Annotated in this window: 47 protein-coding genes and 2 tRNA genes; 18 read left to right on the top strand and 31 right to left on the bottom strand. The window is 41.0% G+C overall.

Annotated elements, in window-relative coordinates:
* The coding region (locus EO132_RS11970) for a cation efflux transmembrane domain-containing protein (RefSeq protein ID WP_205780361.1) at positions 1-777 on the top strand (777 nt) is incomplete at its 5' end.
* A 252-nt stretch (positions 778-1,029) separates the two neighbouring features.
* Here EO132_RS11970 and mobB read toward each other — a convergent pair.
* Positions 1,030-2,052, bottom strand: coding sequence for a MobB family relaxase (mobB, locus tag EO132_RS11965; RefSeq protein WP_127138081.1), 1,023 nt, complete (start codon positions 2,050-2,052; stop codon positions 1,030-1,032).
* A 5-nt stretch (positions 2,053-2,057) separates the two neighbouring features.
* Positions 2,058-2,642, bottom strand: coding sequence for a BfmA/BtgA family mobilization protein (locus EO132_RS11960; protein WP_127138080.1), 585 nt, complete (start codon positions 2,640-2,642; stop codon positions 2,058-2,060).
* An 894-nt stretch (positions 2,643-3,536) separates the two neighbouring features.
* Here EO132_RS11960 and EO132_RS11955 point away from each other — a divergent pair.
* Positions 3,537-3,941: a hypothetical protein gene (locus EO132_RS11955; RefSeq protein ID WP_127138079.1), complete on the top strand. Its 405-nt coding sequence runs from the start codon at positions 3,537-3,539 to the stop codon at positions 3,939-3,941.
* 153 nt (positions 3,942-4,094) lie between these two features.
* Here EO132_RS11955 and EO132_RS11950 read toward each other — a convergent pair whose 3' ends face one another.
* Together EO132_RS11950 and EO132_RS11945 are read right to left on the bottom strand one after the other, a co-directional pair.
* Positions 4,095-5,135: a HEPN domain-containing protein gene (locus tag EO132_RS11950; protein ID WP_127138078.1), complete on the bottom strand. Its 1,041-nt coding sequence runs from the start codon at positions 5,133-5,135 to the stop codon at positions 4,095-4,097.
* 30 nt (positions 5,136-5,165) lie between these two features.
* A complete protein-coding gene (locus tag EO132_RS11945; RefSeq protein ID WP_127138077.1) occupies positions 5,166-5,483 on the bottom strand; it encodes a hypothetical protein in 318 nt (105 codons plus the stop codon).
* Between the two features lie 131 nt (positions 5,484-5,614).
* Between EO132_RS11945 and EO132_RS11940 the strand changes: the two genes are divergently transcribed.
* The gene (locus EO132_RS11940) at positions 5,615-5,998 is read left to right on the top strand and encodes a helix-turn-helix domain-containing protein (RefSeq protein ID WP_127138076.1); all 384 of its coding nucleotides are present in this window, start codon (positions 5,615-5,617) and stop codon (positions 5,996-5,998) included.
* A 66-nt stretch (positions 5,999-6,064) separates the two neighbouring features.
* Here the strand turns inward: EO132_RS11940 and EO132_RS11935 are convergent, their stop codons facing one another.
* From EO132_RS11935 to EO132_RS11920, 4 genes are all read right to left on the bottom strand, one after another.
* Positions 6,065-7,315 carry a site-specific integrase gene (locus EO132_RS11935; RefSeq protein ID WP_127138075.1) on the bottom strand — a complete coding sequence of 417 codons (1,251 nt, stop codon included), beginning with the start codon at positions 7,313-7,315 and terminating at the stop codon, positions 6,065-6,067.
* Positions 7,316-7,530: 215 nt separating this feature from the next.
* Positions 7,531-7,605: transfer RNA gene (locus EO132_RS11930), tRNA-Pro, on the bottom strand.
* A 17-nt stretch (positions 7,606-7,622) separates the two neighbouring features.
* Positions 7,623-7,706 (bottom strand) — tRNA-Ser (locus EO132_RS11925).
* 113 nt (positions 7,707-7,819) lie between these two features.
* Positions 7,820-9,856, bottom strand: coding sequence for an HD family phosphohydrolase (locus EO132_RS11920; RefSeq protein WP_127138074.1), 2,037 nt, complete (start codon positions 9,854-9,856; stop codon positions 7,820-7,822).
* Between the two features lie 114 nt (positions 9,857-9,970).
* Between EO132_RS11920 and EO132_RS11915 the strand changes: the two genes are divergently transcribed.
* Together EO132_RS11915 and EO132_RS11910 are read left to right on the top strand one after the other, a co-directional pair.
* The gene (locus EO132_RS11915; RefSeq protein WP_127138073.1) at positions 9,971-11,146 is read left to right on the top strand and encodes an acetyl-CoA C-acyltransferase; all 1,176 of its coding nucleotides are present in this window, start codon (positions 9,971-9,973) and stop codon (positions 11,144-11,146) included.
* A gap of 20 nt (positions 11,147-11,166) precedes the next feature.
* Positions 11,167-11,919: a C40 family peptidase gene (locus tag EO132_RS11910; RefSeq protein ID WP_127138072.1), complete on the top strand. Its 753-nt coding sequence runs from the start codon at positions 11,167-11,169 to the stop codon at positions 11,917-11,919.
* 51 nt (positions 11,920-11,970) lie between these two features.
* Here the strand turns inward: EO132_RS11910 and EO132_RS11905 are convergent, their stop codons facing one another.
* Positions 11,971-13,233 (bottom strand): tetratricopeptide repeat protein, encoded by a 1,263-nt coding sequence (locus EO132_RS11905; RefSeq protein ID WP_127138071.1) that lies wholly within the window; start codon positions 13,231-13,233, stop codon positions 11,971-11,973.
* Positions 13,234-13,290: 57 nt separating this feature from the next.
* On the bottom strand, positions 13,291-15,819 hold the full coding sequence (gene gyrA, locus EO132_RS11900; protein WP_127138070.1) for a DNA gyrase subunit A: 2,529 nt from the start codon (positions 15,817-15,819) through the stop codon (positions 13,291-13,293).
* Between the two features lie 261 nt (positions 15,820-16,080).
* Between gyrA and EO132_RS11895 the strand changes: the two genes are divergently transcribed.
* Positions 16,081-18,639 (top strand): ATP-dependent Clp protease ATP-binding subunit, encoded by a 2,559-nt coding sequence (locus tag EO132_RS11895; protein ID WP_127138069.1) that lies wholly within the window; start codon positions 16,081-16,083, stop codon positions 18,637-18,639.
* A 155-nt stretch (positions 18,640-18,794) separates the two neighbouring features.
* Positions 18,795-19,214 carry an STAS/SEC14 domain-containing protein gene (locus tag EO132_RS11890; RefSeq protein WP_127138068.1) on the top strand — a complete coding sequence of 140 codons (420 nt, stop codon included), beginning with the start codon at positions 18,795-18,797 and terminating at the stop codon, positions 19,212-19,214.
* Here the strand turns inward: EO132_RS11890 and EO132_RS11885 are convergent.
* A complete protein-coding gene (locus EO132_RS11885) occupies positions 19,211-20,752 on the bottom strand; it encodes an NAD(P)H-hydrate dehydratase (protein ID WP_127138067.1) in 1,542 nt (513 codons plus the stop codon). The two genes, EO132_RS11890 and EO132_RS11885, sit on opposite strands and share 4 nt — an antisense overlap.
* A 258-nt stretch (positions 20,753-21,010) precedes the next feature.
* On the opposite strand from EO132_RS11885, the gene thrA reads away from it, so the two are divergent.
* From thrA to thrC, 3 genes are read left to right on the top strand one after another with little or no spacing between them, the layout of a single operon-like run.
* On the top strand, positions 21,011-23,455 hold the full coding sequence (thrA, locus tag EO132_RS11880) for a bifunctional aspartate kinase/homoserine dehydrogenase I (protein ID WP_127138066.1): 2,445 nt from the start codon (positions 21,011-21,013) through the stop codon (positions 23,453-23,455).
* 3 nt (positions 23,456-23,458) lie between these two features.
* Entirely contained in the window at positions 23,459-24,382 is a 924-nt protein-coding gene (locus EO132_RS11875; RefSeq protein ID WP_127138065.1) for a homoserine kinase, read from the top strand.
* Positions 24,383-24,386: 4 nt separating this feature from the next.
* Entirely contained in the window at positions 24,387-25,682 is a 1,296-nt protein-coding gene (gene thrC, locus EO132_RS11870; protein WP_127138064.1) for a threonine synthase, read from the top strand.
* Here the strand turns inward: thrC and EO132_RS11865 are convergent.
* Positions 25,679-27,295: an aminopeptidase P family protein gene (locus tag EO132_RS11865; protein WP_127138063.1), complete on the bottom strand. Its 1,617-nt coding sequence runs from the start codon at positions 27,293-27,295 to the stop codon at positions 25,679-25,681. The genes thrC and EO132_RS11865 overlap by 4 nt on opposite strands.
* Before the next feature lie 141 nt (positions 27,296-27,436).
* Between EO132_RS11865 and gcvT the strand changes: the two genes are divergently transcribed.
* From gcvT to EO132_RS11840, 5 genes are all read left to right on the top strand, one after another.
* Positions 27,437-28,525 carry a glycine cleavage system aminomethyltransferase GcvT gene (gene gcvT, locus EO132_RS11860; protein ID WP_127138062.1) on the top strand — a complete coding sequence of 363 codons (1,089 nt, stop codon included), beginning with the start codon at positions 27,437-27,439 and terminating at the stop codon, positions 28,523-28,525.
* 7 nt (positions 28,526-28,532) lie between these two features.
* A complete protein-coding gene (locus EO132_RS11855; protein ID WP_127138061.1) occupies positions 28,533-29,351 on the top strand; it encodes a sugar nucleotide-binding protein in 819 nt (272 codons plus the stop codon).
* 48 nt (positions 29,352-29,399) lie between these two features.
* Positions 29,400-29,687 carry a 4a-hydroxytetrahydrobiopterin dehydratase gene (locus EO132_RS11850; RefSeq protein WP_127138060.1) on the top strand — a complete coding sequence of 96 codons (288 nt, stop codon included), beginning with the start codon at positions 29,400-29,402 and terminating at the stop codon, positions 29,685-29,687.
* 65 nt (positions 29,688-29,752) lie between these two features.
* Positions 29,753-30,463, top strand: coding sequence for a YebC/PmpR family DNA-binding transcriptional regulator (locus tag EO132_RS11845; RefSeq protein ID WP_127138059.1), 711 nt, complete (start codon positions 29,753-29,755; stop codon positions 30,461-30,463).
* Positions 30,464-30,579: 116 nt separating this feature from the next.
* Positions 30,580-31,770, top strand: coding sequence for a site-specific integrase (locus tag EO132_RS11840; protein ID WP_036383580.1), 1,191 nt, complete (start codon positions 30,580-30,582; stop codon positions 31,768-31,770).
* A gap of 19 nt (positions 31,771-31,789) precedes the next feature.
* Here the strand turns inward: EO132_RS11840 and EO132_RS11835 are convergent, their stop codons facing one another.
* The 4 genes from EO132_RS11835 to EO132_RS11820 all read right to left on the bottom strand — a co-directional run bounded on the left by EO132_RS11835 (position 31,790) and on the right by EO132_RS11820 (position 34,290).
* Positions 31,790-32,041, bottom strand: coding sequence for a hypothetical protein (locus tag EO132_RS11835; protein WP_036383578.1), 252 nt, complete (start codon positions 32,039-32,041; stop codon positions 31,790-31,792).
* A gap of 26 nt (positions 32,042-32,067) precedes the next feature.
* Positions 32,068-33,117: a relaxase/mobilization nuclease domain-containing protein gene (locus EO132_RS11830; RefSeq protein ID WP_036383577.1), complete on the bottom strand. Its 1,050-nt coding sequence runs from the start codon at positions 33,115-33,117 to the stop codon at positions 32,068-32,070.
* Positions 33,107-33,454 (bottom strand): plasmid mobilization protein, encoded by a 348-nt coding sequence (locus tag EO132_RS11825; protein WP_036383575.1) that lies wholly within the window; start codon positions 33,452-33,454, stop codon positions 33,107-33,109. Before EO132_RS11825 ends, EO132_RS11830 begins: the two co-directional genes overlap by 11 nt.
* 407 nt (positions 33,455-33,861) lie before the next feature.
* Entirely contained in the window at positions 33,862-34,290 is a 429-nt protein-coding gene (locus tag EO132_RS11820) for a hypothetical protein (RefSeq protein WP_127138058.1), read from the bottom strand.
* A gap of 253 nt (positions 34,291-34,543) precedes the next feature.
* Here EO132_RS11820 and EO132_RS11815 point away from each other — a divergent pair, with 253 nt between their 5' ends.
* Positions 34,544-34,870 (top strand): hypothetical protein, encoded by a 327-nt coding sequence (locus tag EO132_RS11815; RefSeq protein WP_127138057.1) that lies wholly within the window; start codon positions 34,544-34,546, stop codon positions 34,868-34,870.
* Between the two features lie 543 nt (positions 34,871-35,413).
* On the opposite strand, the gene EO132_RS11810 is transcribed toward EO132_RS11815, so the two are convergent.
* From EO132_RS11810 to EO132_RS11800, 3 genes are read right to left on the bottom strand one after another with little or no spacing between them, the layout of a single operon-like run.
* Positions 35,414-35,854 carry a hypothetical protein gene (locus EO132_RS11810; protein WP_127138056.1) on the bottom strand — a complete coding sequence of 147 codons (441 nt, stop codon included), beginning with the start codon at positions 35,852-35,854 and terminating at the stop codon, positions 35,414-35,416.
* Between the two features lie 14 nt (positions 35,855-35,868).
* Positions 35,869-36,090: a hypothetical protein gene (locus EO132_RS11805; protein ID WP_127138055.1), complete on the bottom strand. Its 222-nt coding sequence runs from the start codon at positions 36,088-36,090 to the stop codon at positions 35,869-35,871.
* A 36-nt stretch (positions 36,091-36,126) separates the two neighbouring features.
* Positions 36,127-36,447 (bottom strand): hypothetical protein, encoded by a 321-nt coding sequence (locus tag EO132_RS11800; RefSeq protein ID WP_127138054.1) that lies wholly within the window; start codon positions 36,445-36,447, stop codon positions 36,127-36,129.
* A 201-nt stretch (positions 36,448-36,648) separates the two neighbouring features.
* On the opposite strand from EO132_RS11800, the gene EO132_RS11795 reads away from it, so the two are divergent.
* Positions 36,649-37,017 (top strand): hypothetical protein, encoded by a 369-nt coding sequence (locus EO132_RS11795; RefSeq protein WP_127138053.1) that lies wholly within the window; start codon positions 36,649-36,651, stop codon positions 37,015-37,017.
* Positions 37,018-37,378: 361 nt separating this feature from the next.
* Here the strand turns inward: EO132_RS11795 and EO132_RS11790 are convergent, their stop codons facing one another.
* The 12 genes from EO132_RS11790 to EO132_RS11735 form a co-directional block, all read right to left on the bottom strand.
* Positions 37,379-37,804, bottom strand: a complete 426-nt coding sequence (locus EO132_RS11790) for a hypothetical protein (RefSeq protein ID WP_127138052.1) — start codon at positions 37,802-37,804, stop codon at positions 37,379-37,381.
* Positions 37,805-38,069: 265 nt separating this feature from the next.
* Positions 38,070-38,399, bottom strand: a complete 330-nt coding sequence (locus tag EO132_RS11785; protein WP_205780360.1) for a serine hydrolase domain-containing protein — start codon at positions 38,397-38,399, stop codon at positions 38,070-38,072.
* Between the two features lie 60 nt (positions 38,400-38,459).
* Entirely contained in the window at positions 38,460-38,876 is a 417-nt protein-coding gene (locus tag EO132_RS11780) for a VOC family protein (RefSeq protein ID WP_127138050.1), read from the bottom strand.
* Positions 38,877-38,913: 37 nt separating this feature from the next.
* Positions 38,914-42,144, bottom strand: coding sequence for a DUF2723 domain-containing protein (locus tag EO132_RS11775; protein ID WP_127138049.1), 3,231 nt, complete (start codon positions 42,142-42,144; stop codon positions 38,914-38,916).
* 184 nt (positions 42,145-42,328) lie between these two features.
* On the bottom strand, positions 42,329-42,934 hold the full coding sequence (locus EO132_RS11770; RefSeq protein WP_127138048.1) for a plasmid pRiA4b ORF-3 family protein: 606 nt from the start codon (positions 42,932-42,934) through the stop codon (positions 42,329-42,331).
* A gap of 73 nt (positions 42,935-43,007) precedes the next feature.
* Positions 43,008-43,595, bottom strand: coding sequence for a hypothetical protein (locus EO132_RS11765; protein WP_127138047.1), 588 nt, complete (start codon positions 43,593-43,595; stop codon positions 43,008-43,010).
* Complete coding sequence (locus EO132_RS11760) at positions 43,588-44,193, bottom strand: response regulator (protein ID WP_127138046.1); 606 nt, start codon at positions 44,191-44,193, stop codon at positions 43,588-43,590. Before EO132_RS11760 ends, EO132_RS11765 begins: the two co-directional genes overlap by 8 nt.
* 6 nt (positions 44,194-44,199) lie before the next feature.
* Positions 44,200-46,326, bottom strand: a complete 2,127-nt coding sequence (locus EO132_RS11755; protein ID WP_127138045.1) for a sensor histidine kinase — start codon at positions 46,324-46,326, stop codon at positions 44,200-44,202.
* Positions 46,304-47,377: a DNA cytosine methyltransferase gene (locus EO132_RS11750; protein ID WP_127138044.1), complete on the bottom strand. Its 1,074-nt coding sequence runs from the start codon at positions 47,375-47,377 to the stop codon at positions 46,304-46,306. The genes EO132_RS11755 and EO132_RS11750 overlap by 23 nt, the downstream gene beginning before the upstream one ends.
* Positions 47,374-47,556 (bottom strand): helix-turn-helix transcriptional regulator, encoded by a 183-nt coding sequence (locus tag EO132_RS11745; RefSeq protein WP_313781231.1) that lies wholly within the window; start codon positions 47,554-47,556, stop codon positions 47,374-47,376. The genes EO132_RS11750 and EO132_RS11745 overlap by 4 nt, the downstream gene beginning before the upstream one ends.
* A 181-nt stretch (positions 47,557-47,737) precedes the next feature.
* Positions 47,738-48,223: a hypothetical protein gene (locus tag EO132_RS11740; protein ID WP_127138042.1), complete on the bottom strand. Its 486-nt coding sequence runs from the start codon at positions 48,221-48,223 to the stop codon at positions 47,738-47,740.
* On the bottom strand, positions 48,220-48,993 hold the full coding sequence (locus EO132_RS11735) for a hypothetical protein (protein ID WP_127138041.1): 774 nt from the start codon (positions 48,991-48,993) through the stop codon (positions 48,220-48,222). The genes EO132_RS11740 and EO132_RS11735 overlap by 4 nt, the downstream gene beginning before the upstream one ends.
* Positions 48,994-49,485: 492 nt before the next feature.
* On the opposite strand from EO132_RS11735, the gene EO132_RS11730 reads away from it, so the two are divergent.
* On the top strand, positions 49,486-49,742 hold a 257-nt coding region (locus EO132_RS11730), incomplete at its 3' end, for a helix-turn-helix domain-containing protein (RefSeq protein ID WP_164732267.1).

Genomic DNA, 49,742 nt, shown 5'->3' with positions numbered 1-49,742 from the left:
GAAATTACCAAAATGGACTGTCCTTCAGAGGAAAATCTAATCCGAATGAAATTGGACGGAATTTCAAGTATTGCGAATTTGGACTTTGATATTCCGAACCGAAAACTGACTGTTTTTCACAGCGGGGAAACCGACCAAATCGAAAAGTCCGTTATCGAACTAAATTTAGGCGGAAAGAAAATCTCGACCGAACAAACCGACCAAACGGAATTTAAAGAAAATGCAAACCAAAAAAAGTTACTTTGGTCTGTACTTGCCATAAATTTTGCCTTTTTCATAATCGAAATGACAACAGGAATAATCTCAAAATCAATGGGACTTGTTGCCGATAGTTTGGATATGCTTGCCGACAGTTTTGTTTACGGAATTAGTTTGTTTGCGGTTGGCGGAACATTGATTAAGAAAAAGCGTATTGCCAAACTTGCTGGATATTTTCAAATTACACTTGCAATTATCGGATTTGTGGAAGTTTTAAGAAGATTTTTCGGAGACGAGAAATTACCCGATTTTTCGACAATGATTATCGTTTCGATTTTTGCACTTATCGCAAACGGAATTTGTCTTTACATTTTGCAAAAGTCAAAAAGCAAAGAAGAGGCTCATATGAAAGCGAGTATGATTTTTACATCAAATGATGTGATTATCAATTTAGGAGTAATAATTGCTGGAATTTTGGTAAATTGGTTGAGTTCGAGTAAACCTGATTTGATTATCGGAACAATCGTTTTTATTTTGGTAATTCAAGGAGCGTTTCGGATTTTGAAATTAAGTAAGTGAATTAAAAAGCACTACTTACAACAATGGTAACCGTTGCACAAGCCTCTGATTTCAGAAAAACAGACTTCAAATAAGCCCTTTTAAGGGGCTTTTTATTTTTAAGCCAACCTATGGGGCATTGTTTTTCCGGGCCATGAAGGGCCCAAAACAGCTTTTGGAACGCACTTTTTACCAAAATGGTCAAGGCGGACGTTCCCACGCTGGATAAGCGTGAAGCAAAAATCCGATAGGGCGCAACCTGCTTTTTGGATTTCAGTAGCCCATGTCCTCACCAGTCCCCCTAGCCTTATCGATACCCCTTCCAAGGGCTTTGATGATCTTGGCCGCCATTTGTACCTTATTGGTTGGAATACTCGGGGCTTTGACACCCATTGTTTTAAGTAGTTTGAAGGCCATGTCCTTTTCCTTGGTGGGCAATCCCATCACCTTGGCAAAGAACTTCCCCGGTTCCTTGGCATGGGCCTTTCTCCCTACATAGGATTCCACAAAGTTCCGTTTGAACCCTGTTGTCCTGTCAAAGGTCTTTTCGGCTGCTTGGTAAAAGCTGTCCCGATCAAATCCTCTCTTGACCGTTTTTCCGTTCAGCTCCACTTCGGAGGCACTGTGCTTGGCCATCGGGGAAAGGGTGTAGGTGTTGGTCACATCTTTTCTGCTGACAATAATATGGATATGGGTCTGTGGCCCCTCTTTTTGCATCCCTGCGGCAATGAGCTGTCCGTTCTGTTTATGGGGTGCCAATCTTTCTTGCTCTTTGATTCCTTTTTCAAGCTCCTTGACATTCCCGATGGATTCGCCCCGCTCCACTTTCCGTATCTCGTTTCTGAGCCTTGCTATCTCCCCTCGGTAGGGAGCATTCTCCTGTACCTGTCTGTCAGTGCCCCGATAGGTGCGTTCATGCTCTATCTTGGCGTAATATTTCAGGTTCTCGGCCTTGACCTCTTGGTTACGGTGGAAACTCTTGGCATAGTCCTCCATGAGTTTCCTTGTATATTCCCTTAATAGGTTCGGGTCATTCCCAATGGTCTTCAATTCCCTTTGGTTGGGACTGACCACTATCGAATAGAACTTGGGGTCCTTCTGCCTTAGTTTCGCCGTATTGGCATCTATTTCATCGATGACCGTTTGTCGGCTTACGCTGTCGTTTTCTTGGTCAAAGAATTCCTCCCTCTGTTCTGGTAATCTATCCTCATTTTCCTTTTCCAGATAGTCCACATAGTTCCCCACACTGGAGTTGTAGGTACTGCCCATTTTCTGTGCTGAAATGGTTAGGTACATAAGCTTTATTTTAATTGATATTTCAGGCTTTCAAATTCCCCGATGCCCATATTGATCTTTAGATAAGGCTTTCCCATCATCGGCTCTACCTTCTCCACATTGTCGATGATTTCAGTACATCGCTTTTTATATTCTTTGAATTCTTGCAGTATTCTGTCATGCTCCGTTTTTGGAACCGTATTCCTAGGCTCCAAAAAATCCATTCGCTCTTCCTGTAACTTAACGGGTTCACGTTTAGGTTTCCTCCCATCCTTTACATAGGCCTCGTAAAGAATGAGCATCATTTCATAGGTGGGCCGGATACTGGTCTTTTCCATGTTCTTGATAATGGCGATGAGCCTATCGATTTTTTTCATCATCTGACGCTCCAATTTTTTGATACTGTCAACGATGATCTTAGTTCCCTCCCCAAAAGGGTCAAGGTTGTTCTCCTTGAAGTAATGTATCATCCCGTCCAATACCTCACTATGGGACTTGTTGAACTTTTTGGAATAGCTCCGAAAACGTGCGGCCGTTTCCTTCTTTACCGTGATGTTTGAATAACCCCCCTTCCCATTCTTTGTTCTGCCTTTTGTTGATTGCTTTTCCATAGGTGTGATTTTGTTTTTTAGTGAAATTGCGTCAATTTTTGCGTCAAAAATTCCCAGTGTTTACTGGGCTTCCCAAAGGGTTTACTGTAGATTTCGGAAAAGTCTACTGTAGCCCCTGATTTTGTACAGTATTCCAAAATTCATTCAATTAACTGGTTTTCAACTTGTTGAAGACCAGAAAGCAACCGTGATGGCGCAATTTGCGCATCACCCTCTTGCTCTACCGTTTTTCCAAAAAGTGGAAAATCGCTACGACCAGTGGCCTTTGTCCCCAGCGTTTTAGGGCTGTCTATGAATATATAAATTTTTAGGAGTCACTAACTCATAGGACATGAGGTATCCCATTGATTTTTCTAAAAGTCTGCTAGCCCCTTGTTATTGAGCATTTTCAATTGTCATAAGGCAATAGGACAATCATATAAATCGTATTTATTCCAAATTATGTATACTTTACCATGACCCGCTAGAAGGACTGAATAAATACAAGCTGATTTAAAAATCAGTTGCCCTATAAATAATTCTTTGGTTTGTACGGACTTTAGGAAAGTCAAATCAAATATGCCGTACAAAAAAGGGATATACCCTAGTTCTATAAATATAGGTCTTTATTGGTAATTATTAAAATAGGTCTGTTGTCCATTGGTTTTGAATAAAGTTTCTATAACTCATAAAACCTAGTTTCCTAATCATTTTAAAAGGGTTCCGTTAATACAAGTGCCTGATAGCGAAATTAATTGATAACTTAGGGACAAACATTCTAACAATTAATCTATGACCATTAACTATAACAAATGGAACCTTCTTTAAGGTAGCTACCTCATCAATTTGTCAATTGTGAGTATATTAGAAATATGATCACTGATTATATATAATCAACTTATTACTTTAGAAAAAATGAAATTAAGCTTATTAATATTCTTTCTCATTACAAGTCTTACCTCCTGTTCGCAAACTGATAAATACGTTGGAGAGTACATTTCCAATAATAGTTCCGGAATCAAGCAACGTTATAAATTGACTCTTAATTCAACCGGAACCTTTGAATTTGAACAACATTGGGCACAAATTGGTATGAACAACGAAATCCAAGCTACTGGAATCGAAAAAGGTCAAGGTACATGGACTTTTAAAAATAAGTCGATTATACTCAGTTGTAATAACGAGACAGACATAACACAGGATTATCGATTAGATTTTGATAATTCCAAAGTCAGCATTTTAAATGACTCTATCATTCGTTTCACAGAATCGAAACTTTTCTGGGTAGAAAATATGGACTTAAAAAAAAGTAAATCATAGAGTTACACAACAAAGAACGGAGTTAGATTAAAGTTCAAGTAAACGATGATTTATTTACCTTCCATTCTTTCCACCAACATTCTCATGTCATCACCAACTTTTCTTTCCAAAACCCTTACATAAATTTGGTTGGCAGTTAGTTTGGATATGGCATTAAGGACTTGTCTCCTTTAACGGTAACAATTCTATTGCCAATTGCAGTACCTCAACTATATTGTAATCGAAGCCGTTTACATGAAGAGGCGGCTCCACGTCCTCCTGTAGACAGGTAACGCCCAACAACAGTAGTGACCTTGCTTTGCACAGCATCTCGAAGCTGTTGTCGAATTCAAGCCTGCGCACATAGGGCTCCACTGTTGTACGATGTGCATTGGGCGTTTCCAAATCTAGTTCTTCCTTATGATTGAAAATACCATTATCGATATTGCGTTTGAATATGGACAGCTCCCGATGGAACAGGGTCTTGATGTCCTTAGTGAACAATGACAATTTTTGGGTCAGCTGTTCCAGTTCATTTTTGGTAATCGTGTAGCTATGGGTATAGCGGGCGGATGAATAGGCATCCTCCAATAGGTCGAGCAATTTGCTGTCCATATCGGATTCCATTTGGAACGTGCCACCGAGCTTGTCCAACATTTTCAATACATAGCTTTGATGGTTCTTGATGCTATGGCATATCTTTATCCTCCCGCAGATGAAACGTTCCAATATCCTATAGCCCTGTTCAAAGGTCTGGTGTAGCATAAAGGCACTCTGGGGAAGGTTTCCCAATTCCCTAAAATAACTGGCTCCCTTCCTATAGGATTTCAACCGGGCCATGTCCCGTTTGAATTCCCTTTTGGCCGTTTCGTACAGCTTGTTCGGCTCCAAGTCGGGAGGGATAATTAGGGAGTTGTCCTCACAGTTTTTGTATACAAGGCTGCCTCTATTGCAGTTATTTAAAAAGTACAAGTTGGCTTCTTGGGCTTCTTTCCGTGCATAATTGGTTGTAAAGACACTGTAAACAACATCGGGGTAAGGTTTCATTATGGCATCGATAACTGGCCGTACCTGCTCGGGAAAGTCCCTTTGAGACGATCTTGCCAGAATGTCCAGCCGATGTTTAAATACATGTCGATCCTTATTCTGGTGGATACAGTCGATTTCCAGCTCCTCGGTTATTTTGTCGATGATGTGTTGGTCTGTTGTATTCATAGTTATATTATTTAGTAATGGCTAGGGAAATCAATATAGATCTATCAAGTCAGCTATCTTTGTTATGGGGACTAACTCCCTGACCCTTTCCCTAAAGGATGACCGCTCCCATATAGTGCCATTTTTGCCATGTAATACCAATTCAAAATCGTCCAGTCTGGACCGTAACATTGTGACCATTCCCTCTGGGATGTCCATTTCGAGGATGTCACTTTTTGTGTTGTCCATCCTGAGCAATAGATATTTGGCATTGACTTGATTCCTTGAAAAGATTGCCCATTCAAAATATCTTACAATCGCAATGGGCTCATGCCCATTAAGCAGTTCTTTGATTCGTTCGGCCTCCATTTTTCTCTAATGATGTGTGATAAAGGAACTAATGGAATATCACGTACCGAAACAGAATATCACGTATCGCACCATGGGAGGGTTGTATTTTACGGATGCACGGTATTATTAAAAAATCCTATATTTACGTAATGGAAACAGCTACAAAAAACAACCATATAGGAAGGAAGATAGGCCGCATCAGGGAACTGAGGGGTATGAAACAAGAGGCCCTTGCCATGGAGTTGGGCATCAGCCAACAGGCCATTTCAAACATTGAACAATCAGAGACAATCGAGGATACAAAATTGGAGGAAATTGCCAAGGCCTTGGGAGTAACGCCTGAAGCCATTGAAAACTTTTCGGAAGAAGCTGTTTTCAACATCATAAACAACACTTTTAAAGATAACAGTTCAAACAACAATAATTACCTGTGTACCATAAATCCCTTGGAAAAAATCATTGAACTTTACGAACGTCTAGTCCAAGCTGAAAAGGATAAAGTCGCTTATTTGGAGCAACAGTTGAAAAAATAAAGAATTCAAATCTAAATATTGAATTTTATAGTAAAAAGGAGCAAATACCATTGCTCCTTCTTTGTTTCATGTAACTGCACTTTTTTTGGTTGCCTTTTCCTTGAACCTGATCAAAAGATTGCCAATGTCCTCACTTATCTTGGATTCCACGACCCTGGCATAAATCTGTGTGGTGGAAAGTTTGGTATGTCCGAGAAGTTTCGAGACTGTTTCGATGGGCACACCATTTGACAGCATCACTGTTGTGGCAAAGGTATGTCTTGCTACATGAAAGGTCAGGTTTTTATCGATGTCACAGGAATCCGCTATCTCCTTTAAATAGGCATTGGTCTTTTGATTGGAACTAATGGGCAACAAGCCTTCTTTATTTTCCATTTCCGGACATTGCATATACTTTTCCAAAATTTCCCTTGCCTTTGGGAGCAATGGGACTTTAACTGGCTTGTCCGTTTTTTCACGCTTGGTACTTATCCAATGGCTTCCGTCAATCCCCTTTACAATATTGTCACTGTTCAGCTCCTTCACATCCACATAGGAAAGGCCTGTATAGCATGAGAACACAAAACAGTCCCTTATCCTCTCCAAACGTTCGTTACCCATTTCAGCGCTTTCCAATTGCTCCAGTTCCTCTTCGTCCAGAAACTGCCTATCATATTTGTTATATTTCAACTGGAACTGGTTGAACGGGTTCTTGTCCATCCATTCCAATTTGACGGCAAGGTTGAGCATCTTCTTGAACCTTTCCAGATGTTTCATCACACCATTGTTGCCCATTAAGAGCCTCCTCTTTGAATCTCTGTAATTGCGCAAAAAATGCTCAAAATCCGTTACAAAGGCATAGTTCAACTGTTTTAGGCGGACATCGTTTACCTTTCTTTTCTTGGCTAAAAACCTGTGCAGGTACTTTTCCGTCGTATAATAGTTCTTCATCGTCCCCTTTTTCAGGACAATCGACATATTCTCATTATGGTACTTGATAAGCTCCCTTAAGGTCTTGCTGTTGTCATCCTCCCCTAGATAACGAGACTTGATGGCATTTGAGGAAACCACCCTGTTCTCTTCCAAAAGTTCTTTATGGCAGTCCAATAGATTACTGTAAACGCTGTCCAGATAGGCGTTCAATGCCCTGATCCTCTGTGAACCTCCCCTGCCCCGGTTCCGTGAATTGTCCCACTCCTTGGAGGGAATACTTCTCTTTAGGCTGATCTCGGCACGTTGGCCGTCCACAGTTATGCGGACATAGATGGATAATTGGTTTGGGACGCTCCTTGATTTTCTGGTAAAGAAAATTACGGTGAAAGTGTGTTTTGATTTCATTTTCCATGACTTTGGTTAAACAATTAATTGTAAAGACGAAAGTCAAATCGTACTCTAAAGTCCTTTCAAGTTAGTACATTCCGGATTAATCGTTGTACACCGAATTGCACACCTTTTATTTGGTTTTAAATGATATCAAATGAATGCATAAAAAACAAAAAACACTGAAAATCATATGATTAACAGTGTTTTGTTGTGACCTATTTCTAGGTTCGTCGGGGTGGCAGGATTCGAACCTGCGACCTCCTGCTCCCAAAGCAGGCGCGATAACCGGGCTACGCTACACCCCGAAGTATGTTGGAAAAAGCGGAGAGACCGGGACTCGAACCCGGGCAGCACTTACGCGCTGACAGATTAGCAATCTGCTCCGTTACCACTCCGGCACCTCTCCAATCAATTTATTATGAACATGCATTTTGAAAATGCGGATGCAAATGTACCTTTTCAGATGTAAGATCGCAACTATTTTTGCACTTTTTTATTCGAACTTTTAGCACACCGCTGCTATTCAGGATATTCCACCCGCAAATGATAAATATTCGTAAGCTTTAGTTTGAGCACTTTCTTTACCATTTCAATTTCCTTGAGCGTAATATTTGCATTCAAATACTGATTCGCCTGCATTTGTCCCTTTACAATCTTTTCAACAAATTCATCAATGATACTAAATGTCGGGTTCTTTAGGCTTTTGGAAGCTGCTTCCACAGCATCGGACATCATTAAAATAGCGGTTTCCTTGGAAAAAGGAATCGGGCCGGGATATGTAAAGTCCTCCTTATCCACATCTTGATCGAGCTCTTGTTGCTTTTTGTAGAAATAATACACCAAGGTAGTTCCGTGGTGGGTTCTGATAAAATCAATGACCCGATCGGGAAGGTTGTTTTTCCTTGCTATCTCTATCCCGTTAATGACATGGTCGATAATAATTTTGGCGCTTTCCTTCGGTGGAAGGTCGTCGTGGGGATTGACACTGGTTATCTGATTTTCCGTAAAATACGTTGGACGCTCCATTTTACCGATATCGTGGTACAATGCCCCTACCCTTACCAACATGGCATTGGCCCCAATTTCATTGGCTGCGGCTTCAGCTAGGTTTGCGACTTGTAACGAATGGTGGAAAGTTCCTGGGGCCTTGTCCGAAAGCTCCTTGAGCAATTTGGAATTGGTATCGGACAGCTCCAACAGCGATACATCGGATACGAGTCCGAACAGTTTCTCGAACATGTAAATCAACGGTTGTGCAAATAGTGTCAACAGTCCGTTCAGAATGAAAACCCCGAACAAAATCCATTCAATGTTTTCCAGGTTCCCTTCATGAATGGCGTGAAAGGCAAAATACCCGACGATATAAATCAACGTAATCTGTCCGACCGAAATAAATAGATTGGCCCTCTTGTACAGCTCAGAAGCCGTCAGAATGGTAACAATACCCGCAATGATCTGTAGAAAAATGTATTCAAAACTGTTGGGCACCACAAAACCAAGAATCAATACCGTGAGCACATGGACAAACAATCCCAATCGAGCATCAAAAAAGTTTTTCAAGATCAATGGCAAAATGCACAACGGAACCATATAGATATAGTTCTCATAATGCTTGACCATCAAGGTGGTGGCTACCACCATCAACAGGATATTGAAGAAAATGAAGGTTACCTTATTGTTATTCTGGAAGATTTCGTTCCTATACCTTTTCAAAAAGAGAAATAGCATGATGAGTACCAAGGCCACCAAAATGGTGTATCCCAATAGAATGAAATAGTAATTACTGCCCATCCACAGTTCGGACTCATATTCATCCTTGAGGGAATTGAGTATTTTAAAGTCCTCGTCCTCTACTATTTCCCCTTTGGCGATGATCAGTTGGCCTTGATCTACCTCTCCGCGGGTATAGGAAATCTTGGAAAGTTCATCGTTCAGGGCACTTTCCGTAAGGACCTCATCATAAAAAAGGTTCGCCTTAAGACTATTTTTTATTATGGATTGTAAACGATTTCCATTGTTGATATTCATTTCGGAAAAAAGCTCCGTTACCTTCTTTTTGGCCTGCTCCAAACTTAGATAGTCACTGGGCGAAATAGGTTGCGCCTCATTACTCCTGACCACTACGGTGGATGCTGATTGGGGAAGGTTCTGAAAAATACCGTGAACATAAACCTCATCGATAACTTCTTCAGAAACCGTTCTCAAAGACTGGCGCTGCGAAGAAGCAAAGCTTTCCTGCTGAAAAAGTGAGTTGAGCTCTTGCAGCACTTCATCCTTAACCTCGGAAACCAGTGGTGCATTATAGGTATAGTAATCTGTTTTGTCCCTTCGAATGGAAGATTGCTCCTCCTGTATTTCTTCCTGGGTCTTTTGTATGGAAAAATCCATGGGAGCGTACAGGTTCTCATACTGCCATGGCTTGCCCTTTTGAAATTCATATTTGAACTTCCCTCCCTTTGGGAAAAAAAATACAATCAGGGCCACAGATACCACATACAGGAAATACTTGTAGACCAGCGATTGGTGTTTATATACGTTATCCAAAGTTTTTCCCATTCCGTAAAACTGTTAGCATCAAAAATAGAAAATATAAATTAAGAAGTCCGTTGGTCGAGCTCCTTATAGGTTTGTGTTTAAATTTAGTATTTTCGCAGGAGTAAAAATGCACATATGAAGAAAGTAGTAATCGTTTCCGCCGCAAGGACCCCCATAGGAAGTTTTATGGGAGCGTTATCCAGCGTACCAGCCCCAAAATTGGGTGCTGTGGCAATCAAGGGAGCATTGGACAAAATTAGTCTTAAACCCGAACTTGTGGAAGAAGTTCTGATGGGCAACGTAGTACAAGCAGGTACTGGACAGGCACCAGCGAGACAAGCCGCGATATTTGCGGGGATTCCCAATACGGTACCCTGCACAACCGTGAACAAGGTGTGTTCTTCCGGGATGAAAACGATTATGCAGGGAGCACAGTCCATCGCATTGGGCGAAAACTCCATTGTAGTTGCAGGAGGTATGGAAAATATGAGTTTGATTCCCCATTACGCCTACATGCGAACCAGCACCAAGTTTGGCCCTGCCACTTTAGTGGACGGTATGCAAAAAGATGGACTGGTCGATGCCTATGACCAAAATGCCATGGGCGTATGTGCCGATGCCTGTGCGACCGAATATAAATTCAGCAGGGAGGATCAGGATGCTTATGCCATTCAATCCTACAAACGTTCAGCCGAAGCATGGAAAAATGGCAAGTTCGATAATGAAGTGGTTCCCGTTGAAGTACCTCAACGTAGAGGCGAGCCCATTATCGTCAGTGAAGATGAGGAATATAAAAATGTGAAATTGGAAAAAGTACCCGCTTTAAGACCGGCTTTTTCCAAGGATGGTACGGTTACAGCAGCCAATGCCTCCACCATAAACGACGGAGCAGCAGCAGTAGTACTTATGAGCGAGGACAAAGCCAAAGAACTTGGTCTAACGCCTTTGGCTACCATTAAAGGGTATGCCGATGCAGCCCAAGAGCCCGAATGGTTCACAACTGCTCCGGCAAAGGCACTACCAAAAGCGCTGGACCGTGCAGGGGTATCCATTGAGGATATTGACTTTTTCGAGTTCAATGAAGCCTTTTCGGTAGTGGGACTGGCCAATATGAAAATCCTTGGCCTCAACGATACCAATGTCAATGTAAACGGTGGTGCCGTTTCCTTGGGACACCCACTGGGCTGCTCGGGAGCACGGATTACCATCACATTGTTGAACATATTGGAACAGAACAATGCCAAATTGGGAGCTGCAGCCATTTGTAATGGTGGTGGAGGTGCCTCGTCCATTGTTTTGGAAAGAAATTAGTGATTCAATCTGTACAGTAAATGCAATATGGAATTTGTCCTCTGAGTATTGTTCCTATTAGAGCAACCCCGGACGATTGTGCCGAAATGTCATCCCAACTATTGTATGGGGAGCATTTCAAGGTGTTGGAGAGCAGGAAAAAATGGAGTAGGATCAGGGCGGCTTATGACAAATTTGAAGGCTGGATTCCCAACAATCAACTTCAATTGATTACCGAGGACACCTATGATCAAATCGAGTCCCATGAGCTGCACAGGGTTTGCTCCGATATCATATCGCACATATGTACATCTGACGGTATGCTGCTGCCCATCCTTATGGGATCCATGGTAAATGCTTGCAACTTACTGGACCACGCATTTGAAGGACATAGTTATACTGATAAAAATGCGAAAGAGAGTTTAGTGGACACCGCTATCATGTACTTGAAAGCACCATATCTCGCAGGTGGAAAAACCCCTTTTGGAATTGATTGTTCCGGCTTTACACAGATGGTTTACAAAATCAATGGATATTCGTTGGAACGTACGGCCGAGGGTCAATCCAAGCAGGGAGAGGCTTTGAGCTTTATTGAAGAAAGTGAGCCCGGCGACTTGGCCTTTTTTGACGACAATGAGGGCATTATAGACCATGTAGGCATTATTTTGAAGGACAACTACATCATCCATGTCAATGGCCATGTACGCATTGATAGAATCGATCACACGGGCATCTTCAATTCCGAAGAAAAACTCTATACCCATCAATTACGGGTCATAAAAAAAGTGATATAAAAAGAGCCCCGAATGTATCGGGGCTCTTTTTTTGTAGGAGAAATGGTGTGCTTACTCTCCCAAAAGCTTTTTGATTCTCATGAAGTTTTCATTGTCACCTAAAGCTCCGTAGATATTTTTCAACTGGGTCAAGATACTTTCATTATCAGGATTGGACTGCAATGCATCTTCCAATACAGCAGCACCTTCTTTGAAAAGGCTATCTTTCTTATCCTTCAAATCATCATATTTTTCAATATCCGCTTTTGAAGTTCCCAACTGATTCATCTCATCGATAAGACCGTTACCCTCGTTCACATAAGTTGTGGAAAGGTTCAACAAGGCATTGATGTAACCTGGGTCGATGGCCAATGCTTTTTTGTAAGCATCCCTAGCGTCTTCCAAGTTTCCTTGCTCCATGTTGATCACACCAATGTTGTACAATAAATCTGGGTTATCTGGAGCCATTGCTGAGGCTTGGCCCATCAACTCCTTGAACTTCTCCTTATCCCCCATAGCGTAATATAGGTTAGCTTCTCCCAATACAAGATTTACATCTTCTGGGTTTTCAGCTCTTGCATCGGCATAGGCTTCAATTGCTTTCTCGTTTTCCCCCATTTGCTGGTAAATCAAAGCAATGTTCTTAACGATTTCCGGCTTTTTGGATGGGCTTACTTCTTCTTTAGGGTCTTTGTGGGTCCCTGCTTTTACATAAAGGTCACGAGTACCCTTATCCATGGTTTCCGTCTCTCCAGACTCCACATTAACAGCTGTATAGGTCACAGATTCCCCATTGTAATCCAACTCTTTGAGCTCTTTGTAGTATTTCAAAGCATTTTCAAGATCCTGTCCATTTACCGCACTATTCGCAGCATAATAAAGGTATACCGTATCCTTTGGACTAAGAGTGTAGCTCATGTACAACTTTTGAGCTGCCTCGCTAAATTTCTTGTTTTGGTTGTCCTCAACGGCTGCGTTGACCAAATCCGCTGTCATTTGACCCATTTTTTCTTGGGCCACGGAAGTATATTTTGATCTTCCATCAGCTTCTTCAATCTCGATTACTTTGTTGTAAGCATCCACAGCTTCTTGGAATGCGGAAAACTCCCCCTTTTGAGCCAAATCGTAGTTGGCGTTTCCAAGAAGTGCATAATACTCGGCTTGATCTTTTTCCTTGGCCGAACCAATAGTGGAAGATGCGCTCAACAAAGCAGCTTTTGCAGCGGCGGCATCACCGTCCTTCAAAGCCCTTTCCGCCGTCTTCATTTCGTCCTTCTGGGCAATACCCATAGTGGAAACTCCTAAGGCTAGTAGTATTAATATTTTTGTTCTCATGTTTAAAATTGAAATTATTTAGAATTTAGTGTTTATGATTATTACTTAATATACGAATTATTCTTTTTCGTCCGTAGTATCATCAATAGCCGTGCCATCTTCCCCTTCGACTTCGATATCCCTGATATCGGCTTCATCCACGGGATCATCCTCTTTCATCACTTTGGCAACTGCCGCAATGGCATCATTATCCTTTAGGTTGATCAAGCGAACCCCTTGTGTGGCCCTTCCCATCACTCTTAGGTCCTCAACCCCCATTCGGATGGCGATTCCCGATTTGTTGATGATCATCAAATCATCGGTATCGGTTACGTTCTTGATGGCCACTAGACCTCCTGTTTTATCGGTAATGGATATGGTTTTGACACCTTTTCCACCCCTATTGGTAATTCTGTAGTCCTCGATATTGGAACGTTTACCGTAGCCCCTTTCGGAAACCACAAGAATATCGTCCTCAAAGTTATGGACAGAAACCATGCCCACGACTTCATCGTTGTCATCGGCCAACCTGATACCTCTCACACCCGAAGCATTCCTACCCATCGGTCTTGTCTTGGATTCCTCAAAGCGTATGGCTTTTCCGGATTTGAGACCCAGGAAGATTTGGCTGGTGCCTGTTGTCAATTTAGCTTCCAGCAGCTCATCGCCATCACGTACCGTAATGGCATTGATACCATTTTGACGCGGTCTGGAATACTGCTCCAAAGACGTCTTTTTAACAGTACCTTTTTTGGTGGCCATAATCACAAAATGACTGTTCACATACTCCTCGTCCTTGAGGTCTTGCGTACAGATAAAGGCTTTTACCTTATCATCCTGCTCTATGTTGATCAAATTCTGGATGGCTCTACCCTTGGATGTTCTGCTTCCTTCGGGAATTTCGAACACGCGCATCCAGAAACATTTTCCCTTTTGGGTGAAGAACAGCATATATTGATGGTTGGTACCAACGAATAAATGCTCCAAGAAATCCTCGTTTCGGGTAGAGGACGCTTTTTGGCCCACTCCTCCCCTGTGTTGGGTTTTATATTCTGAAAGTGATGTTCTTTTGATATAACCGGCGTGGGAGATGGTAATGACCACTTGTTCATCCGGGATCATATCCTCAATGCTCAAATCACCTCCTGCATAGTTGATTTCAGACCTTCTATCATCACCGTATTTTTCCTTGATTTCAAGAAGCTCATCCTTGATGATCTGCATTCTACGCTCCTTCTTGTCAAGAATATCCTTTAAATCCTCGATGGTCTTCAACAATTCGGCATGCTCGTCACGCAATTTATCCTGCTCCAGACCGGTAAGCTGACGCAAACGCATCTCCACAATGGCCTTGGCCTGAACCTCGGTCAGTTTAAAGCGCTCCATCAATTTATTACGGGCCTCCTCAACATTGGAAGACCCCCTGATAATGGCTATTACTTCATCAATATTATCGGAAGCAATGATAAGTCCTTCCAAAATGTGCGCACGATCCTCAGCTTTTTTAAGCTCGAACTTGGTTCTACGCACCACGACTTCGTGCCTATGCTCCACAAAATAGTGGATGATATCCTTCAAGTTCAGAAGTTCCGGCCTACCATTGACAAGCGCGATATTGTTGACACTGAAAGAGGATTGAAGGGCCGTGTACTTGTACAACATGTTGAGTACAATGTTCGGGATGGCGTCACGCTTCAAAATATAAACGATACGCATCCCATTCCTGTCGGACTCATCCCTAATGGTGGATATCCCCTCTATTTTCTTTTCGTTGACCAAATCGGCGGTCTTTTTGATCATGTCCGCCTTATTGACCTGGTAAGGGATTTCGGTAACAACGATGCTTTCCTTCCCTTGAACCTCTTCAATAGTGGCCTTGGCACGCATCACAACACGTCCACGACCTGTATGGAAAGCTTCTTTCACGCCATCATAGCCATAAATCAAACCTCCTGTTGGAAAATCGGGGGCCTTGATGTGCGTGATCAGTTCATCTATTTCTATATCATGATTGTCTATGTACGCTATGGTACCGTCAACGACCTCGGAAAGATTGTGAGGTGGCATATTGGTGGCCATACCTACGGCAATACCCGAAGCTCCGTTTACCAATAAATTGGGTATACGGGTCGGTAGTACGGTAGGTTCTTCAATGGTATCATCGAAATTAAGTTGATGATCTACGGTATCCTTATCGATATCGGCCAACATTTCCTCAGCGATCTTACGCATCTTGGCCTCGGTATAACGCATCGCCGCAGGGCTATCGCCATCTACGGAACCAAAGTTACCCTGACCGTCTACAAGCATGTACCTAAGGCTCCATTCCTGGGCCATACGCACCATGGTATCATAGACCGAAGAATCGCCATGTGGGTGATATTTACCTAATACCTCCCCAACGATACGGGCAGATTTTTTATGCGAACTATTGGACCTGACCCCCAAATCGTGCATTCCATAGAGCACTCTTCGGTGTACAGGCTTTAAACCATCACGAACATCTGGCAGGGCACGTGACACAATGACCGACATTGAATAATCAATGTAGGCAGATTTCATCTCATCCTCAATATTAATGGGAATTAACTTTTCTCCTTCCGCCATGCTTATTTATTATTGATTTTTTGTGGTTAAATTATCATGGCAATATACAGAAAATAGCAGCCTTTATAACGCTTTGCGAATACTTTATTAAAAAAATTATCAACATTGGGCATATTGTCAACAATGTGATAATAAAGCTTTGTTAAATAGCTGAAAAACCTGAATTATTCCGACATTTACCACTACTTTATCGAATAAGGGTATGGTATTTGACCACCATTACAATACTTTTATTAATTTTAATTGCTGAAAAAGAAACGTATGGACGATAATTTTTCCCCCCGCGTAAAGGACGTTATAGCATACAGCAAGGAAGAAGCCCTGAGACTGGGTCATGATTTCATTGGCACGGAACACCTTATGCTAGGTCTTTTAAGAGACGGAAATGGCAAAGCCATAAATATATTGGATGCACTCGATGTGGATTTGGACCACCTGCGCAGAAAGGTGGAAATTCTGAGTCCAGCGAACCCTAATACAGGAACGATTCAGAAGGACAAGAAGAATCTTCACCTGACCCGCCAAGCGGAACGGGCCTTGAAGACCACTTTCTTGGAAGCTAAGCTTTTCCAAAGTTCTTCCATCAATACAGCGCACTTGTTGCTCTGTATCCTAAGGAACGAGAATGATCCAACAACCAAGTTGTTGCACAAATTGAAAGTGGACTATGATAATGTCAAAGAACAGTTCAAGTCCATGATTACCAGTGATGATGACTACATAGACACCCCACAGGCGGAATCTTTCCCCGGGGACACAGACGATATGGGAGATAGTAAAGAAAGCTCCTTCGGTTCGGGAAGCGCTTCCCAAAAAGGAAACAAAAAATCCAAGACCCCGGTGTTGGACAACTTTGGACGGGACCTTACCCGTTTGGCCGAAGACAATAAATTGGACCCCGTTGTGGGTCGGGAAAAGGAAATAGAGCGTGTTTCCCAAATATTGAGCAGAAGGAAAAAGAACAATCCCCTGCTTATTGGAGAACCCGGTGTAGGTAAAAGCGCCATTGCTGAAGGATTGGCATTGCGCATCATCAACAAAAAGGTATCCCGAATACTTTACAACAAAAGAGTGGTAACCTTGGACCTTGCCTCTTTGGTGGCAGGCACAAAGTACCGTGGCCAGTTCGAAGAGCGAATGAAGGCCGTAATGAACGAATTGGAGAAGAACGACGACATCATACTGTTCATTGATGAGATACACACCATCGTTGGTGCAGGTGGCGCAACAGGCAGCTTGGATGCTTCCAATATGTTCAAACCCGCTTTGGCAAGAGGTGAGATACAATGTATCGGAGCAACTACGCTTGATGAATACAGACAATACATAGAAAAAGATGGTGCCTTGGAACGTCGATTCCAAAAAGTCATGGTTGAACCTACTTCTGTGGAAGAGACCATTGAAATCTTGATGAACATCAAAGGCAAGTACGAAGAGCACCACAACGTAAATTATACGGACGAGGCTATTTTGGCCTGTGTGAAATTGACCAACCGTTACATGACGGACCGCTTTTTACCAGATAAGGCTATCGATGCCCTGGATGAAGCAGGGTCAAGAGTGCACATCGTCAATATGGACGTTCCCAAACAGATATTGGAGCTGGAAAACCAGTTGGAAGATGTTCGCGAACTGAAAAACAGTGTCGTCAAAAAGCAAAAGTACGAGGAAGCCGCAAAGCTTAGGGATGACGAAAAACGTCTTGAAAAAGAGTTGGCCTCCGCACAGGAGCGCTGGGAAGAAGAAAGCAAACTGCACAGGGAAACCGTTACTGAGGACAACGTTGCCGATGTAGTTTCCATGATGAGCGGTATTCCCGTGAACAGAATAGCACAAACGGAAAGCAACAAATTGGCCGAATTGCCCAACCTTATCAAAGGTTTTGTCATCGGACAAGATGAAGCCGTTTCCAAAGTGGCAAGGGCCATCCAACGTAACCGTGCTGGACTTAAGGACCCCAACAAACCCATTGGTTCGTTTATTTTCTTGGGACAAACAGGCGTAGGAAAAACCCAGTTGGCAAAAATATTGGCCAAAGAACTATTTGATTCAGAAGATGCCCTGATACGAATCGATATGAGCGAATACATGGAAAAATTCGCCATATCCAGATTGGTAGGTGCACCTCCGGGATACGTGGGATACGAAGAAGGCGGACAACTCACTGAGAAAGTGCGTCGCAAACCTTATTCCGTGGTCTTATTGGACGAGGTGGAAAAAGCACACCCCGATGTTTTCAATATGTTGTTGCAAGTACTGGATGATGGATTCCTCACCGATAGTCTGGGACGCAAAATCGATTTCAGGAACACCATCATCATCATGACCTCCAATATCGGAGCAAGACAATTGAAGGATTTTGGACAAGGTGTCGGTTTTGGAACCGCAGCGAAAAAAGCACAAGCTGACAGCCATCAGAAAAGTGTGATTGAAAATGCATTGAAAAAAGCATTCGCGCCTGAATTCCTGAACAGGATCGACGATGTAGTGGTCTTCAACCCCTTGGAAAGAGAAGACATCCACAAGATCATCGATATCGAATTGGATAAATTGTACAAACGAATCAAGGAAATCGGATATGACCTGAGCCTATCCGATAAGGCCAAGGACTATATCGCCGACAAAGGATTCGATAAGCAATATGGAGCACGACCATTGAAGAGAGCCATCCAAAAGTATATTGAGGATGCGCTCGCCGAGGAAATCGTAAACTCCAAACTGGAAGAGGGGGATAGTATTTTTATGGACTTGGATGAGAAAAAAGAAGAACTTACCATAAAAATAAAGAAGGCTGAAAAATCACCCGAAGCCGAAAAGTAATTTTCAATAAACTTCAAAAAAAGCTGACGATGGTCAGCTTTTTTTATGCCTTGGATTTACCATACATAAGATATTTTCGCGTTTAATCTATTATTTTTCCGTTGACTGTCCCTCCCCGCTACTTTCGTAAGCGAGACACTATAATTACATTGGGGATGAAAATTACTTCTAATAAGAAGACCGTGGTGGTACGCGAGTATCGCCTAGAGGTGGGAACCGTACAGGTTTTCGACAACTACATGGTCGCTTCTTTTGATGAAGGTGCTACGATAACACTGGAGAGGACCTATCAAATCATTGGAATTTCGGAAATACACTTTAGGGACAAGGACTTCGGCTACATCAGCCTTAGAAAGAACTCATATGCAGTAGACCCCACCGTATACAATTACCTAAGGGGCATGGACAACCTCAAGGCCTTTGCCATCGTCTCCAAAAAGGAAATAGACATGCACAACTTCAATATTGAAAGGATGTTCTATAAAAAGCCAATGGAATTCTTCATAGAGTTCGATAACGCCTTGGCCTGGATTCAAAAAAAGATCACCCCTAAAAAGGATAAAAACAGCGCTTAACCCTGAGCATCATCTCTCTGCTCCATTTCAGGTTGACGAAAAAGCTCCGAATAAGCACTGCCAATATGCTCCACAATAGTGGATGCCTTGAGCGCCTCATAACCTTTGGACGCCACTCCTAAATCCCCTGCCAAACCGTGCAGGTACACCCCGAATATTGCAGCTTCGACCGAGGAATATCCTTGTGCCACAAGACCAGTGATCATACCCGTCAATACATCGCCACTGCCCGCAGTAGCCATGCCCGGATTCCCTGTGGTGTTCACATAACCTCTACCATTATAAATGGTAATGGTATGTGCACCCTTGATCACCAGCACCAAATTATAATTGGCAGCGAAAGCTTTGGCCTTTTCCAACTTTTCAAAATCAGAGGACCACGGTCCCATCAATCGTTCCAGTTCCTTTGGGTGCGGAGTAAGGACCGACAAGGCCGGAACATCCTTCAGCATTTCTGGGTTGTGCGATAAAATGTTAAGCCCATCAGCATCAATGACCATGGGAGAATCCACCCTTTTCAAAAAACTGCCAAATGCTGAAACCGTATCATCATCCTGACCGATACCAACACCTATACCTACTACAGAAGGTTCAAAAGGAATTTCTATTCCCGAAATGTTCTTCTCCCTGGATCCTGTGAGCACCATCATCTCTGGAACCGCCGTCTGCAAGGAACCATAGCCACATTTTGGTATAAAAGCGGTCACCAGTCCACTCCCAACACTCAAGCAAGCATTGCCGGCCAGTTGCACAGCACCGATTTTTCCATAACTACCACCGACAATGACCGAATGGCCATAAGTTCCCTTGTGCGAGAATTTGAGTCTGGATCGGTACATGGGCAATACCTCAGGGCGACCGATCAGTTCGAAATCCGTTTCGGTCTTCATCAAGAAATCCTGGTCCAGCCCAATGTCCAGAATCTCCCATTGATTGACATACACCCCGGTTTCAGGTAAAAAGAAAACCAATTTGGGCACCTGAAAACTCAACACATAACTGGAATTGATCACATATGAAGGCTCCCACGGCCCTCTGTCCACGGGTAAGCCCGAAGGCACATCCACGGATAAGGTAAAAGCCCGTGAATCATTGATGTGCTTGATCAAATTCCCTACCCAAGTATCAGGGGCACGATTGAGTCCGATACCAAAAATGGCATCCATTACAATATCGTTGGGCGAAATATCGGGCAAATCACTTTCCTCGTTGATAAAGTCTGGCCATACCTTCCCATCTTTCAAACGTTCCAAGTTCAGCAAAAAGTCTTCTGATCGCTTATCACTATAATTGACCACATACACTTTGATGGAATAACCGTGTTCGTTCAATTTTCTCGCAAGTGCCAAACCGTCTCCCCCATTGTTTCCAATCCCACAGAACAATTTGATATTGACCTGGGTGCCTCGTAAACGTGAATGCATCCATTCGAACAACTGGGTAGCCGCCCTTTCCATTAGTTCATCACTCTTTATGCCTTCTTTTTGGATTGTGGATTTATCAGCTTGATAGATTTGTTGGGCAGAAAAAATTTTCATTCAGCAATAAAAATTGATTATTCGTAAAGATTTCGCAAAAAACATCACCAACGATTTGATGAAGTATACAAAAGTACTACATTTATCATCTCATTACAGAGCAATGGAGTTAAAACAAACGGATAGCAACCTTAATTTGATGAATACCTTTTCATCTACTTTCACTATTACCACTACCACCCCTTTGGGGTAAGTCTGCTATATATAATTCCGTCCGTTTTTTAATCTATTCACAACTTTTTTCAACACTATTTCTTTATGAAAGTCTTAAAATTTGGAGGCACTTCCGTTGCCAATCCAGAAAATATAAATAAGGTCAAATCCATCCTTGGCAATCAAAAAAACGAACAAATGGCCGTAGTTGTATCGGCCTTTGGAGGTGTGACCGATCTACTCCTGAACGCATCTCGACTGGCATCCGAGCAAGATGTAAGTTATAAAAGCAGCCTCAAGGAAATTGAGGACAGACATATTTCCGCCATTAGGGAATTGATTCCCGTTACATCACAAAGTGCAGCCCTGAGCAAAGTGAAAAGCGAGCTCAATATTCTGGAAACCTTGTTGGAAGGTGCCTTTTTGGTTGGCGAACTCACTCCAAAACTATCTGACAAAATCGTAAGCTATGGAGAGCTGCTTTCATCCTTCATCATCAGCGAATTTCTAAAATCCGAAGGACTGGACGTTGCTTTTAAAGATAGCAGGGAACTCATTAAAACCGACAACAATTTCGGCAAGGCCAATGTGGATTTCAACATCACAAATGCCAATTGTGAAAGCTATTTTTCATCCGCAAAAAACCAGATAACGGTTTTACCTGGGTTCGTTGCCTCCAGCAAAAGTGGGGATTTAACCACGCTGGGAAGAGGTGGGTCCGACTATACCGCTGCCATTATCGCAGCTGCAGTGGAAGCCGAAATCCTTGAGATCTGGACCGATGTCAGCGGGATGTACACTGCTAATCCAAAATTGGTAAAGCAGGCCAAATGCGTGGCCCACATCAGCTACCAGGAAGCCATGGAACTCTCCCATTTTGGGGCCAAAGTGCTATTTCCCCCAACAATTCAACCCGTATTGGGCAAAGCCATCCCAATTGCGATCAAAAACACCTTCGAACCTGAAAACCCGGGCACTTTGATTGCCAAGAACAATAACGGGAATGGTAAAACGGTTCGCGGTATCAGCCATGTGGGCAACATAAGCTTACTATCATTGGAAGGGCCTGGCATGATCGGTATTCCAGGAATTTCCAAGCGCTTTTTCGAAACCCTATCGGTCAAGAACATCAGTATCGTCTTGATCACCCAGGCATCATCAGAACATTCCATTTGCGTGGGCATTGCCGATGAGGATGTGGATTTGGCAGCCGAAGCAGTAAACGAGACCTTTGAATATGAGATTTCAAGGAAAAAAATCAAACCCGTCATCGTTGAAAAAGATTTGACCATTGTGGCCTTGGTGGGCGACAACATGAAAAGCCACCAAGGTTTGAGCGGTAAAATGTTCAGCACATTGGGCAAGAACAATGTCAATATTCGAGCTATCGCCCAAGGGGCATCGGAACGTAATATTTCCGCCGTCATCAAGAAAGATGATGTGAAAAAAGCGCTCAATTCCCTACACGAAACCTTTTTTGAGGAAAACATCAAACAGCTCAACCTATTTGTGATGGGGGTGGGCAATGTGGGTTCCAAGTTTTTGCAACAAATCCGTCAACAGAAAAAATATTTAAAGGAAGAGCTAAAGCTCAACGTGCGCGTCATCGGCATCAGCAATTCCAGAAAAATGGTCTTTGATGAAAACGGAATTCCCCTAAAGGATTGGGAAAACGTCCTAAATCAAGGAGAACCAGCGGACAAGGAAGCATTCTTTGACCGTATCAATACCCTGAACTATCGCAACAGTATTTTTGTGGACAATACGGCCAGTGCCGAAGTATCCGAGAGCTATTCAAGTTACCTCAAAAACAGTATTTCCGTGGTCACTTGCAATAAAATCGCTTCCTCCTCGAATTACGAGTATTACAAGGAACTCAAACACCTGGCCAAGGAATACAACGCCCCCTATTTGTTCGAGACCAATGTGGGTGCGGGATTACCCATTATAGACACCCTAAAGCATTTAATTGCATCAGGGGATAAAATCAGAAAAATACAGGCGGTGTTATCCGGTAGTTTGAATTTTGTCTTCAACACCTTTGACGATTCCACCACCTTTCACGATGTGGTAAAACAGGCACAGGAAGAAGGATATACGGAACCTGACCCAACCATCGATTTGAGTGGTGTGGACGTAATGCGAAAGATACTTATTTTGGCCAGGGAGAGTGGTTATCAATTGGATATTGAGGCTATCGAAAACGAAGCCTTCCTGCCCAAGGAAAGCTTGGAGGCCGATTCCAACGAAGCATTTTTTGAAAGCTTGAAGAAGTATGAAGCTGACTTTCAAAAATTGTACAGGAACGCAGCTGATAAAGACAGTAAACTTAAGTATGTCGCTCAGTTTGAGGATGGAAAGGCCAAAGTAGGCCTACAAGAAATACCAAAAGGGCATGATTTCCATAATTTGGAGGGAAGCGATAACATTGTGTTGTTCTTTACCGACCGCTATGTGAACCAACCCTTGATCATTAAAGGTGCCGGAGCAGGTGCCGATGTTACCGCATCGGGTATCTTTGCGGATATCGTTCGAATAGGAAATTTTTAAGGCATGAGGGAAATCAAGGTATTTTGCCCGGCAACCATAGCCAATGTCTCCTGCGGATTTGATGTGCTCGGTTTGGCGCTCGACTCCGTGGGCGATGAAATGACGGTTCGCAAAACCTCGGACAAAGGGATTCGAATCTCCAAAATAATTGGACAGGACCTTCCTTTGGAGTCGGAGAAAAATGTCGCTGGGGTAGCTGGTTTGGCCCTATTGGCCAAAAGTGATTACGATGGCGGTTTTGAAATCGAAATCGACAAACGCATAAAGCCCGGTAGTGGAATTGGCAGCAGTGCAGCAAGTTCCACAGGGGCTGTTTGGGCCATGAACGAATTGTTGGGCAAGCCCTTTTCCAACCTGGAACTGGTGGAGTTTGCCATGCAAGGGGAAAAATTGGCCAGCGACGTGGCCCATGCGGATAATGTTGCACCGGCCATTTACGGAGGTTTTACTTTGGTCCGTAGTTATGACCCATTGGACATTATCCCGATTCCGACGCCATCGGAACTGTATGCCACCGTAATCCATCCGCAAATCGAAATCAAGACTTCGGACTCCAGAAAAATTCTGAAAACCACGATTTCCATGCAACAGGGCATCCAACAATGGGGAAATCTGGGCGGATTGGTCGCCGGACTGTTCCAAAATGACTATGAGCTTATCGGACGCTCGTTAGAAGACCATATTGTAGAGCCGATTCGTTCCATTTTAATTCCCGCCTTTGATGACATTAAGATCAATGCTTTGGAAGCAGGTGCTCTGGGAAGTGGGATTTCAGGGTCCGGACCATCAATATTTGCCTTGAGCAAAGGAGAGCAAACTGCAAAACAAGTCGCAGTATCCATGAAAGAAACCTATCAAAATATCGGAGTGGGTTTCGATATCCATATTTCCAAAGTAAATAGCCAAGGCGTAAAGAAAATTGCATAAATCCATGAAATTCTACAGTCTAAACAACCAAAACATACAAGCTTCATTTAAAGATGCGGTCATCGCTGGAATCGCTCCGGACAAGGGACTTTACTTTCCGGAGAGCATCACTCCGCTTCCCACAGATTTTTTTGAACACATTGAAGAGCTTTCCAATCAAGAAATCGCCTTTCAAGCCATTCATCAATTTGTAAGTGAGGACATCCCTGATGAGGCCTTGAAAGAAATCATCGCCAATACCTTGGATTTTGATTTTCCCGTGGTCGACATCGAAGAAAATGTAGCGACCTTGGAACTCTTTCATGGCCCAACAATGGCCTTTAAAGATGTTGGAGCCCGGTTTATGGCCAACTGTCTTGGTTACTTCTCACAAGGAGAAAAGCAGGATGTTACCGTTTTGGTAGCCACTTCTGGAGATACGGGCGGTGCCGTTGCCAATGGCTTTTTAGGGGTTGATGGCGTAAAAGTGGTCATCCTCTACCCTAGTGGAAAAGTAAGCGAGATCCAAGAAAAACAATTGACCACTTTGGGCCAAAATATCGAGGCCATGGAAGTGGATGGCGTATTTGATGACTGCCAACGGATGGTAAAGACCGCTTTTCTGGATACCGAAATCACGAATCATAAAAAATTGACCTCGGCCAACAGTATCAATGTGGCCAGATGGTTGCCACAACTGTTCTACTTTTTGTTCGCCTATAAACAGGCCAAATCAAAAGGTAAGGAAATTGTCTTTTCTGTGCCATCAGGGAATTTTGGAAACATCTGTGCAGGTATGGTGGCCCAGAAACTGGGCATGCCCGTCAAACATTTCGTGGCTTCCACCAATGTAAACGATGTGGTACCCAAATTCATGACAAATGGTGTTTACGAACCCATGCCCTCCATAGCGACCATTTCCAATGCGATGGACGTGGGGGACCCGAGTAATTTTGTCCGTATCAGACATTTGTACCAAGATGATTTGGAAAAGCTACAGGAAAGCCTTTCTTCCCACTCCTTCACTGATGAGAAAACCAAAGCAATCATGAAAGAGGTGCATTCCAGAACAGGATATGTCATGGACCCGCATGGTGCCGTGGGCTATTTGGGATTAAAAGAACATCAAAAATCCCATCCCGATACCTATGGTATTTTCTTGGAAACGGCCCACCCTGTCAAATTTTTGGATGTAGTGGAGGAAACCCTGGACGTTAGCCCAAAGATTCCCCCTCAAATCATAAAGGTCATGGACAAGGACAAGAAATCACATGCCATCACCACTTACGAAGAGCTGAAACAACATCTTCTGAACAATTAATCCAACTTGGGCAGTTGAAAACTGTCCAAGGGGCTGGGTTGCTTCATCACTTCTTCGATTTCCTCTGCCTTCCTTGGTGCCATTCCCGAAAGATTGACAGGCCCATTTTCGGTAATCAAGATGTCATCCTCGATTCGAACGGCAATGCCCCACCATTTTTCATCGCAATCACTATCAGCTGGAATGTAAATACCTGGCTCCACGGTAATCACTTGATTGGGCTTAAACGCTTGATAGGTTCCTGGATCATGTACATCCAGCCCTAAGTAATGGGATGTTCCGTGGGGAAAATACTTTCTTGCTTCTTTTTCTTCTTGGATGATGCCCAAATCCATCAATCCTTTGGCCACCACATCGTACGATGCTTTGTGCGGATCTCTGAACGAAGCCCCAACAACACTGGCTGCAATACCAGCTTCTTGGGCGTTGTACACGATATCATAAATGGCCTTTTGTTCTGGGGAGAACTTTCCATTGGCAGGAATGGTTCGGGTCACGTCAGCGGTATAACCATGGTACTCAGCTCCCAAATCCATCAAAACCAAATCATCTCCAACCTTGGTCTTGTTATTTTCAATATAATGAAGGATGCAACCATTGTGACCGCCTCCAACAATAGAGGGATAGCCTTCGTACTCGGCCCCATATCTCTTGTAGACATATTCGTGCACTCCCTGAATCTCTGTCTCGGACATATTAGGGTGCATGGCTTTCATTACCTCAATTTGACCGACTGCGGAAATTTCAACCGCTTTTTTCAAAAGCTCCATTTCCTCTGGGGTCTTATCCTGGCGTAATTCGGCCATTACCTTTGGTAAAATACTGGAGTCCAAATTGCTGGAACGTTGGATTACCAATACCTTGTTTTTGATCTCATCCCTTATCTCCTCATTGGTGGCATTTACAAAATCATTTAAAATCTCATCATCCTGCAATTCAGGAAAGCGATTCAAATACCTTTCGATGGTCTGGGCCACTTCTTCACTGTTCTCAGCAGTTACAGTGGATATACTCTTGTACAAATTATTTCTTACGGGATTGTAATCTGATGGATAGTTTGCTTTTACCTTGAAGGTCTTTATCAAATCGAAGAGATCAGCACTCCCCGATTTATCCCTGTAATCATTATGGAAATCCACAAAGGACACATTGTCGAACGATGTGAAGTCCAATGGGAAATTCTCAAATTCACTTCCATTGAAAACCATTTCAAAGCCCAATTGTCCCTTAACTCCTTCTACACCCAAACGTTTTCCTGTCCATTGCTCTGCTCTTGCATTCCGTTCCTGCACGTAAAAAATCTCATCAAAGGTATTTCCAGATGCATCGGTCTGTTCTTCGGAAAAAATGACCAATACAGCATTGGGCTCTTTATATCCTGTCAAATAATAAAAATTAGGGTCTTGGTGGTAAACGTAGTCCACATCATTGGCACGGTTCCGCTCTGCATTGGCAAATAGGACCACTGCAGTGTTGGGCGGCAGCTTTTCCCTTACCGCATCCCTACGGTCCTTGTGGAAATCAGCGGGTAAATAATCGGTTGGCAAATCCTGTGAAGTTGCCTGAAAAGCAATCATCAGGACAACTAATAGGCTTAAGGTTATTTTTGACATGATCATATATTTTGATCAAAATACGAATTTTGGTCAGATTACACATTGTAAGCTGTTGCAATTTTATGCAAATCATAACTCCCCAAACCAAGGGTATCCTTAATTAATTCTATAAATTTGCCCATCCAAAAAACAAACTCAATGAAAAATACTGCACTTACCAGAACGCATGAGGCCCTAGGAGCTAAAATGGTACCTTTTGCGGGTTATAACATGCCCGTTTCCTATGAGGGTGTCAATAGTGAACACGAAACCGTTCGAAAGGCGGTTGGCGTTTTCGATGTTTCCCATATGGGCGAATTTTTGATCGAGGGACCAAAAGCTTTGGAACTTATCCAAAAAGTCACTTCCAATGATGCCTCTAAATTGACAGTTGGTAAAGCACAGTATAGTTGTTTGACAAATGAAACAGGTGGTATCGTTGATGATCTGATCATATATCGGGTAAAGGACGAAACCTATCTTTTAGTGGTAAACGCGTCAAACATTGATAAGGATTGGGAGCACATTTCCAAATACAACGCGTCCATTGGTGCGGATATGCGCAATATTTCCGAGGATTACTCCCTTTTGGCCATTCAAGGTCCCAAGGCCATTGAAGCCATGCAATCCATCACTTCCGTGGATTTATCGGCAATTAAATTCTACAACTTTGTTGTAGGCGATTTTGCAGGAATCGAGCATGTCATTATTTCCGCTACGGGCTATACGGGTTCCGGTGGTTTTGAAATCTATTGTAAGAATTCCGAAGTGCAGCAAGTATGGGACAAAGTGTTGGAAGCCGGGGCCGATTTTGGCATTAAACCGATTGGGTTGGCTGCACGGGACACCTTGCGCTTGGAGATGGGCTATTGCCTATATGGAAATGATATCGATGATACTACTTCCCCCCTTGAAGCAGGCTTGGGGTGGATTACCAAATTCAGCAAGGATTTCGTGAACAGTGAAGCTTTGGCCAAACAAAAGGAAGAGGGCCCAAAAAGAAAGTTAATCGCTTTTCAATTAGAGGAAAGAGGCATTCCCAGACAAGGATATCCCATTTTGGATACCGAAGGCAATGAAATTGGAAAAGTGACCTCGGGAACCATGTCGCCATCACTTTCCAAAGGTATCGGACTGGGTTATGTGACCACTGAGTTTTCCAAGGTAGACACTCCCATCCACATTCAAATACGTAAAAACAGCGTTTTGGCAACTGTTGTAAAGCTGCCATTCTACAAAAACAATTAATTGGCCTTTGGATAAAAAAAAGATATTGATATTAGGAGCGAGTGGATTTGTTGGCCATGCCATATACAAGGAACTCTGCTCCTATTTTGATACCTATGGCACCTACTTTTCCAACCGCTCCTTTGCCAATAACAAGCAATTTGTGAGGTATGATCTGGAGGAAGATGATATTTTTCAGATTCTGGAGCAGATAAAACCCGACATCATCATATCATCACTCCGGGGGAACTTTCCTGCACAGATTCAAGCCCATCAACATATAATGGAGTATTTGATGAAGTCAGATGCCAAATTGTACTTTATATCATCAGCCAATGTTTTTGATGCCTATAGCAAGTTTCCATCATACGAACATGACAAAACCCTGTCCTTAAGTGTTTATGGCCGTCTCAAAATAAAAATCGAGAACATGATGATGCGGTTGCCCAAGGAAAAAACAGCCATTTTGAGGGTTCCGATGGTCTTTGGCAACTCCTCGCCCAGAATCAAGGAAATCAAGGAAAACATTGAGAACAACGAACCCATCGAGGTATTCCCCAACCTGATTATAAACGTTACCAATGATGATAGACTTACCCAACAGATACATTACCTCATCAACCGAAACAAAACAGGTATATACCATTTGGGCAGTAGCGATCTTATCCAGCACGAGGAATTCATTAAGGAGGTCATAGAGCATTTAGGAAATTACCATCCCGTTTACAAGCGGGTCTACACCACCAATGAGGACCGATATTTGGCAGCTCTGCCCAAGGACAACATACTTCCAAAGAACCTTCGCATCAGTTGCCAAGAGATTATCGACCATCATCTGCCCGTATAGTTTTCCATTCCCTTTTTAATTGGTTATCTTCTAGGAAAACACATATGTATGAACAAGATGAATACCAATGAAATCGAGGAAGCCCTAAAAAACCTATCAGGTTGGGAGCTAAAAGATAATATGATCGAGAAGTCATTCACCTTTACCGACTTCAAAGAGGCCTTCTCAGTGATGACACATATTGCTTTTGAATGTGAACGACAACAACACCACCCCAATTGGGAAAATGTCTATAATAGCCTTACGATAAAACTCAACACGCATGATGCCGGCGGTGTGACCCAAAAGGATATTGACCTCGCGAATAGCATAGAGGAAATTGTTGGCCAAGGTTGAAGATATTCAACTTGACATAGGGCCATTTTTTGCTAAATTTGCCTTCATCCAGAATTTAAGATAATATGGGAAGAGCGTTCGAATTTAGAAAAGCACGAAAAATGAAGCGTTGGGCGGCTATGTCCAAAGCATTTACCAGAATTGGAAAGGACATTGTAATGGCCGTTAAGGAAGGTGGCCCCGATCCCGATGCCAATTCCAAGCTGCGTGCCGTGATTCAGAATGCCAAGTCCGTGAACATGCCCAAGGACAATATTGAGCGTGCCATTAAGAGGGCTTCGGACAAAAGTCAGGGCGATTACAAAGAAGTACTTTTTGAAGGCTACGCACCCCACGGTATTGCCATTTTGATCGAGACAGCAACGGACAACAATACCAGGACTGTTGCCAATATCCGTAGTTATTTTAATAAGTGCAATGGAAGTCTGGGCACTTCCGGTTCAGTGGAATTCATGTTCGACCATACCTGCAACTTTACCATAAACGGAGAGGGTCTGGACCCTGAGGAACTGGAACTGGAAATGATTGATTTTGGTGCCGAAGAGGTGTTTGTTGATGAAGATGGAATCCATATCTATGCCCCTTTCGAAAATTTTGGAGCCATTCAGAAAGAATTGGAGTCCCGCGAAATCGAAATCATTTCCTCCGGATTTGACCGGATTCCACAAGTGACCAAGGAACTCAATGAAGAAGAGGTTGCCGATGTGGAAAAATTACTGGAAAAAATAGAAGAAGATGACGATGTGCAGAACGTGTACCACACCATGCAGGAATAAATACGCTCACACCCTTTAAATACACGTAAAAGCCTCTATATCAATAGAGGCTTTTATTGTTTATAATCGTTTATGTTTCATTATATTTATGCATATTCCGAACTAATACCGAACTAATGAATTTCAACTATTATCTTTCCTCTTATTTAAAAAAGAACGGAACCCAATTAATCAGACTTAAAATTGAGACTTCTAAAAAGGATGTCCAGTATATTGACTCTGGAATATCCGTACTAAAAAACCAGTGGGACGACAAAAAGAAAAAAATAAAAAGGCATCCACTTGAAGAAAAACTGAACGCCAATCTCCAATCCTTATTGATCTCTGTTCAACAAATCTATTACAATAATAAAGGGATTTCGGCCAAACGCTTGCTCCTTCTTTATAAGAATAACAAGAAGTATGATACTAGTTCTTTTTTGGACTTCTATCAACAAATAGTCGATGAAGCTAGGTTAAAAGGTAAAATCCGCACTGCCAACACACAACAGAAGTACATCCAAAAACTAAAAAAATTCTCGAGCTACGTTTCATTCTCCGATCTTTCCGTACAATTCGCCAAGGATTATGAAAAATGGATGCTTGAAAAAGGGAATAAAATTAATACCGTCGCCTCGAATTTCAAGTCAATGTATGCAGTTCTAAATAAAGCAATGAAAATGGGTGTTATAAAGGAAAATCCCATAAGAGGCTATACAATAGTAACTGAGAATGTTGAAAAAGACTCATTGACTTTTGAAGAAATCACCAAACTTTCAGAATTGGAAATCCCTGTAAGATTCAAAGGGATGATCAAAGCCAGGGACATGTTCCTATTTTCCTTCTATACAGCTGGTATGAGATTTTCTGATATATGCAAGCTTAAATGGGAAAATATTGCCGGAAATGAAATCGTATATACTATGGGCAAATCCAGAACTAGAGCCGGTGCAAAAAGAACTTTGCCTTTGACTCCTAAGGCTGTGGCTATACTAGAAAATTATAAAGGTAGAAACAATACTTTTATCTTTCCTCCCCTTTATGGAATGGACAATAAAAATGCAGAAGAAATAGAACACAAATTATATATTGCCAATAATGCTATAAACCGGTCATTGCGTAATGCTTGTGAAAAAGCAGAAATAGGAAAATGGGTAAATATGCATATGGCAAAACATTCCTTCGCCGACTTTGCGGTAAAAAAAGATACTGGGTTGTTAATGATCTCCAAACTATTGGGGCATACCAAATTGTCCACCACACAGCATTATTTAAAAGATTTTTACCATAAGGAAGAAGCAGAAGAAATGAATCGATTGTTCGGTTGAAGTGCTTTTCATGCAATACTTAAACTACTTCATTAATAGTGATATAATACCCTTTGTCCACTCTTATGGATATTTCCCCCTTTCTGAGTTTTTGATTGACCGAATAAATGTCTTCATAAGCATACAGGTATTTTTTGCCAACTTTGAAAAAACTGACTAATCCTAGATCCCGTAAAGCCTGCATGATCTGTCCATTGTACGATACACCAAGCTTTTCGCAAAACGCCTTACCGGTCAGATTAAGGGGTTGTATGTTTACTTGATTGCCCATTGAATTTTACGACACTCTGATTCGATTTATTTGTTCAATCCCTTTCTTTTCTTCTTTCTTTTAGACTTTTTTCTGGCACCATGGTCAGTAAGTTCCAGCTTAAAAGGATTCCATTCCGATTCATCCATTAAAGACTCGACTATTCCATTTTCCTTAATTTCTCCCACATGACTTTTTGATTGTTGAGCAGAATTTCGAGTGCCTTTTGCAGTCCCATTATTTCTTGGTTCAACCTTGACTGTTCCTTCAACGTTTCCTTCGTCAGCTTGATCAGTTCCTCGTTCTTTTCCATTAGCCGATAATATAATTGAACGGTCTCTTGTTTGCTCATAATCGATTTGTTTTACAATACTGTTCCATGAAAAAATTTTACCAAGGGTACTGCCTTTATATACCACATTTTGATATTTGAAAGATATCCCCGAAACCCTGCCTGTGGTTTCGCTTACGTTGAATCTTGGCAAGATATTTTGCTCTTGTAGCAACTTGATAAATTCTGTTGTGTCCATTGCTTTTGAGATTGCCGAACCAATTCGCTCCTGTAGGACAAGTTTGATAGGTACATCGCCTGTTCTCAGGGTTTTCTCTATTTCCTTTTGATCAAGTGATTTTTTTCCACCAATTTTTGTTGAAATTTGAGTCAACCCATATTTCCTCTCCAAATCATTGAGCACTTCCCGGCTTCTTCTTTTAATGTTACTGTCACTCGTTATCCTACCCGAATACCTGACCCTATTGCCCACTATATGGATGTGTTCGTGTTCCGTGTCCGTATGACGGTACATAATGAACTGGTTGTTATCGAAACCCATCTTCATTAGATAGTCGCATCCCAATGAAGCAAATTCATTATCGTCCAATTGGTCAGAGTACGGCAGGTTCAAGGAAACATGAAGGACCGCATTCCCAAGTCCCGGACGCAATTGCCTGATCAAATTGAATTCCTGTGTCATGTTTACCGCTGTGGAATACTCTATATTGGAATCGATCACATACCCTACACCTTCGCCTACCTTTTTCTCATTGTAGGCAAGAACACCGTAAAAATCCTTTCCTATTGTTATCTTACCTATCATTGTTCGCTATATTTGATTTGAGCTGTTGCAACAGCATTTTTACCTCCTCCAATTGTTTAATGATATTGAACGGGTCACGGATACCTGAGTTTGAGACCCTGGCAAGTTGGTTCAGGTTGTTTCCCACCCGGCTCAACTCGACAAAGAGTTTCCTGTCCAATGGGGTTATCTTTTTATTCGGCAAGGATTTTCCCGTACATTTTCTTCGGATATATTCGGCAACGGACAGCCCGATGGTTTCTGCATTAACGGAAACTTTGGAATGATCAGCAGCAGTCATCCTGACATTGACCTGTATTGTTTTTAATAACCCAAGTTCTTTTTTTGGCCTTCCCATTTCAAATGATTTAACGGATCACAAGGCAAACTGCAAACAAGGTGCGCAGGGTTTTTGTTAGCAAAAACACAACTTGCTTCGTGACCTCCGATTAACTATATCACAAACCTATGGCCTATGGATTACTTGCAAGGGTTTTGCCGTACACGGTTATATGTACGGTAAATCTATCCAACGTATTTTTCTTATTTGAAAATCAAGGATTGTGCGAAATCGCAAAGGTGAGTTTCTGTGGGAAGGGAAGAATAGGGAACACCGTTTTAAAATTCAAACTATGAACCAATTTTATAATTAATGAAGGCTCTCGAATTCGTTTTGAGGTATACTACTTGTCATTCAACTATATCTGTTCCAAGAGATGTATGAAACAAAAGATTCTAATTGAACTTTTACTCAACCCATGTAGATTAATTCAATAAGGGCAACAGTACAGATTTATCCAATTTTAAATCCATCTGTAAATCAGGAAGATTGTCAAAATCAAAAATCGGAAAAGGGGTAACCTCTACAACCTTTGCACGACGTAATGTTTCAATCCATAACAAAATGTGCCATGATAAGAAAATCTGATTGAATTCCCTTTCGTCCAATTCCTCTTTCGGCAATCCCTTTAAAAAACGGTAGGTGGAATATAAAGTATCAAAAAGCTCACACATGAAGGCTTGATCTAAGTTGGCATTCCTTGGATTGGTCTTGTCAAAAAGATCCTTTAATAGAGGGTCTGGCAATACATCCGACGTAGTATCCAAGGATATGACCATTATGGAAACCGTTCGAGAAATGATACCTTCCGGATCATCATCGAAATCTAAATACAATCCTCCTTCTTCTTGCATATACAGCCCAAGGTAAGGTTTTGGATTAGAACCATAAAGGGTTTCACGGTATCAATCTGGTTTTTAGCATTGTTGACCCCCGATCCTTACGAAATTTTACTTTTTAATCGTAATTTTGGGCATACATCAAACAATGTAGCTTTTGGATTGTTAAATATCTCCCCCTATAGACACTCAAGAGCTACATTTTTTTAAATCATATCTTAAGAATTTAACCAAATAAGTGGGGTTGTCATCAAAAACTTTGGAGGTTTTGAAAGAATTAAAGCAGGTTTCCTATGTCAAGGCGACCACATGTATATTATATGGTAGCGACGAGGCGTTGACATTATACCACGAATCCCTGAATGCATTGCTTGAATCGGATTGTATGGATTTCGATGTCGTCACCTTTGAAACACAGTTAGGCAAAAAACCGGAATTTATCATTGACATTTTTGAAATTGAAGGTTATCGCATAATAAACCGAACCATACGAAATCGGTTACATGACAATCTCTGCAAAAAAGTTAAAAAGCAGATTATTGAACCGAGACAACAAAAATGGCTGGAAGAACAAGAGGACAGAAATTTTCTTTAAAACCTCTTAAAATGTCTTTGATAGGTTGTCGAGCTTAAGGTAATTCATTATTTAGATCAAGAATGGGCCTTTTTTCAATTACGCTAACTCTTTGGTCATTGGGCATACTAAAAATTTATGAACTCTTGAAGAACACGAGAGATCTGTGTTCGTTTTGTATTTTATTTTAGTGATTATTATTTTCCTTTCATCCTGTCGATCAAACCTTGTATGTAACCATCAAGGCTGAATGAAGCCTCTACCAAATGTCAATTACAAAATCTCGTTCACGTGAAAATTCAAATTGTACTTGGCGATTCAAGATCTAGCTAGAAACCACACCGGATAGGGAAAAGTTTTAATGGATATTCCCCTTGCACGTTTTCCCATTTTTAGTTCCATCTTCATTATTTCTCGACTGTTAGACTTGTAATGCCCTCTATTTTATAGCATTTACTTATCTAAATTACACCAAACTTATTATTGACGGTCAAGAAATGTAAAATCAGAGAAATAAGCTTTTGCACTTAAGCCTTACTTTTTCAACAGCGGCTACAATATCATTTAAGTCCAGGATTCTCCATGGATCACAAGGGTATTGTTGTAGGAGTTATACCCTCTGTGACAAGATCCACCTATAAATGGGCTTAACGAGGGGTTCATTGCCAAATCGGTATAGGAACAAATATCCTTGTCTTTGAAAAAATCATCCAAAAATTCATCATAGTGCTCAAATCGGTTCCTGATTTTTCTACTTTTCAAAACACTTTCAGAGCCGATTTCCAGAAGTTGCCTAAGTTGTTCACCCCTTTCTCTATATTTCTTTGTTGGCCATAGAATTTTAGAGATATTGCCAGATGATATCAAAATGGATTGAATATCCGACCAAACAGAGATTTTATCAAATCTATCCACAGAACCTTTCAATCGCCGATAAGAGTTTGATACAAGTTCAGCTTGGAAAATCAATTCAGTTAAAAAAGCGCCTTCTCTAATCAGTTTCATCGTTTCATTGGACTTTAATTTTCGTTGATCACATCAACTAACCTGTACTGTTCATAGTCCGTTTTTATGTCGATGGTCCTGAATGGCCTGAAATCTTTTAGTCTGGTTGTTTGATTTGGCCCGGGAACTTCCACATAACATTTTATATTGGAAAGAGCTTGTTCTATGTGAGCCTTTAGATCATGTGGGGATTGGCCTTTGAATTTCTCCAGGTCGATTACTATTTTATTTTCCATGTTGGGATTATTTACTTGAACTTTTAAAAAATCTTTTCAATTATTCGCTTGTTGAACACAAGGCACGTCGTCCCGGGCCGGAGTCAATCCCCTAAGAAAGCCCTGATGGACGGTACCATTTATATCCGTGACCGTAATCGGCCAGCAATCAAGGTCAGGTCCATTCTCATAGTCTGTAAAAATTTTCAGGACACGTCTGAATTCTTCTTCCGACACACAAAGGATAGTAGACTCTTGCTCGCACACCGTTTCAATGAATACGGCAAATTTTTGGTGCTTGGGTTCTTCGGCCTCCTTACTGCACGAAGATAATAGCATTGTTACCACTATAAAGACCAATTTTAAGTTTTTGATCATAAAAATCTTTTAGTAGAATCCTTTTTAAACTCCTTATTATACAATGTCCTGATTTTCATCATTCCCAAAGATTTTCTTAAAAAACTACTCCAATCTAGCAACTTTTTATAAAATACACATCATAAGGATATGAGAAGTATCCTAGTGTTTTTTTGTGTTTTGCTGATCATGGAATCTTGTTCAAGTGAAAATGATCTAAATATGAAAATTGCATTGTCCGAAGATTTTCCCTTAAGGTTTGAACTCGAACAAATAACCTATGGACTCTCTGGAGAAGTTCTGGATAAAGCTTTAATAGGGAGAAATGAGGCATTGGTATTCAATTCAAGTACCCAATTTTCCAAAATAATTGTACAAAATGGAGACACCCAAAAAATGGAAGGCTACTTTACTGTCGATGATGACCAAAAAGTACCGATCATTACCTTAGAATATAAAAATGAAAACGTGTTCATTCAGAGCTGTTCCAACAAGAGTGTGGAAAAAGCAATTCTAAGATCAAATAATATTCTTATAATATCAGCGCTCGCATGTGATGGAGCTGAATTGGTTTACAGTCTCAAAGAATAATCATTGCATTTTAAAAAAGCCAGGGTTCTTCCTCTTCATATGTTCCCCACCCGTAACAACAGGACATTTCTCTCTAGGAACTCGAGCCTATGGGAAACTTCAAAATCGTCGAACCGTTCCAATACCTTCCTCATGACCACAAGTACCATGGGAAGATTGTCAACCACCATCTCATCAATCGAGAATTCTCATCCAGCAGGTACTGTAGCTTGAAATTTTTCTCGTTGAGATAGTCCACAAGGCTGGGCCGATACCTCCGAATTGATGAAGTCCACCTTAATCTGTTGGGTTACATTTAGGAAATCAATGTTATAATCGAATCCCTGTTCTTTGCGTCGCCCTTTTTTCTTCTCCATCATCTTTATCTTATTTTCCGAATACTCTCGTACTCTTGCCAAGTCTTTTTACCAGCATTATCCAATGAGAGGAATTCGTCCTTAGTAAGGTCCAGAGGGGAGATATGGGCTTCTCTGCATAGATTCCATAATATATTGTGCAGCCTTGTGCTCACCCCTTCGGGAATCTTTTGGGCCCATTCACCCAGCTCCTTTGTGCCCCAAGGGACAAGTAACCTGAAGGCGGGATCGGAAATCACCTTGCTTACCTTTTCCTCAATAAAAGGATTGGTGCTCATTGGTTCCTTGCTACTGAAAAAAGCGGTGGCCATGAATTTGACGGGAGACTTCACAGCGGTGATTCGGATATCGATAAGCCCATAGACCTCCCCTTCTACACTCCAAAGCTGGCCTCTCCGGATTTGAGGGTATGTGGTGATTTTCTTTTTCAATCTTGTGTGTTGCTTTTCCCCCATTTTTTTGGTCAAGGACTCAGAAATCAGTCGATAATCCATCAAGGCCTTATAAAGTCCTTTGCTGTTGAATAATAGAACCCTGCTTGATTAGCTAAAGCAAGATACGAATCGTTTTTACTAAGAGAATCAAACAGAGGCAGATAATCTTTAAGAGCCTTTAGGTTTAATTTACCCATATCCCTGACATTATCAACCAGAAAATTGTTCAATCCAGCGGTGTGGGTCAAAAGTTGATACGCTGTTACAGAATCATGTACTGTCGTGTTGGGATAACCTGCAAGTACTTACCTACTGGAGTATCCAAGTCCAGTAGACCTTTGTCAACCAATTGAAGAGCTGCTTCAGCAGTCATTGCTTTTGTTATTGATGCTATGCTGAAAAGTGTATTGATTTTATTTCCAACTTCATATTCAATACTAGAATAGCCATACGCCTTTTCAAAAAGAACACTGTCCCTTTCTGCTAAAAGTACTACATCTGAAAACTCTGGATAGGTAATGTTATTCAAATAATCGATAATACTTTCCTTATTCTCATTGCTGGCCTGCGAACATGCAATTTTGCCCGACAATATAAAACAGATAAGGAAAAAATATTTTTTTTTGCATATCTTTTATTTGAACATATATTTCTATTGTATAATCACACCTTTATTCTTCTCATTAGGCTCCAACAGGTCCCATAAATTGCCATAAAGATCTTGAAACACGGCCACAACCCCATAAGACTCCTCTTTAGGAGGCCTTACAAATGTTACTCCCCGATTGACCAGTTTGTCATAATCTCTATTGAAATCATCTGTAAAAAGGAAAAATCCCACCCGACCTCCTGTTTGGCTTCCTATAATGGCCAATTGTTTTTCGTTGGCAGCTTTGGCGAGTAGCAAGCAGGATTCTTTCGCCCCTTTTGGCGCAATAATCACCCACCTCTTGGTTTCGTCAATTTTAGTGTCTTCAAGAAGTATGAAATCCAGTTTATTTGTATAAAAGTGGATAGCTTCATCATAGTCCTTTACAACCAAGGCAATATGTGCAATTCTATTGTACATTGAAAAATCCTTTAATTGAATTATGGATAAATCATGTTCATTCCTCTAGCAGTTCAAATTTTGAAAGGGCTTCATTGAATTCTTCAACCTCTTTTTCCAGAATTTCATTATCCTGATTGGATTCGACAATTTCCAATATTCTTTTGTACCCTTCAATGGCCCTTAATAATCCTTCCACATTATCATATTGCATATCAAGCGTCAGGCTACCGATATACATCAATTTGTCTTGGTATTTGGATTTTAGGAAACCAAACAATTCCCTGGCCTTGGTCGTTTCACCGATTTTATAATACCCATCCAAATAAGGCTCAACAAAAACATAGTGGCCATAAAATTCAACTGGTACTTTTTCCATGATCAATTCAACAATGTTCCGCGCCTTGTCAATTTTACCTTCTTGGATGAGTTGTTCGGTCAAGCGGCCAACTGTGCTTCTCACTATGACCCCAAAGTGTTTTCTTGTTTCGGGATCATGATAAATTTCAGGGCTTCCTGAATTGCCCCATTCCCAATCCATGACCTTCTGATACATCAATTCCGTATCTATGCGTCCCAATTCAATTGAATTGTTATTGGGAGTTTTGATGGGAATCAACTTATAGGCCAGTCCCTCCAACTGAAGGTAGTCCTTCATCCAAATATATTCAGCGTCATCATAGCTGCCCCCAGAAAAATAAATGGGCCGTTGCCAATCATTGTTAGCCAAAATGTCCAGCATCATTATCCGGTTTTTAGTAAGTCCTGTCTCTGGTAGATCAATGTCAATATAATCCACGATAAGGTCTGCATCCTCTGCTTTGACCAATCCCGAACTTAGAACATTCTCCTTATTGACAGGGATCCGAATTTTATTCGTGGGATAATAAACAAGTTCTTTGGCGTAATCGGAATATTGACTTAAATCGGCCCCATTGCTCTCAAACAAATATCCAAGTTTGGTCCTTGGGTGGTCACTGGCAATCCAGTTCATAAAGTCCTTTATTTCCCATCTTTTATCCTTTAGACCTTGAATAGGTCTGTAGTAAACCACATCTCTGGCACCGTAATGGTACCTGTTATGTGTCATTTGGGATGGAATGGCATCACTTTCATATGCTTTACGCTTCATCTGATCGATATACCAGTCAGTTGATAGGTATCCTGAGACCACAACCCTTACATCTGTTCTATAATTCTCGATATCCTGTGCATACCACAAGGGGAAAGTATCGATATCCCCTATGGTGAAAAGTATACCGCCAGCATTTTCCTGCACGGAATCCAAATATGCCTTAGCGGCCGCTCTTGCGGTAAATTTATTGGATCGGTCATGATCGTCCCAATTTTGAAAGGCCATCAACACAGGCGCACAGGCCAAACAAATGACCGCCAATCCACGGGAAACGATTCGGTAACGCCCTAGGCTTTTTACCATTTCATATAAGCTATATACACCCATTCCAATCCACAAGGAGAACACATAAAAAGATCCCACCAAAGAATAATCACGCTCTCTGGGCTGAAAAATGGTCGGGTTGGTATAAAACTGAATCGCCAATCCCGTAAACAAGAAGAACACAAAAAAGACCCAAAACTGTTTTGGGTTCTTGGATAGCTGAAACACCAAGCCCAATAACCCTAAAATCAAAGGAAGGAAGTAATAGGTGTTTCGCGCCTTGTTCCTCAGGTCATCCTGTGGCAGATATTTTTGATTTCCCAATCGGGCTTCGTCCAAAAACTGTATGCCACTGAGCCATTCGCCATTGCCATCATAACGCCCCTGTAAGTCATTTTGTCTACCTGTAAAATTCCACATCAGGTATCTGAAATACATATATCCAAACTGATAGGACAACATATACTCCAAATTTTGCCAAAGAGTGGGTGGATGAACGGTAATATATTCATCAAGTGTCTCCAAAGCACGGACATAATCAGAAGCGTCCAAATCTCCGTTCTGGAAACCTGTTTTAATTTGCGCAATGATCTGGGCAATTTCCTTGTTTCCTTTAAACTTTGGTTTTACCTCAAAATCCAAGGGGCCGAAATAAGCGATATAGTTGTCTGCGTGTTGATCGCTCCAGAGCCTTGGAAGCAATCCCACATGTCTTTTATCTGGCTTCTGGTTTGCATCCTTGTATTTGTTTACGACCACGTACCTCCCCAATGCCTCATCCTTTTCATATTTGGGTTTGTCATCCATCGGTTCGCCAAAATCTCCAAACCTATTGCTGTAATAGGCCCCGTAAAAGGGACTTTCCGCACTCGGGTATTGTTCCCTGTTGTAATAGGCCAAAAGCGCGCGTGCATCGGAGGGGTCATTTTCATTGATGACCACATGCGAATTGGCTCGAATGGGCATCATCAACCAAGTGGAAAAACCCATAAAAAGGAATGCCAAGGCCAATATGGAAGTGTTTGCATTTATAAAACCCTTGTTTTTGGTATATCTCAGCCCTACCCAAAATAATGTTACAAGGAACAGACCCATTAAAATAGTCCCCGAATTGAAGGGAAGTCCAAAGTTGTTTACAAAAAAGACCTCGCTCCAGCCAAAAAGTTTAAGAACATAGGTCAATGAAAACTTAAAAATCAACAACAGGATACCGATAGCGACGATATTGGCCACAATAAACTTCTTTGGTGACATACTCTTGTGTTTTTTGAAAAAGTACATCAATACAATTGCCGGTATCGCCAAGAACCCCATAAACTGTACGCCAAAGGTCAGGCCTATTATAAAAGTAATCAATAACAGCCATCGAATCCCCCTTGGTTTATCAAGGTCATCTGTCCAACGTATTCCGAGATAAATGAGTGAAGCCATGATCAAACTGGCCATGGCATAGACCTCGGTTTCAACTGCATTGAACCAAAAACTATCCGAAAACGTATAAGTCAGGCTTCCCACTAGGCCGCTGGTAATTACCATAAAAGCTTTGTTGTCGGTAAAGGCCCCATCTTTTGCAACCAATTTTTTGGTAAGGTTGGTAATTGTCCAAAAAAGAAAAAGAATGGTAAAAGCCGATGAGAGAACGGACATGTAGTTTACCATTTTGGCCACTTGGTCAGCTTCTAGGGCAAATTGGGCAAAAAACGCCCCTATCATCTGGAACAAAGGTGCTCCCGGAGGATGGGCAATCTGCAATTTGGCTGATGAAGCGATATATTCACCGGAATCCCAAAAGCTTACTGTGGGCTCAACCGTTAAGGAATATACCAATAGACTGAGAAGGAACACTCCCCAACCCATAAGAATGTTCCATTTGTTATAATTAATGGTCATAGATTAATTGTTAGATAATTCCCTTACAAGGTATTAATTAATCACTTAGCACCAGAGTAATATTAGTTTAGCAGAAAACCAAACCTAGTTTTTAGGGTATCTATACAGGGGTTGTAAATCCTTCTTTCCAAAAGTCCCACCGAAAAAAAGTCGATTCATCGTTTGTTTGGACTTTTGGCCGTTGTTATGCTTCTGCTTCCCAATCCTCAATATAATCATCCAATTCCATTAAGGAAAAATTGACTCTTTCGATATAGAATTTTTTTGAGTCATACTTTCCCTTATAGGCAACGTTCTTTTCTTGAACCCACTGCTTCAAATGTTTATGCTCCAGATGTTTCGAATTGTCCATTATTCTTAAAAAATCATAGAACCCAGATAGACCGCCTACATCCTCTGGGGGACAGTTCAGTTCCCCATGGCAGCAAATGGGGAAGGGAATCCTTAAATCATCAATTACCATTTCTAATGTTATCGCATGTTGCCAGAAATCACCAAAATCATAGAGGTATGAAAATGTTTGCTCCTTGTCATTCAGTACATCCCCGATTTTAAGATTTCGTGCGCTGATTACTTCATTTGGGCCATGGTATCCATCCTCCTCGTATTGTTGGCCAATACGATATGTATCCGATTCAAATTCAAAAAGGTGATAGTTCTCCCATCCCATGACTATCTGAATGATGTGATGTAGCCTATAAAACGTAATATTGGAGTCCACTAGGAACTCGCGCCAAATTTTCGGATTGCTTCCCTGCAATTCTATTCGAAATTTAAAGACTTTACTCAATTCTTAATCTTATAATAACTTTAAGTAAAAGATTGGCAATACAGTAGGCCCTAAAAATAATCCACGGCCAGATTTAGAATTTTACCCCTTCGCCCAAATGAATCAACGCATCCCTATTGGATCGCAGCATGGCTGCTCCCATCAAATCATTATTATAGTCATCGATGTATTCATTATATTTGCTTTTCGCCATGATTAAGGCTTCTTCTGACCCCTTACCCAAATATATTTGTTTGATTGCATAATTGGCACACTCAACAAAGGGTAGCCTGTTGAAATCCCAAACAATGAATTTGTCCTTATAACCAATATAACTAAGACAACCCTTTTCAACCAGTTTAGAACCCAATAGTTTTCCTGTATCACAGGAACAGGTATAGAATAGGGAATTTTCAAAACTGTCGGCATTATCCTCATCGATATATGAGGTTCCATTTGATACCAATTGTGCATCCGACCCGTGCGAATACGCTAAAAAAGTGAATGAGTTTAAATTCTCTGTAATTACTTTGACATAAACATGGTTTATTTGACTGTCCACTAATTTATCTATGGTTATTTGCTTTTGCTCGAAGAAATTTATCAGATCCGCCCCACAATCCTTGAAAAAGCTTCCCAGTTCAGTATCCTCTTCATCAATGGCTAAAATTATATCATTCATTCAGATTTTCTTTGTTCCTTATAATTAGGTCAATGGTCAATTCATTGAACTTTTTAGTAAATTCTTTACCAACTTCACTTTGTTGCCTAATTTCCCTTAAAATATCATTTAACGAATAGGAAGAGCCATCAGATGTAATGTATACAGGTTTGTCCTTATCCTCATTTTTATCAATTATCCAATCTTCAATGACATTATCAATACTAAACTCTAAAAACTTTACGGCCTTATCAATTATTTGGATGGCCTCTTCAATAGTTGCTGTCTTGCTAATAAAGCCAAAGGCATGATTATTGATGAAGTCTGAGAACTTTTCTTTGTTTTCGTCTATGGCGCTCCACAATATAACGGGAATCAGTTTGGACATGCCGGTTATTTCTTCAAGTGCCTTATGCCCATCTATTTGATCTTCCGGAAAATTAATATCCAATAGGACTATAATATTTTTTTGAAGATTTTCTTTTATAAAAACCAAACCATCCTTTGGTGTCAAAAAAAAATGGACATTTCCCTTTCCAAATCTGTCCTCAAGGGACCATATTAAAGAGTCCTCTTGCATTTTTTGATTATCATCAATAACAACAATATTGATATCCATAATTATTTATTTTTCAAAAGGTAATACTATTTCAAATGTGGCCCCATTTGGTTTGAATTCATTTTCAACTACTTCAATACTTCCATTCATAGCTTCAATCCTAGTTTTCACCATATATAATCCAATTCCTGCTCCACCTTCCTCAGCGGTTCTGGTGAAAAAAATATCAAAAATTCTATATTTATCCTCCTCGAGAATACCTATACCGTTGTCTGAGAAGTACAAGGTTAATTTGTCATTACTAACGACACCGCTACATTTTATTTTTTTGTTTGACACCCCTCTTAAGGCTTTGATTGAATTTGATATTAAATTGTCAAAAATGTCCTCCAATGCCTTTCTGTTATATCGCAATTCCAATTTTTTGTCAATTTCAACGCTAGTTTCAATTCCTTCTCTTTTGAATAATTCAGAATATATGTTCCCAAATAGATTTTGAAGTAACTCCTGTACATTTATATCCTCAATATTATCATCAGACTGTGCATATTTTAACATAAAATCAATTCCTTGCCTTAGAGTGTTCATTTCACCAAAAATCCTTTTTGAAATTGATTTGAACCTATCCACTAATTTATCATTAGGAAAATGGTTTTTGAAATATTCAGCATCCCTTATAATATGTCCTATCGTATGCTTGGTCATATGCGAAAACATTGAGGCATAAGTCTGTAGTGAAACCAAACTGAAAAAGAGACTTTCCTTCTGCTTTGAATCTTGTTCTAACTTTGCATAATCCTTAATACTTTTATTTACGGTTCCCTGCAATTTGTTCAGGTCAGCCTCAACAGTTCTTAGTTGCTTTTTAATTTCAGGAGATGCGCTCTTTGTTATCGCCGATAAGTTTTTTTTAATTGACTTTAACCCGCTATCAGCTTTGGTTAAATCAGACTTTGTTGTTTCCCGGACATGCTCTCTTTCATACTTCAAACATTTTTCAATTTGCTCAATCTGCTCAATCACAAAGAGTTTTAACTCCTTCCATTCTTCATTGTTCAAAAAATCCTGACGATTGGTCGTTTCAATTAAGTTTGGGTTTTCTTCATCCGATAATTCAATAAAACCCAACAAATCCCTACTATTGATTTTGTCGAAAAAACCTGAATACCTACGCTTGTCTATTCCTAAAATATCTTTTTGTTTCAATTGATTCGCTTCATGTTCAGCAAAAGGCGTAGTAATGATTCCATCCCTATAAATTTTAATCCCATCAATATCCAAATTGAACTCTCTCTTAAATTTTCTCTTGGCCGTCTGGTCAAAATAGTAAAGGGTAAAATCAACCAATCCGAATTTCCTTCTCGGAACATTTGTCTTTTTTAGCTCACCCTTGTCATGTATTACAATCTCTTGAAGCTTTTGTTGTTTGTCGAAAGATAATTTTATGGATTTTGTTGCATAATCAATTATAGACAAAGGTTTAATAGTGACATTCTGATAATTGGGGAAAGGAGAATGGATTCTTATGCTAAAGGGATATTTGGTAAGTTTGGCATTGGGCGAAACTAACTTTGACAGTTCTTTGGTTGCTCGGCTGATGTCATACTCTGTCCAATCATTATTTACCTTCTCTATTTTTAAAATAGTCCCCTGTTCATCCTTTTCGCCATCTTCAAACCAATAACGATTTTTGATATCCGTAAAAAACTCCTTTTCTTCTTCAAAAGGAATCGTCAATTGTTCAGCCTCCAGCCTTTGATACACTGACCAATCGGTCTCCAGGTATATCCATTGGTCGCTTCCTTTTTTTTTAGTCTTTAGAGTTAGTTTCGACCCCAACAAATCGACGGCAAACCTCCCAATTCCTTTTTTACCTACAACCTTTCTATTGTATGGCTCAGGGGATGTTCTTTCTCTTCTTTTACTACTGGTTCCTATTACCATCCAACGATTCTTCAAATCGTTAAAAGTCATCCCTAGCCCATCATCCTTAATTATGATTTTTGAATCTTCGGATTTGGGGTTGGGGTCAATAAAACTAATTGAAACTACATTGGAATTTGCATCGTAAGAGTTTTTGACTATTTCGAAAAGAGCGGTTATCCTATCCGTTATCAGCTCTCTACCAAGTAATCGATAAGCACTAACATCAAAATTGAACTTTATGTAATCATCTTGGTTTTTGTTGCCCATTCCTTTTGTTCGTTAAGTGTACAATCTGTTCAAAAATAGCCTTTGCCAATAGGGGAGGAACAGCGTTCCCTATTTGTTGCTGAATATGCATTAGACTACCTTCAAACTTGAAACTATCAGGAAAACTCTGTAACCGTGCTGCTTCCCTGACAGACAACCCTCTATCCTGATAAGGATGTATTAACATATTTTTTCTATAATTGGCAATGACAACCGATGGTTTATTATCATCCAGCCTTTTATAAATTCCACTATGACATTTGGTTAAATCTTTATAGTTGGCCATCAAATCCTTTGGAATGGCCTTCCAATTCTTTCCTTTGGGAATGTGCTTATACCTTTCTATTACATAATCTTTATTCCGAGATACATAATTTTGGGTTGCAACATTGCACCCTTTTCTCATTTGTTTTGCATATTCACTTTTCCTGCCCCGTTTATAGGGCAATTGGTCATAGTTATCACCATTCTTTAAAGCTGGCAAGTCATTTATCGCTTGTTTTACCGTAACTCTTCTTTTTTCTTTTTTTGGAAAAACAAAATCTATATCGAGTATATTGCCTACCATGAAAAATCGGTTCCTATTTTGTGGAACTCCATAATCTGAAGCTGTCAGGACTGAATATGAGATTTTATATCCCAACTTCTCAAGTTTTCTTTTGAGCTTTCTTAAAATGTCACCTTCTTGGAACGAAACAAAGCCTTCAACGTTCTCAAAAACAAACCATTTAGGTCTCGCCTCACGAACAAACCGAACAAACTCCTTGAACAAGGAATTATTTTCATTTTTCAAATTTCTGGTTTTGGTATTTGATATAGAGAAACCCTGACAAGGTGGCCCTCCAAAAAGCACAAATGTGTCCTTGAACTTTTCAGGCACCGAAACTTTTTTAATATCATTACATACCACCTCTGCTCCTGGGTGATTACCTCTAAATGTTTCGGCAGCATCCTTATTGTTCTCAACTGCAAATTGAATTTTTATGCCGGCCAATTCAGCTCCGGCACTCATTCCACCAGCCCCACTAAATATATCAATAGCTCCCTTCATAAATCCTCGTTTTTAGACATTAATTCCCTAGCCTCAACTTTTAAATGAGCGGCAATTTTGAAGAGAGTTTCTAAATTAGGCTGTGCATCATTTGTGCACCATCTAGAAACAGTAGTCTCCGAATACTCCAAATCGATGGCCAATTTTTTATTGGACATGTTTTTTTCTGCCAGAACCACTTTAATTCTATTGTAATTCTTTTTAACCAAGACTTAAATATTCTTACATAAATCTATAAAGGTACAATTTTTCATATTCATTTTTCCAACCATCTTCGCAGCTATGGATTAAGCTGTTTTACCCTAACTTTGACATTACCAAATCTTTTCACAACTCTAATTAAGCCCGGAATATATTAAGTCAACACAACTGCACATCTTCATAAATGCGCTTAATCGAAACCTCCGCTTTGTACTCTTGAAAGTATATAGATGACCCGCTGACCAAATGTTCTAATGCGGCCCTATATCTAGCCTTTCCATGGCCATTGTCCTCATAATACTTGCATGGATCTTTGGGGTGAATTTCTGTCGGGGTCGTAAATGCTTTGATATTTCGGTTCATATATTCAAACCGTAGTGAAGCCCTTCTATGAATATTCTCAAGGGTAAGTTCGCTTGGATATTCAGGCAAGTCATAGTAGAGGTCTTCCAATATGACAATAAATGCCCTTCTACGGGATAGTTTGGGTTTTCTTGTGGCCTTTTCCAAATCATACCGTAGGTCTTGAACAATTCTTTCAGCCAATCTGACTTGGGATAGGGTGTATTTATTGCCCCCTATCAAGGGTTTCTCCTCCATTCCCAATTTATGGAGATGTCTGAGCAATGCATCCGAACCTATCATAGATTTGGCCCTTCCTTGCCCTTTTGTCTTGATATTTCCTTTTGGATTACACTTTCCAATATCTCGGACAGATTCTTTATTCTAGCCGAAAGCCTCATCATATTTTCCTGCACATAGGAACCAACAAGCAGAAATTCAGCCATGTTTGTCTTTTCTGGCATTAACATTCCCTTGGCCATAGTTAGTAGGAACAGTTTTTCTTGGGAATCCAAGCTCCCTTCCTTTTTATCCAAATTTTTTCCTATTCTTTTTAGACAATCCTCCACCTTCGAAATCTTTTCAACTTTGTCCCATTTGACATCACTAAAAAAATAATATGCCATATAAGCCAAGGCGAAACGGCCATATTCCCATTTTCGAAAAGTAGTAACAGGATCCAGAAGTTCCATTTCCACAAAATCCAATAACCTTTCATTGGAAAGAATTTTCTCAATGTTGTGTTCCATTTGGAGTAGCTGTTGGAACTCGGCTTCTGATCCTTGGTCCAAATTGTTCAATAGGTGTCCAGCGAATGTTTGGGACACTTGAAACAACGGGAGCTTTTTCTCTATGAGGGTATTTAAAAAACGTTGGCGTTTTTCCTCCACCAATTCATCATAGTGGAGGCCATAAGCGAATAAGATAACCACAAGTGAGTTCAGCTGCTCTTTGGACAGGACTGTTTTTAAGGTGTTGGAGTCTTTGCCCTCAAGCTCATTTAACGTGTCCCGAAAAGACTTTTCGCCAATAGGCTTATCAAAATTCAATATGTCATAAATAATTTCTGCCATATGAATACTTTAGTGCGGTTCCATGCATAAAACTGTCGTCTTCAAACCAAATCCAAAACCACAATTGTTCCTTCCCGATTTGGAATTTTTTAATTGGTTGGCAGATTTATCTTAATCCTCTACGGAAAGGTAAATATGTTTACATCAAATCGACCAACCCCTTGTTTCGTTCAAACTGTTCTCAAAATACATAATACTTGGCCCAAAAATTAGTGTTGGATATTATTTTTTCAAACAAAGACAATCGATTTAGCGGTAAAAGACCCATGTTGACCATTTTGTCGTCAAGAATTCACAGCATGGTCATTGATTGCTTTTTGGGCAGAGGGGATGCCCTAACTGCAAAAAACGGGCATAGTATACCACCTGCGGCGGATTAAACTGAGCCACCCGCGGCGGACCAAAGTGAGCATAGTGGGGCGGATGAAAGTGAGCCACTAAAAAGATCGATTCTATTTGAGTGTTGCGATGGTTTCTTTTGTAAAAAAGACCATGGCGAACAAACAGATAGATATGCGAAAGGCAAAAAGGATTTACAAATTGTACGGCGAGGGGGCCAGCAAGCGACGGATCAGCAAGGAACTTGGCATCTCCCGCAACACGGTGGCCAAGTACATCGAGTTCTTCAAGTGCTACAGGCTGACGCCCTACGAGGTCTCGGAGATGACCCTGGAGGAGATCCACAGGCTCTTCAAGGCGGACCAAAAGCCCAAGAGCGAACAGCTGAGGACCTTAGAGCGGTACTTCCC

The sequence above is a fragment of the Flagellimonas oceanensis genome (genome assembly GCF_003992595.1).
In the GTDB taxonomy this organism is placed as follows: domain Bacteria; phylum Bacteroidota; class Bacteroidia; order Flavobacteriales; family Flavobacteriaceae; genus Flagellimonas; species Flagellimonas oceanensis.
This window is presented reverse-complemented; position numbering and strand designations above follow the sequence as displayed.

Excerpts from the sequence above, each read along its gene's own strand:
- EO132_RS11895 (WP_127138069.1), top strand. The coding sequence starts at position 16,081 with ATGGACGATAATTTTTCCCCCCGCGTAAAGGACGTTATAGCATACAGC.
- EO132_RS11955 (WP_127138079.1), top strand. The coding sequence starts at position 3,537 with ATGAAATTAAGCTTATTAATATTCTTTCTCATTACAAGTCTTACCTCC.
- EO132_RS11845 (WP_127138059.1), top strand. The coding sequence starts at position 29,753 with ATGGGAAGAGCGTTCGAATTTAGAAAAGCACGAAAAATGAAGCGTTGG.
- EO132_RS11905 (WP_127138071.1), bottom strand. The coding sequence starts at position 13,233 with ATGAGAACAAAAATATTAATACTACTAGCCTTAGGAGTTTCCACTATG.
- EO132_RS11735 (WP_127138041.1), bottom strand. The coding sequence starts at position 48,993 with ATGGCAGAAATTATTTATGACATATTGAATTTTGATAAGCCTATTGGC.
- EO132_RS11755 (WP_127138045.1), bottom strand. The coding sequence starts at position 46,326 with ATGGGCAACAAAAACCAAGATGATTACATAAAGTTCAATTTTGATGTT.
- EO132_RS11810 (WP_127138056.1), bottom strand. The coding sequence starts at position 35,854 with ATGAAACTGATTAGAGAAGGCGCTTTTTTAACTGAATTGATTTTCCAA.
- EO132_RS11825 (WP_036383575.1), bottom strand. The coding sequence starts at position 33,454 with ATGGGAAGGCCAAAAAAAGAACTTGGGTTATTAAAAACAATACAGGTC.
- EO132_RS11915 (WP_127138073.1), top strand. The coding sequence starts at position 9,971 with ATGAAGAAAGTAGTAATCGTTTCCGCCGCAAGGACCCCCATAGGAAGT.
- EO132_RS11795 (WP_127138053.1), top strand. The coding sequence starts at position 36,649 with ATGAAAATTGCATTGTCCGAAGATTTTCCCTTAAGGTTTGAACTCGAA.
- gcvT (WP_127138062.1), top strand. The coding sequence starts at position 27,437 with ATGAAAAATACTGCACTTACCAGAACGCATGAGGCCCTAGGAGCTAAA.
- EO132_RS11935 (WP_127138075.1), bottom strand. The coding sequence starts at position 7,315 with ATGAAATCAAAACACACTTTCACCGTAATTTTCTTTACCAGAAAATCA.
- EO132_RS11765 (WP_127138047.1), bottom strand. The coding sequence starts at position 43,595 with ATGAATGATATAATTTTAGCCATTGATGAAGAGGATACTGAACTGGGA.
- EO132_RS11760 (WP_127138046.1), bottom strand. The coding sequence starts at position 44,193 with ATGGATATCAATATTGTTGTTATTGATGATAATCAAAAAATGCAAGAG.
- EO132_RS11940 (WP_127138076.1), top strand. The coding sequence starts at position 5,615 with ATGGAAACAGCTACAAAAAACAACCATATAGGAAGGAAGATAGGCCGC.
- EO132_RS11885 (WP_127138067.1), bottom strand. The coding sequence starts at position 20,752 with ATGAAAATTTTTTCTGCCCAACAAATCTATCAAGCTGATAAATCCACA.
- thrA (WP_127138066.1), top strand. The coding sequence starts at position 21,011 with ATGAAAGTCTTAAAATTTGGAGGCACTTCCGTTGCCAATCCAGAAAAT.
- gyrA (WP_127138070.1), bottom strand. The coding sequence starts at position 15,819 with ATGGCGGAAGGAGAAAAGTTAATTCCCATTAATATTGAGGATGAGATG.
- EO132_RS11865 (WP_127138063.1), bottom strand. The coding sequence starts at position 27,295 with ATGTCAAAAATAACCTTAAGCCTATTAGTTGTCCTGATGATTGCTTTT.
- EO132_RS11750 (WP_127138044.1), bottom strand. The coding sequence starts at position 47,377 with ATGAAGGGAGCTATTGATATATTTAGTGGGGCTGGTGGAATGAGTGCC.
- EO132_RS11850 (WP_127138060.1), top strand. The coding sequence starts at position 29,400 with ATGAACAAGATGAATACCAATGAAATCGAGGAAGCCCTAAAAAACCTA.
- EO132_RS11830 (WP_036383577.1), bottom strand. The coding sequence starts at position 33,117 with ATGATAGGTAAGATAACAATAGGAAAGGATTTTTACGGTGTTCTTGCC.
- EO132_RS11890 (WP_127138068.1), top strand. The coding sequence starts at position 18,795 with ATGAAAATTACTTCTAATAAGAAGACCGTGGTGGTACGCGAGTATCGC.
- EO132_RS11910 (WP_127138072.1), top strand. The coding sequence starts at position 11,167 with ATGCAATATGGAATTTGTCCTCTGAGTATTGTTCCTATTAGAGCAACC.
- EO132_RS11800 (WP_127138054.1), bottom strand. The coding sequence starts at position 36,447 with ATGATCAAAAACTTAAAATTGGTCTTTATAGTGGTAACAATGCTATTA.
- mobB (WP_127138081.1), bottom strand. The coding sequence starts at position 2,052 with ATGTACCTAACCATTTCAGCACAGAAAATGGGCAGTACCTACAACTCC.
- EO132_RS11950 (WP_127138078.1), bottom strand. The coding sequence starts at position 5,135 with ATGAATACAACAGACCAACACATCATCGACAAAATAACCGAGGAGCTG.
- EO132_RS11780 (WP_127138050.1), bottom strand. The coding sequence starts at position 38,876 with ATGTACAATAGAATTGCACATATTGCCTTGGTTGTAAAGGACTATGAT.
- EO132_RS11775 (WP_127138049.1), bottom strand. The coding sequence starts at position 42,144 with ATGACCATTAATTATAACAAATGGAACATTCTTATGGGTTGGGGAGTG.
- EO132_RS11820 (WP_127138058.1), bottom strand. The coding sequence starts at position 34,290 with ATGCAAGAAGAAGGAGGATTGTATTTAGATTTCGATGATGATCCGGAA.
- EO132_RS11840 (WP_036383580.1), top strand. The coding sequence starts at position 30,580 with ATGAATTTCAACTATTATCTTTCCTCTTATTTAAAAAAGAACGGAACC.
- EO132_RS11875 (WP_127138065.1), top strand. The coding sequence starts at position 23,459 with ATGAGGGAAATCAAGGTATTTTGCCCGGCAACCATAGCCAATGTCTCC.
- thrC (WP_127138064.1), top strand. The coding sequence starts at position 24,387 with ATGAAATTCTACAGTCTAAACAACCAAAACATACAAGCTTCATTTAAA.
- EO132_RS11920 (WP_127138074.1), bottom strand. The coding sequence starts at position 9,856 with ATGGGAAAAACTTTGGATAACGTATATAAACACCAATCGCTGGTCTAC.
- EO132_RS11805 (WP_127138055.1), bottom strand. The coding sequence starts at position 36,090 with ATGGAAAATAAAATAGTAATCGACCTGGAGAAATTCAAAGGCCAATCC.
- EO132_RS11945 (WP_127138077.1), bottom strand. The coding sequence starts at position 5,483 with ATGGAGGCCGAACGAATCAAAGAACTGCTTAATGGGCATGAGCCCATT.
- EO132_RS11835 (WP_036383578.1), bottom strand. The coding sequence starts at position 32,041 with ATGGGCAATCAAGTAAACATACAACCCCTTAATCTGACCGGTAAGGCG.
- EO132_RS11960 (WP_127138080.1), bottom strand. The coding sequence starts at position 2,642 with ATGGAAAAGCAATCAACAAAAGGCAGAACAAAGAATGGGAAGGGGGGT.
- EO132_RS11740 (WP_127138042.1), bottom strand. The coding sequence starts at position 48,223 with ATGATAGGTTCGGATGCATTGCTCAGACATCTCCATAAATTGGGAATG.